The sequence below is a fragment of the Eubacterium sp. AF17-7 genome, assembly GCF_003461285.1.
GTDB lineage: Bacteria > Bacillota > Clostridia > Lachnospirales > Lachnospiraceae > Eubacterium_U > Eubacterium_U album.
In genome coordinates this window covers 304-57,974 of sequence record NZ_QTWU01000018.1, presented here as the reverse complement: position 1 = coordinate 57,974, position 57,671 = coordinate 304, and the positions used below count along the sequence as shown (strand labels likewise).

Sequence of the window (57,671 nt, the reverse complement as noted above, 5' to 3'; positions counted from 1 at the left end):
CACATAGTGAATTGAATGCAATATTAAATTACCGAGGTGGAAGTTTAGAAGGAGCAAAAATATACGTGACATTATTTCCCTGTAATGAATGCGCAAAAGCAATTATCCAATGTGGAATAAAAGAAGTTATTTACGATCAGGACAAATATGGAGATACGCCAGGGGTAAAAGCGTCGAAACGAATGATGGACGCTGCAGGTGTAAAATATACTCGCTATAAAAAATCAAATAGAATTATAGAAGTGGATTTATAATTTGCACATATTTTAACTGCATAGAAAAGAGATATGCGAATACAAAAGAGGGAATTATCCAAATTAAATGACGCAAAGTATAAATTGTTTTTCATTATGATAGACGTCGATAAATTTAATAAATTTTCTAAATTTGGTTAATATAAAAATAAAAAGGATTTAGAAAATGAAAAGTATTGATACAATAAAGTTGTTGCAGGAATGCGATGCCGGGACCAAAATGGCGGTAGCGTCAATAGACAATATGCTTGATAAAGTAGGAAGTCAGCAGTTGAAAAATGTACTAGAAGAAAGCAAATCGCATCATGAAAGTCTAGGAAATCAAATTCATGATATGTTAAATGAAAGAGAAGCTTTTGAAAAAGAACCAAATCCAATAGCAAAAGGAATGTCCCGTGTGAAAACAGGTGTAAAAACAACAATGGAAAGCGGAGATGCTACAATTGCGGATTTGATTACAGATGGTTGCAATATGGGAATTAAATCTTTGCATAAATATTTAAACCAATATGAAAAAGCTGAAAAAAATGCTAAAGAAATGGCAAAACAAATAATAGAAATAGAGGAAAAACTCAGGAGTGAAGTCGCAGAATATTTATAGTGGCAAAATTAATAATAATTGCATACAATGTAAATAGGCAAGAATACTTGCTAGATTTAAGCACGTCGTTACTTTGAATGCAAACTTTTAATTTAAGTGCTTCACTACTTTGAATGTGAACCTTTATTTTGAGCACTTGGCAGCTTAAAATGCGAATCATTATTTTTTTAGGGAGATAAAGTTCTTATCTCCCTGTTTTTGTGTATTATATGAATTAAATTTTATCGCTTGTAAAAACAAGCACGTCATTTACTATTGATTTCTTCTTTGAATTTCATATAAAAGAAGAACCATAATTGTATCTTTTAACCAATCATCTTCGGGATATATTATGCAGACATCATTTTCGCAGGCTGCATTTTCCATATGAACAATCTCAAAAATTCTATCCCTAATACCTAAAAGTCTGGTTTTATCAGGATATTCGTCATACATAGGACTGCCGACATAATCCATTTTATCGCACTCTTCTTCTATAGTACTTTGAATTTTTGCAAAAGCTTTAGGGTACATTTCCTTAACATAATCAATTTTGTTAGAAAAAGAAGAATCCATCTTGATAAAAAAGCCTTCGCTAAGTGAACTTTGCTGTATATAAACGGGTATATAATTATAAATCATTTTCAAATCCGACTATTTTCTTAATATATCTATATGACAAAATAAAAAATAACGTGATTGAAAAATAGACAAAATTCACATTAAAGCGTCAGAAAATTATTGTGGTAACGCATAAAGTAAAATTGCAAAAAAGTGAAGGATGCTTCCAAGTAAAATAAATAAATGGAAGATAGAGTGCATATATCTGTGGTTTTTGCCAAGCCCATATAAAACAGCACCAACAGTATAAGCAATTCCGCCGGAAACAAGTAATACAACTCCGCCCATTCCCATAACTTCAAATGTCTGTCTTATAAAGAATATGATGCACCATCCCATGGCTAAATAGCAAATCATGGAAAATACATTATACTTCTTTAAATCTATAGCAGTAAGCGTACATGCAACTACTGCACAACCCCAGACAATACCAAATAAAACCCATGCGATAACAGGATATTTAGGCATCATTGCAACAAGTAGTACAGGAGTATAACTTCCTGCAATTAAAAAGTAAATAGTGCAATGGTCAAGAACCTGCATAACTTTTTTGGCTTTGCCCGGTTTCAAACCGTGATAAATACTGGACATTGCATATAGGTCAATAAGAGTAATTCCATAAATGATACTACTTATTACACCGATAGCACTTCCGTGTTTAGCTGCCATAATAATACATAATACCATAGCTGCTATGCCTAATGCTCCCCCAACAATGTGGGATACCATATTAAAAATCTCTTCCCCTTTTGTGTAATCAGGGAGTTCTCTGTCGTCTAATTTAATTCTTTTAGCCATTTGACACCTCCAAAACATAACATGTAGTATTCAATACTACATCAGTATAACACAGTGAAATTTATAGTCAACAGTAAAATTCAAAAAGAAAAATAGAAAAAAATATAAAAAGGTATAGACAATTTGAAAATATGCATATATAATGTGAGTACACTAAAAACAACAAAAAGTATATAGAAAGGAACAAAATAAATGAAAACAGGTATGCTGGGAATTTACGATGTTGATAGCAACTATGCGAATTCGCTTATGGAGTACATAAGTGACAAAAGAGGAATACCGTTTCGCACGGTTGCATTTACAGAATTAGAGGCACTTAAGGAATTTGCAGAAAAAAGAGAGATAGATATTTTGTTGATATCTGCAACTGCAATGACGCATGATATTGCTGAATATAATATTGGAAAGATAATTTTGCTGACGGATGGTAACGTATTTGCCGAATATATAAGTTATGCATCGATTTATAAATATCAATCTTCAGAAAATATTATAAGAGAAGTAATAAATTATTATGTCGATATAAGCACTGCGGAAGGCGTCGGGTCAGTTTTGGTTGATGATGTTGAAGTAATTGGAGTGTATTCGCCAATTGGCAGAAGTGGAAAGACCACATTTGCAATTACTTTAGGACAGGTTTTAGCGAAAGAGAAAGAAACCCTGTATATAAATATGGAAGAGTTTTCAGCATTGTCAAAGATTTTTAATAAAGAATACAGCGGAGATTTGTCTGACCTAATGTATTTTTACAAGCAGAATCCGGAGTCGTTACCATTAAAACTTAAAGCGATAGTTAACAGCATAAATGAAATGGATTACATACCGCCTTCAATGTTTTCTAATGACTTGAGAAGTTTAGACAGTAGCGTTTGGCTGGGAATGATACAGGCAATTATTAATTCAGGAATGTACAAGACGATAATTTTAGATTTAAGTAATATGGTTAAAGACATTTATGAAGTGTTGGAGTTTTGCAACGTAATTTATATGCCAATGAATGATGACAGAATGTCGCTAATGAAAATATCTGAATTTGAAGAATTTATATTTAAAACAGAGCAGGAAGAGTTGTTAGATAAGATTGTTAAGGTAAAATTGCCTATTTGTAATGAAAACCAATGGGATGAAGATTATTTTGATAAGCAGATTTGGGGTAGTTTAGGTGATTTTATAAGAAAACTGTTAAAAGAGGAAGTGGCTTGAAAACAAAAGTTGATTTAGAAGAATTGCGTGAAAAAATAATTGAAGAGATAGACATGACAAGAAATCCTAATGATGAAGAGCTTCATGAAATAATTGATTATGTTATTGCAGGAGTTGCCAAGTGCAGACTTATGCCACTTTATGACAGATGGGAGATACATAGACAATTGTATGATTCAATCAGAGGACTTGGAATTTTAGAGGAACTTTTGGCAGATGATAATATTTCTGAAATTATGATTAATGGAGTGGACAATATTTATGCAGAAAAATTTGGCCGAATTGTAAAAATAGATGGGAAATTTCCTTCGGTAGAAAGGTTAGAGGACGTAATTCAGCAGATTGTTTCAGCAACAAATAGAAGGGTAAATCAGTCTGATCCTATAGTGGATACAAGATTGCCTGACGGCTCAAGAGTAAACGTGGTTTTGCCCCCTGTTGCGATTGATGGAGCCGCAGTAACAATTAGAAAATTTCCGGCTGACCAGATAACAATGGAAGATTTGATTAAATGGGGTTCTATCACAAAAGAGGCAGCCGATTTTCTTAAAAAACTTGTAGAGGGTGGATACAACATTTTTATAAGTGGAGGAACAGGTTCAGGCAAGACTACATTTTTAAATGCATTGTCCAATTATATTCCGCAGGATGAGAGAATTATTACGATAGAGGATTCGGCAGAATTACAATTGCTCAATACTGATAATTTGGTACGAATGGAAACAAGGCAGGCGAATACTGAGGGTGAAAATGAAATAACAATCAGAGATTTAATAAAGACAGCTTTGAGAATGAGACCGGACAGAATAATCGTGGGAGAAGTAAGAGGAGCAGAAGCGGTGGATATGCTTCAGGCCATGAATACAGGGCATGACGGTTCAATGTGTACAGGTCATGCAAATTCTGCACAAGATATGATGTACAGACTTGAAAACATGGTTTTGACAGGAATTGATATACCACTTGAAGCAATAAAATCACAGATTGGAGCAGCAATAGATATAGTGGTTCATTTGGGAAGATTAAGGGATAAGACACGAAAAGTTATGACAATACACGAGATGGTGAAAGATGAAAATGAAAAAATAAAACTTCAACCATTATATGTATATAAGGAAACAGGTGAAAGAAATGGTATTGTGCAGGGTAGTTTGGAAAAAACAGAAAAGAAACTAAAAAATAATGAAAAATTAGCAGCACATGGAATAGAAATATAGGTGTATAAATGGATTACGAAAAGTATGTGTTTAACAGGAAAGAGTTATTTAATTATCTAATAATGGCGATAGTATGTGTGCTTATGATTGCCAAATTATTTTATGGCAAATATTTATATGCAGTGCTTTTATCACCTTTAATAATAGTTATTTTAAGAATTAAAAAATTGCAATTAAAAAGAAAGCGTAAAGAAAAATTAGAGGCGCAGTTTAAAGATATGCTAATGGGAATGGCTGATGCGATGAGTGCAGGCGCATCTTCAGTAACAGCATTAAAAGAAAGTTATAAAGAGATGTTGGGAATGCATGGTTATAACAGTTATATTTGCCAGGAATTAAGGATTATATTATCAGGAATTAAATTAAATGTTCCGTTAGAAAAATTGTTAAAAAATTTTGCAGAGAGGGCAAATATAGAAGATTTAAATTTGTTTGTAGCCGTATTTGAAATAGCGCAGAAAAAAGGTGGAAATATGATTCATGTTGTAAAAAACGTAGCTGATAATATACGACAGAAATCAGAAGTAAAAGAGGAAATAAGAGTAGCTATAAACGGAAAAAAATATGAACAAAAAATAATGAGTACAGTTCCCGTTATTTTAATTGGATATATGCTGATTTCTTCACCGGGATTTTTAAATGTTATGTATGAAACATGGATGGGAAAAGGCATTATGACAATCGGGTTAATAGCGTATGTACTGGCAATCGTATGGGCACAAAGAATTATGGATGTTGAAATTTAATTATTTTATTGAAGATTATTGAGGTTGAGATTTAATGATTTTGGAAAGAGGGATTATGGTAATGAAATATAGATTGTTAGATATCAGGGAAAATGATAGCGAATGAAATTGGAGAATAGATGGCAGGTATAGTGTTATGTAGTAGTGGTTTAGTAATTTTACTTATACTTTTATTAGTGACAGGAAGATACAAAATAAAGTATAGAAAAAGACTAAAAAATAAGTTGGATAAGGACGAGCATCCTTTGTTAAAACTTTATGGATTATGTTTTTGGATAAATGATAAATTTGTTGTGAAAAAATGCAAAAACCTATATAAAAAAAGTGATTCAAAATTAAAGAAACTATATGTCAGGGAAGACATAGATGAATACCGATATTTGTATATGAGTAAAAAGATAGCGAATAGTATCGCTGTATTAGTAATAGTTTTAATTGTTGGATTGGGTATAGGTGTTAATGAATATGGAGAAACAAAAAATAAATTATCAGAAATACAAAGAAATAATCCGGGTGAGGGAGAAAAAGAGTATTCACTCATTGTAAAGGGTAAAGATAACAGTGAAGAAATAACTGTTAACGCTGCAGAAAAAAGTCTGACTATTGATGAATGTTATGAACAACTTGATAAAAAAAAGCCGGAAATATTAAAAAAAGTTCTAGGTGAGAACAAAAATGTTAATAACATTTCGAAAAAACTGAATTTAATAACAACTGATGATGATAAGGAAATTGATATAAGATGGGAAATTGATAAAAAAGATGTTATTGATTCATCAGGAAAAATTATTAAGGAAATAAATGATAAGGGCGATGATGTAAAACTTACAGGTTATTTGTCTTTAGAGGATGTAACGATAATATATGAAATTCCTTTGCATATCACCGGGAATGATGAAATTGATTCAGTACAGGATAAGGTTCAGGAAATAGCAGATGAAAATCTGTATGAAAAAACTATAAAACTACCCCGAAAAATAAATGGTAAAAGTATTGAATTTTATAGTGATGTAGACACCGTTGCAGATAAATTTATAATTATAGGGCTGATTTTTGCTATTGCAATATTCTTTTTTGAAGACAAAAATCTGGACAAAAATTTAAAGAAGAGGGAAAGCCAGATGGTAAGGGATTATCCGGAAATTATTAGTAAGCTGCTTTTATACAATGGTGCCGGCATGTCGATACGAAATGGTTTGGAAAGAATTGTTGCAGAGTATAAAAGAAATTTGAATTTAGGCTATAGATATGCATATGAAGAACTGGATTATACATTAAATGCAATGAATAGTGGTATTAATGAACAGCAGGCTATTAGTGAATATGGAAAAAGAAGCGGAATTCATTGCTATATAAAACTGGCAAATATTTTACAACAGAACATTAAACGTGGAACAAGAGAAATGGCAGTAGCTTTGCAGGAGGAAATGGATAATGCGTTAATTGAAAGAAAAAATAAGGCATTAAAAGAAGGAGAGGAAGCCGGAACGAAACTGTTAGGACCAATGATAATAATGTTGATTGTAGCAATGGGAATTGTCGTGGCTCCGGCACTTATGTCAATAAAAATATAAAACAGGATAGCAACATAAATAATGTAGGAATGGGAGAAATATATGAGAGGTTTAATAGAAAAATTAAAGAGAAATTTAGTAGATTTTGGACAAGATGAGTCAGGTATGGGTGTAATTGAAGTTATTTTAATAATATTGGTTTTAGTTGGACTTGCATTAATTTTTAAGAAACAGATAGGAGATATTGCAGATGGAATATTTACTTCAATAAAAACTCAAGTAGGCAAGTTTTAATGAGATTAAAAGCAAGCGTAACTATATTTTTAAGCCTGGTTATAACTGTGGTTATAGTTGTTGTATGTACTGTAATTGAGTCAGCAAGAATAAGTGTTTCGCAAATGGAAGGAAAAGCTGCAACATATATGGCAGTTGAATCCGTTTTTGCAGGATATGGAAAACAGTTATATCAGGATTATGGAATATTACTTGCATGGGAACAGGAGCCGTTAGGTAATCAGGTTACAAGATATATGCAGGATAATATAAATATGGCAGATTTAGATTTTAAAAATTATGATTTTTCAAATATGGAGATAGAAAGTGTAAATATTTTAAAACAAAAATACGCCACAGATAAAGAAGGAGACTTATTTGTAAAACAAGTAGTTGATTATGCAAAATATATTGTGGGAATTGATGCTGTTAATAAATTAATTTCCGATTCCGAAGAAGAAAATAATAATAAGGAAACATGTAATGAAATAAAAGAAAATAGTAATGTTACAAATATAGCCAATGATGTTTCAGAAGAAATGATAGGAATCGTAGAAAAAATAAACACTCAGATTGACGAATTGAAAAAAACAGAAAAGTTAAAGGGAAAAATGTCAGCGGTGTTTCAGAAATTTGATGATTTAAAAGCAAATATAACAGCAAATATAACAGGTCAAAACCAGAACCAAAATATTCACAATAAAAAGGTTAAGAAGTTTTGGAATAAATATAAGAAACTAAAAAGCGTGTTGAAAATAGAGGACACTTTAATATCAAAAACTCTAACAGATATGGATACATATGTTGAAAATAAAAATGCTATAGAAAAAGAAATGAATGGCGATTTTTCAGGATATGAGGATTATATAGAAGTAGATAGAGAAAGTTTGAAAACAATAAAAAATTCAATAGAAGAAATAATGACAGCTTCAAATGTGGATGCAGATATTAATCAAAGTAATATCGGTGAAATAGAAAAATTGCTTGATAAGGTAAAAAGCATTGAAAAAGGTTTATGGGATCTAAAAAAAGGAAATTCTAATGGCGATGCTAAAGAAGAAAAAAACTTATATGAAAGAGCAAAAAGTTTAATAAGCGATGGTGTATTAGGAATTGTTTTAGAGGATGTAAACAATATATCTACAATGCAGATAAGAAATCTAAATCTGCCAACAACATTAGAAACAGATGGTAATAAGAAAGCAGATTTAATAAAGGATATTACAAACAAAGGAATCTTTGTGAAGTATATAGAATTGTACTTTAACAATTATGCAAAAATTTCTGAATATGGAAATGATGATACAGCCTTAAAGTACGAAATGGAGTACATTTTAAATGGGAATTTAAATGATAAAGACAATCTTACAGAGACTATTAAAAAATTAGTTGAAGTTAGAAATTTATCAAATGGAGCGTATTTAATAACGGATGGCGAAAAGATGAAGGAAATAACAACTTTGGCTGAAACAGTAGCCACGGCTATTGGAATGCCATTTTTAACGCCGGTTGCTCAGGCAGTAATAATAGAGGCGTGGGCACTGACAGAAGCGGTTATTGATGTAAGGCAGTTATTAAATGGAGAAAAAGTACCGATAGTGAAAAACAGTGAAAACTGGAATAGCAGCATAAAAAATATCGGGACATTTGAAGACGGACGTAAAAACAATACAGGGTTAACTTATACACAGTATTTGCAGACAATGATTATGACACAGAAAACAAAAAATACTGTTTTTAGAACTATGGATTTAGTGCAGGTAAATATGCAAAAAAGATATAATAAGGATTTTTTAATTTCAGAGTGTTTTGGAATGTGTGAAGTTGAAGCAAATCTTAGAATAGAACCGGTATTTACGTCGTTACCAATAGTGTCACATTTTATAGGTAACAATAACGAAAGTTATGTTTATAAAACCAAGATGGAATATGAGTACTGATTTAAAAATAGCGTTGAATGTAGAACGCAACATTAAAAATAACGTTGAATATAGAACGCGATGTTAAAAACAACGTCAGACATAAAACGTAACATTAAAAACAACGTCGAACATAGAACGTAATATTAAAAACAACGTTGAACATAGAAAACAATATTAAGAATTATAAATTTAAACAGATAGTTGAGAAGTTTGTAAAAATCTGATTAGCAGAATAAATGTGAGGTAAATAATAATGCCCTTTTTCATAAGAACAATAAAGCCAAATAAAACAATAATAAAAAATAAAAATAATAACAAATGTGCATCTCTCCAAGTGCAAAAGCGTAAATTTTATAACTTGTCTGGAAAAAGGGTATTTTTATTTGCCTCACATAATGTAAATAACTCATGTAATATAAAAAGTTCAAATAATTTAAAGGGCTCATTAACGATTGAGGCGGCGCTTGCCATGTCAGTATTTTTATATGCATCTTTTGCAATGATTCATTTTATTTTGATGTTTAACTGGCAGGTTTCTATGCAGATGAATATAAATAATATTGCAAAGGATACAGCAAAGAAAATGTATTATTTGGAAATTGCGAATAATATTACAAATAATGACAAAAACGGGGAAGAAACACGGAAAAGCATTAACAGTAAATTTAAAGAATATGAAAATAAAAATGCTGATGCAGACAATGACGAAATAGGACAGGACAATAATAAATTTTGTCAGGAAAATGTAATGGGTGTAGCTTATTTATATGGAAAACTGGTTAAAGAAATAGGTGTGAAAAATAGTGCTCAAAAGCTGGTTGATTTGAGTAAAAGTAAAGTGGATATGAATGATGGTCTGGTAGACATAATAGCTATTTCAAGGTATAAATATCCCTATTTTTCTAAAGACAATCAGATTCAAATTGTTCAAAGAGCAAGAATGAAGGCATGGACAGGACGTGACTTAACACAACAGTTGAACCTTGTTTATATGACGGATGGAGGAAAAGTTTATCACACAAATATTGACTGTACATATTTAAATTTAAACATAGAAAAAACTTCTTATTTGGAAATGACACAAAGAAGAACCGGTAGCGGGAGTAAATATAAAGCATGCAGTATTTGTGTGAATAAAAAAATAGCTGATAGCCAAGTGGTTTTTATAACGAAGGAAGGAAAGAAATATCACACGGACATAAATTGCAGAGGACTTACAAGAAGGGTAATTACATTAGATATTTCTCAGGTAGAAACGAAAAATGCATGTAGTAAGTGTGGAGCAACAGAATAGGATGTTAAACATAGTGTAAGTTGTTCGTATGTAAATTTTAATTCAGTGTGAAACAATAGAGTAAGATGTTAAATTGGATAATTAGTGGAGTGTATTTATGTGGATGCACGATAATGGATATTAAAAAGAAAGAATTAAATTTAATATATTGCACAATATTTTTTATAGTTGGTATTGCGTATGCTTTGCTTTACTTAAATGGAAATATGGAGGGGCTGATATTTGCATTAATGCCGGGAATAGTTCTTCTGATTTTAAGTATGCTTTTCTCGTCGCAAATAGGAATTGGGGATGGAATTATGATAATAACATTAGGATTATTTATGAATGTAGTGTATTTACTTTCAGCATTGGTATGGGCTTTTATTTTTGTTTCATTAATAGCAATATTTAAAGTTTTGTCTAATAAGAAAACAACAATTCCGTTAGCTCCATTTTTACTAATAGGACAAATATGTGTGATAGTAAATAATTTAAGAGGGTGAGAATGTAAGATGAAATATAAAAAGAGGGTGGAGGATAGGGTGGAAGTTTATGGAAAAATGATAAACTTAAAGCAAAAATTTATAGACTTAAAACAAAAACCTAAGTTAAAAGGTGAAATGACAATAGAAGCAAGCCTTGTAATGCCAATGGTGTTTTTAATGCTGGCGTTTACTTTATTTATGGCATTTTATCTTCATGACATAGTTGTTACAAAGGTATATGTTTATGGTAAATGCATAGAAATGTATGATAAAAATGAGAAAACAGAAATGGAAAGGTTAGCCACAAAAGCTATAGATTCGATACCGGTATTTGTAGCGGATAATAAGATAAAAAAGGTAAATAAAAGTGCGGTTACGATAGAAAGTAAATATAATTTTCAAATGAGATGGATAAAAAATATTATGGATAATGATGAAGATATAGAAATTAAAATAGAGAAAAATATGGATGAGCAAAAGATGTATATTTGCAAGGCAGTTATTGATTCTAAAGCAAATTGATAAAGGCAGGTAAAGAAAGTTGAGGGTGTGAATGGAAATATCTTATAAGAAAGACGGAATAAATAATTATATGATTATAAGAAATCAGAAGGACGTGGAAAATGACTACAAACTTCAGATGTTGATTAATAATAAAATAGAAGGAATTTTAAGTATAAATATAAAGAAGATTAATAATGAAAACCAATTCTATTATGATATAACGTCAAAAAATTCCATGAGAAGTTTATTTGTAAAAAATAAAGTAGGAGCCAAAGATATTGAACAGTTTATAAACAGTATGGCGATAGTAGCAAAATCTATGAAGGAATATTTGCTTGATATTAACAATATAGTTTTTGATATGGACATGATTTACTGGGATTCAAAAAAGAAAGTATATAATTTTTGCTATTATCCATTTACTGAGCAGGGAATGAAAGAAGGTCTGAACGGACTTTTTTTAGAATTGTTAGAACTTTTAAATCATAATGATAGGGAAGCGGTTGTAATAGGTTATGGACTGCAACAGAAAATAATATCAGAGAATTTTACAATTACAGAGCTAAAAGAATATGTAGCTGAAAATATAAAAATGCCAGGAAATAATATTAATAAGTATTCATATGAAAAGGCTAAAAAATCCAATTATTATAATGAAAAGCAAAATGATGACTTGGAAGATTTGGATAATATTATAGAAGAAGATGCAGACGAATATTTTGATAGTACAGATTTTGAAAATGACAATATAAATAAAAGATTCAGCAATAAAAACGAAAAGGAAAGAAAACAAAAAGAGAAAAGGGCAAATAAGAAAAAAGAAAAAGAAAAAAATAGAAAAAAGAATAAAGAAATAAAGGAAAATATAAAGGATAGTGCAAAAAATAAGAATGGAAAAACAAACACAAAGAGTAAGAAATGGTGGCAATTCTGGAAAAGAAGTAAACCAAAGAAAAGAGAAGAACTTTTAGAAAATAATTTTATAAAATTAGAGGAGACGGATGGATTTGATGATATTGAAAAATTTGTAGCAAGTGAAATGCCTGTTAAAGAAATGGATTCTATTGATGAAGAGGCTACGGTTCTTCTTACATCAAATGTTCATAGTACAGGTATTTTACTAAGGAGTACTGACATAGAAAATCCTGTAACAATAATTCCAAATGGATTTCCATGCATTATAGGTAAAAGTGGGAAAAGTTCAGACTATAAATTAGAAGAGCAGTTTATAAGCAGAGTTCATGCAAGAATATATGAAGAAATGGATGGATATTATATAGAAGACTTAAACTCATCTAATGGAACTTTTGTTAATGGCGAAAAATTAAAGCCACATACGCAGGTAATGTTTCAGTTAGGGGATATAATAATGTTAGCTGATATGGAATTTGTTGTGGAATAATAAAAGAAAAATGGTATAATGGTCTATATTATATGTTAAAAAGTCAGGAGAACCATAAGATGGAGGATAAGGTTGTACAACTAAAACAAATAATTGAAGAAAGTGATAATATTGTTTTCTTTGGAGGTGCAGGAGTTTCAACAGAAAGCGGTATTCCGGATTTTAGAAGTGTTGATGGACTTTATAACCAGAAATACAAATTCCCACCGGAAGAAATTATTAGTCATTCTTTCTATATGAAGAATAAAGAAGAGTTTTACAGATTTTATAAAGATCGTATGTTATATGAAGGTGCGCAGCCTAATGTCACACATAAGGCTCTTGCTAAATTAGAACAGATGGGTAAATTAAAAGCAATTGTAACTCAGAATATTGATGGATTGCATCAGATGGCAGGAAGCAAAGTTGTATATGAACTTCATGGCTCTGTAATGAGAAACTACTGCGAAAAGTGTGGAAAGTTTTATGACTTTGAATATGTAAAAAATTCAGAAGGTGTTCCACATTGCGAATGTGGTGGAGATATAAAGCCTGACGTAGTCTTATATGAAGAAGGACTTGACGAAGAAATCGTTGAGAAGGCTATTAAAGCAATAGAGGAAGCAGACGTTCTTATAATAGGAGGAACTTCCCTTATAGTATATCCTGCAGCAGGGCTTATTGATTATTACAAAGGGGACAAGCTTGTATTAATTAATAAGACAATGACAATAAGAGATTCAAGAGCAGATTTAGTTATTAATGACAGCTTAGGTAAAGTATTTAGCGAAATTATGGATATGTAGAACAAATAATTTAAGCCGGGTATATTTGTATAGTGATTAAAAGAAATAACATTTAAGTCTCAAATAGTCGGGAATACATTAAACCATACATAATTAATATAAACATAAGAAGAAAATGCGGTTGACAGTGATAAGCTTTTTATAAATAAAGGCCCCATCACAGTTAACCGCATTTTTTCGATGAATGTCGCAAAAGAATTTTTACATATATTTTTACAAAACCTAATTTGACAAATTGTGCTTTTTTCATGTGCTATATTCTACAAGAAATAAATGTAGAGGAGGGCTCATGATAGAGATGGTTTATAATGGAAAAGAATCCAAAGGACAAAGTGAAGTAAGGTTGCCAAAAAACATTCGCCAAATTGGTGACAACAATTCTAAAAAGAAAATATATGTAGAAGATTATGTAATGAGCAACTTAAAAAAGGAACCGGAAAATGAAGATAACATAAGATATGGTGTTCTTCTTGGTGAAACAAAAAAGGTAAAAGGTTATTCATACATATTTGTAAAAGGAATGGCAGAAGTAAACGACGTAATCGAAAACAGCATAATATTTAACGATGAAATTTGGACGAACCTATATAAAGATATAAAAAGATACTTTGATGAATTCGATATTGTGGGCTGGTTCATATCTGTTCCGTACAGAGTAAAAGATGATATGTCAGGAATAAAGAAAATACATCTTGATAACTTCGCCGGAAATGATAAAGTCTGCTTTTTAAGTGATAGAACGGAAAATGAAGATGGATTTTTTGTGTATGAAAATGGAAATTTGAACAGACAAAGCGGCTATTACATATATTATGAAAAAAATGAGAAAATGAAAAAATATGTGAGGGAGAGGGAACAAAATAAAAATAGTATCAATGAAAATCTTAAGGAAAATATAAAAAATAATAAAAAAACAGATGGTAAAATAATAAAGGAAAATGATGAACAATTAATAAAAGAAGAGGCAAATAAATATAATGGAGAAAATGAAAATCATAGCGTTGTAATGAATAAAGCTTCGTCTAAAAGTAAAAATCAAAAATCAGAAAACGATGAGGAGGCAAACACAAAGAGCGGGCAGACGATAGAAATGCCTGACATTTTAGGAAAAAAGAAAAAGGACATATATGCTAATAAGCAGGTTGATAACAAAACGGAAACACCTGAAAAATTAAATGTAAAAAATAAGCAGAAACGCATTGCAGAAAAAAACAGCAGAATTTCGGATTCGTTTCAGCTTAGAAAAGCTATAAGTGAAAGAAAAAAAGAAATTGAAAACCAACATAAAAATGGAAGTGAAAATTCAGGCAAAGTCAGCAAAGTAGCGGTTGGAATCAGTGGTTTGCTAATAATTGCTCTTTTACTGTCAACAATTGTTATGCTAAATAATTATGGTGAATTAAAAAATATAAAAACATCATTGGAAAATATAAATGACAACAAAAATTCTCAGGCAGTAAATCAGATAATAGATTCACTATCAACATCAGAAAGCACGGAGAATAACAACGAAACAAAATCTGATAGTAAGAAAGAAAAGAATGACAAAAAGAATACACAGCAAAAGCAATCTGAAAATGGGCAGAACGATGATTCTTCACAGACCAATTCAGATGATGGACAAAATTCATCACAACCTAAGACAGATGATATGCAGAATGATAATTTATCGCAGACGCAGCAATCTGAATCACAGGATAATAGCGGATTAACGCAGCAGAATAATTCATCAAACACACAATCCGATATACAGGATAATGCCCAATCACAACCAAATAATGATGGAACAGGAACGGAAACTGAACCACAAAACAAATCAACAAATGTACAGGCAGGCATATATGGAGGAGCAATTCATACAGTAACTCCCGGACAAACCTTATATGATATCAGTATGACATATTATGGAAATAGTGATATGGTTGACAGAATAAAGGCTTTTAACGGAATAGGAGACGATTACAAAATAATAGAAGGTCAGCAGATAAAATTGCCATAAAAAAATATATATTGTATAATCTGAATAAAATGTACATTGTGCATTGAAGTATAAAAGAATATAATTGAGGAAAACTGAAACGCAGATAAGGTACAGGAAGTAAGAAAAGTGAAGTTAGCAAAGAAAAGAAGAAAACTCAGAGTGATTAGACCTGATACAGTAATTGAGTCAGAAAAATCACGGGAAGATAAATCAAGAAATCTAAAAATAAAGGTAATAACAATAATTGGAATTGTATGCGCATTACTTTTAGCAATATATTTATTTTGTGTTTATCGCACATACAATAACTACAAAGTCAGAAAGACAATAAAGATAGAAACAGGAACAAACAGCCAGTATCAGGCGTTTGGCGAATTTGTAGTAAAATATAGTAACGATGGAATTTCGTACATCAATGGAACAGAAACCATTTGGAACGAAGCGTACGAAATGAAATCACCAATAGTAGACGTTTGCGGAGATTATTTAGCGATAGCGGATAAGAATAGTAATACTATTTACATTTTCAATAAAAAAGGAAAAGTCGGTGAAGTAAACACAAGTTATCCTATAATTAAAATTGAAGTGGCACAGCAGGGTGTGGTTGCGGCACTTTTAGAAGAAGCAAGTGCAAATTATATTGAATTATATGATAAAGAAGGAAATCTTATCGTTTCACACAAATCATTGCTTAGTGAAAATGGATTCCCATTATCGTTTTCAATTTCAAATGATGGTGAGAAAATGATGACATCGTACTTATCAATTAAGGAAGGAAGTACTGAAAATCAGGTAATTTTCTATAACTTTTCAAATGTAGGTAAAGACGAAGTTGACAGAGTGGTAGGCACATTTAATCAATATGGAGAAACTATAGTACCTGCAGTATATTTTGTGTCAAATGAAGATGCGATAGCGATTGGTGATAATGTTCTTACTATATATAAGATGAAAGAAAAGCCAACAATTAGAAAAGAAATAAAATTTGATAAAGAAATACAAAAGGTATTTTATAATGAAAAATATGTAGGACTTATATTTGAAAACTCAAAAGGGGATACTCCATATAAAATGGAAGTGTATTCTTTGAGTGGAGAAAAAATCATGTCTAAGGAAATAGAGATGAATTTGGACCATGTCAAATTTGCAGGAAAAAACGTGCTAATGTATGACGACGTTACATGTGAATTGATATCCCTTAAAGGCGTGGTTAAATTTAAACACGTATTTACAAAACAGTTAGACGCGATAGTTCCTATGGAAAGTACAAATACATTTTTGCTTATGACAAAAAATAAGATAGAAGAAATCAGTCTCAGATATAGTTTGAAGAGTCCGGTTACAAAGAATAAACAGACAGCAGAAGAATAAATAAACTGTTACAAGTTACAGATGAAAATAAATGGAGGAAAAATGGAAACAATATTAACAGTTGCAGTAATAGTATTTATCGCACTTATGATATTTATTGGGCAACATAGAGGAATGATAAAGATGATATTTTCGTTGGCATCGATGTTAATAGTTTTAATTTTAGTTCAGATATTAACACCAATTACGAAAGATTTTATAGAAACAACTCCGGTGTATGATGCAATTTCAAAGCAGGTTACACAATATGTGGATGAAAAAATAGTAGATGTATCAGACAGCATTTCCCAGACCGGAGAAACAGCTCAGAAAAATACAATTAACAGTTTACCGTTGCCAAAAAGTGTAAAGGAATCGTTAATTAAGAATAATAATGCTGATGGCTACATAGAATTAGGTGTAGAAAATTTTAGCCAGTATGTAGCAGAATATTTGATAGATTCTGTGTTAAATGCATCTACATTTATTTTGCTATTTGTTGTTTTGACGCTGCTGGTTCAGCTGGTGGTTCATTTGCTTGATATAATATCAAAGCTTCCGGGAATAAATATGTTAAATAAAGGAGGCGGAGCTGTTATCGGACTTATAGAAGCAGTCTTTGTACTTTGGATTGCATGTATAATAATTACAGCATTTAGTGCAACAAGTTGGGGACAGCAGGCATGCGATGCAATTGGAAATAGCGTATTTTTAAGTCTGATATACGACAATAATGCAATTCAGATGTTTTTAAATAACCTCAATCTTCTTGCATAATATTTAGGAAAATGAGAAGAATATCAGTAGATATTGCGGATAAATATTTATGGAAATGATAAAAATATCAGTAAGCGTCGTGAACAAATGAGAATAATATAGAAAATAAATATTAAAAATATTTAAAATAATACAAATATTGAAAATAATTGTTGACAAACACGATACTATTTGATAAATTAAAAAAGTTGTAAAAAGTGGATTGGAAAAATCCACTAAGGCTCCATGGTCAAGCGGTTAAGACACCGCCCTTTCACGGCGGTAACAGGGGTTCAAATCCCCTTGGAGTCATTCAAGAAATTATTCTTGACTGAAAAAAGAACAGTTGCTATAATGTAATAGTTCTATATTTTATGGCGACATAGCCAAGTGGTAAGGCATCGGTCTGCAACACCGCTATCACCAGTTCAAATCTGGTTGTCGCCTCTCTATTTAAAGAAATCTTAGCAATAAGATTTCTTTTTTTATGCAAAGATGGACAGGATGAGGTCGCATCCCAGGGTTCAGTATAGATTCAAGCAGAATAACCGACGGCGAAAAAGTGTGCCATATAAGTGTAAACAAGTCATATATGGTACAAATCAAAAAATAAAGTACTCCTATCACAATCTGGTATTATCAATCACCTTAAAACTGACTATTTATCTAATACCATATATTGATAAAATTACTTTTTGTAAGAATTATATAAATAAAAATATACAAAAAGAAAAAAATCGGAAATAAATTCTAGGCTTAGTCAACTCACAAGCCTAAACAACCTTGAAACTATAAACAAAAGGTTTAATCACAGATTTAACAAGGTTTTATATTTCTGATTAAAACAGGAGGAAAATTATGAACAATTCAACTGAAAAAATTGTTAAGTTAGTTTTAGCTGCAATGTTTGCTGCACTTGGATGCGTAGCAACAATGATTATCAGAATCCCTACTATTGGAACATCAGGATATGTTAACATTGGTGATACAGTAGTTTTATTAGCAGCATGGGTATTAGGAACATTTTATGTAGGCAACAAAAAAGGCAAATTAGTAGATGAAAATCTTTTCTTTGCAGCAGCCGCAGCAGGATTAGGACCGGCACTTGCTGATTTAATTGCAGGATACACAACATATGTACCTGGAACATTTATTATTAAAGCACTTATGGGTATTGTAGCAGTTCTTTTATTTAAGATAATTGCAAAGGCAAATAAGCATTTGGCATTTGCAGTTAGTGCAGTAGTAGCTGAGTTAGTAATGGTATTCGGTTACTTCTTATATGAAAGCACACTTTTAGGATACGGAATGACAGCAGCAGCTTCAATTCCAAGTAATGGAGTTCAGGGAATTACATGCCTTGTATTAGGACTTGTATTAGTTGAAGTTTTAAACGCAAGCAATGCATTTAAGAGCGTATTAAAAGTTAACTAAATAACAAATTATTAAGCTAATAATAAATATAAAAGGAGTTGCTGTAATTTTAGTTGCGGTAACTCCTTGATTTTTTATATAATAAAGGAGTACAATCACTCGTAGAAAACAGGAGGCGATTTTTATGTACGAGGAAATTAGAAAACAGGCAGAAAATGTTGCCAATGAAATATGTGATGCAGGTAAATTAAAAAAAGGACAAATCTTAGTAGTAGGTTGTTCATCAAGTGAAGTTTGTGGAGATAAAATAGGAACAAACTCAAATCTTCAGGTAGCTGAAGCAGTTTTTGAAGGAATTTATAAGGTCACTCAGGAAAGAGGAATCTATCTTGCTGCACAGTGCTGTGAACATTTGAACAGGGCGATTATAGTAGAGCGTGAGGCTGTGCCAAATGCATATGAAGTAAATGTTGTACCGCAGCCAAAAGCAGGTGGCTCATTTGGAACTACAGCATATAACACATTTAAAGATCCTATAGCTATAGAAGAAATTCAGGCAAATGCAGGGATTGATATCGGTGGAACTTTAATAGGAATGCACATAAAGAAAGTGGCTGTACCTGTTAAAATGGAAAATAATATAATAGGTCAGGCAAGGGTAATTGCTGCACGAAGCAGAGCGAAATTTATCGGAGGAGGAAGAGCTCATTACAACGAAGATCTAATGTAAATGATAAGAATAGTTTATTGTAATAAAGAATAAATAAAATACAGGAATAATTTATTTACTGAAGGTTTATATATATGGAGGAATATTTAATGTTGAAAAATTATACTGAAAAAACATCGGTTGCAAAAACGATTATAGCACTAATAGTAGTAGCAATATTAGAATTTATTGCGTTCTACATTTTGTTACCGCCACTTAACATACATGATATAGGAAGCTGGATTTTTCAGGGATTCTTTGTACTATTGTTTTTGATTGCAACATTTTTTTGCAGTAAGGAAAATAATATTGAGCAGCTAAGTGTAACAATAGTATCAAAAATTGTAACGGCTGTTATCGCAATTGGCGTGGTTGTGGTAGTGATTGGCGGATTAACATCTTTAGAAATATTTAACGCTTCAAGATATTCAAGTCTTATCAAAGTGAAAGAATGCAAATTTGAAGATGAAATCGCCCAGACAGACACAGTCAATGATATTGCGCTTATGGATACAAAGAGTGCAAGAGTTGTCGGCGAAAGAGCAATTGGCTCATTATCAGACCTTGTAAGTCAGTATGTAATTAATCAGGATTACAACCAGATAGATTACAATGGACAGCCAAAGAAAGTAGCAACGCTAGAGTATGCAGATTTTTTCAAATGGTTTAACAACAGAAAAAATGGTATACCGGGATATGTTTTGGTAGACCCTGTGGAATTTGAAGCAGAATATATAAAATTAGACAAACCAATTAAGTATACTTCTTCAGCACGATTTAATGATAAATTACAAAGAAAACTTAGATTTGAATATCCTACAGCAATTTTTGAAGGATATTATTTTGAATTAGATAATGATGGAAATCCATATTATATTTGCCCAACATTAACAGCAAAGATAGGCTTGTTTGGTGGTAAAGACGTAAAAGGCGTTGTCATATTTGACCCTTGCACAGGCAAAAGCAAATATTATGATGTAAAAAATGTGCCACAGTGGGTAGACAGAGTTTATGATGGTGATTTGGCAACGAGAAAATTCGACTGGTATGGAACTTTGTCAGACGGATTCATCAACAGCATAATAGGTCAGAAGGATTGTAAAATAACAACAGAGGATTATGGCTACAAGGTAATGGATGATGATGTATGGATTTACACAGGCGTAACTTCTGTTATTGACGATTCATCTAATATTGGATTTGTAATGATAAATGCAAGAACCGGAGAAACAAGATACTTCAAGGCAGCAGGTGCAGAAGAATTTTCAGCAATGGACGCAGCAGAAGGTCAGGTTCAGAATTTAGGATACAAGGCTTCATTCCCTGCAATCATAAATATAGGTGGCGAGCCAACATATTTCATGGTTTTGAAGGACAAGAGCAACCTCGTAAAACAGTATGCCCTTGTAAATGTAAAAAAATACAGCATTGTTGCGACTGGAACAACGCAAAGAGATACGCTTTCTTCTTATAATAAACTTATGAAGGAAAATAATTTAGGCAACAAGCAGGCAATCGATGACATGAACAATGATTTGCCAAATGTAAATATACAGGTTACTGATATTGAGTACATCACAACAGACGGTGAAACTTATGTATATATTTCTGATGAAAATAACAATGTATATAAAGAATTGTTTGCTGAAGATGAAAGCCTTATTTTCATCAAGCCGGGCGCACAGATAACAATTTATTATGAAGAAGATAAGAAAGATGGCAAGAAAAATGCGGACGAAAGTCAGAGCACTACAGATGGTGAAAGTCAGGAAAATGGCTTGGATAATGCAAAATATGACAGCCAGAATATAAAGACAATTGTTAAATGGAAAGCTCAGGGAGAATAAATATAACACATTCTAAAAATTTGAAATTCACGAATTTTAAGAATATAAGATTATATTCTAAGACTGTTTAACAAATTTAATAAATTAAAAAACAGGGAGGCGATTAAAATGGATTACAAATTAGGCGATAAAGTTGTATTGAAAAAAGGTCATCCTTGCGGAACAAACGAATGGGAAATAATTCGCGTTGGTGCCGATTTTAAAATAAAATGTCTAGGCTGCAATCATATAGTAATGCTACCTAGAAAAACATTTGAGAAAAGTGTAAAAAAGTACTTGGGGAATGAGTAGGAAATTGGTTAAATAATGTAAATTATAATTTGAATAATTATCATAAAATAAGAAGATATTTCAGCAATGGAATGTCTTTTTATTTTTTCCAAAATAAAAAAGAATACTAATCCCACCATGTAGTTAATAAAATATTAAGAAAATCATTTAAAAGAAATAGTTGACATTATAAATATATATTGTATATTTGTATTAAGTAACTAATACAAATATACAATATATTAATTTGCGTTATATAAGGAGATGAGAGAGATGCCTTGGAAATTTGAGAGTGACAGACCAATATATGCTCAAATATTAGAGCAGATTAAGGAACGCATAATTGTGGGAGAATATCCGCCTGGAAGCAGGCTTCCGTCAGTAAGGGAATTAGCTACAGAAGCAGCAGTTAATCCTAATACGATGCAGAGAGCGATGGCGGAACTTGAGAGAGAAGGATATGTAGTAACTAATAGAACGACTGGTAGAACAGTAACAGATAATGTGGGAGTAATTATGGAATCTAAGAAGAGTACAGCAATAGAATTAACACATAAATACATTGAGAAGATGGAACAATTGGGGTTTAGCAAAGAACAGATTGTGAAAATTATAGAGGAGGGAAAATAATGAGCATAATATTTGAATGTAAAGATTTGACTAAAAAATATGGAGCTTTTACTGCAGTAGAGAATCTTAATCTTTCTATTGAAAGAGGAAAGATAATTGGCCTTTTAGGACCTAATGGAAGTGGAAAGACAACACTTATAAAGATGTCTAACGGTTTACTTACACCGACTAAAGGTGAGATATTAATTGATGGAAAGAAAGTAGGAGTTGAAACAAAGAGCATAGTTTCATATCTACCTGAGAGAACATATTTGAATGATTGGATGAAAGTTAAAGAAATGGTAGGATTCTTTGACGATTTTTATGAAGACTTTGATGCTCAGTGTGCTTATAAGATGTTTGAAAGACTTAATATTAACATTAATGATAAGTTGAAAACCATGTCTAAGGGAACAAAGGAAAAGGTTCAGCTTATTTTGGTTATGAGTAGAAAGGCTCAATTATATTTCCTTGATGAACCGATTGGAGGTGTTGATCCGGCTGCGAGAGATTATATACTTAACACAATTATAACTAATTACAATCCGGAAGCTTCTGTTATTATTTCAACACATTTGATTTCAGATGTTGAGCAGATATTAGATGAGGTTGTCATGATTAAGAATGGACATTTAGTTATGCATAAGACAGTTGATGAGATAAGAGAAGAGGAAGGAAAGTCAGTAGATGAACTTTTCAGGGAGGTATTTAAATGTTAGGAAAATTATTAAAATATGAATATAAAGCAACTTCAAGATATTTTATAGGATTATATATAGTTTTGGCGTTGCTTACAATTGGTAATAAAATTATGCTCATAATTGAGGACACATCAGATGTACAGTTGAGAGTAGTTGATATATTGTTTGGAATCATAATGGCAAGTTATGTCATAGCTATTATAGCAATCGCAGTAGCAACTGTTGTATTAATGTTAAGAAGATTTTATTTTAATATGCTTAAAGATGAAGGATATTTAACATTTACACTTCCGGCTACAGTAGGACAGCACATTGCAAGTAAAATGATAGTTTGTATTACATGGGTTATAGCAACAGTAGTATTGACTGGAGTTTCGATTTTTGTAGTAACTTATAGTAAAGATATCGATTATGCAAGAGGTATATCTTATAGTGTGCAGAAATTAACTCAATTAGGTGCATGGGGATATGTTGCTGAAGGCATAATTGCAGCAATAGTGACAGTAATAGGTATGCCAATACTTATGTATGCATGCTTAAGCATCGGACAGCTTTATACTAAGCACAGAGTAGTTGGTGCAATATTAGCTTACATTGGATATTACATAATAAATCAAGTTGTATCATCAGTATTTTTGGTTATATGTATGCATAGTTTAGGTAATAGTTACGATATTAGTGCATTTGCAAATCAGATATTTATATTTGGTATAGTTTTATCAATTGTGGTTTCGATTGCAAGTTATATAGCAACTTATTACATATTAAGTAAAAAGTTAAATTTAGAATAAAATTTTCTTGCATTTGCTCTTGAATTATGATAAAATGTCAATTCGTGATATATATTAATTTTCCTTGCTTTCCTAAATGAAATAGGGAGGCCAGAGACCAAAAGGAGGTAAGAAAGCATGAACAAGTATGAATTAGTAGTTGTTGTTAGTGCAAAACTCGAAGAAGAAGAAAGAGCCGCTGAAATCGAAAAGGTAAGCAACCTTGTAACACGTTTTGGTGGAACAATTACTGACGTAGAAGAATGGGGTAAGAAGAAATTAGCTTACGAAATTCAGAAGATGTCAGAAGCTTATTATTACTTCATTCACTTCGACACTGATAACACAGATTGTCCTAACGAAATAGAAGATCAGATTCGTATTATGGAAAATGTTATCAGATATTTGTGCGTAAAGGTTGAGGCATAGGTTTTTGAAACATAAAGAGGTATAATATGAATAAAGTTATTCTTATGGGTAGATTAACCCGTGATCCTGACGTAAGATATTCACAGGGCGATAGCCCAATGGCAATTGCCAGATATACATTAGCAGTTGATCGTAGATTTAGAAGAGACAACGACCAGCAGACAGCAGATTTCATTTCTTGCGTAGCATTTGGAAGAAATGGAGAATTCGCTGAAAAGTACTTACATCAGGGAACTAAGATTGTAGCAGAAGGTCGTATTCAGACAGGAAGCTATACAAACAAAGATGGTAATAAAGTTTACACAACAGAAGTTGTAGTAGAAAATCAGGAATTTGCTGAAAGCAAAGCAAGTGCTTCTAATAATGAAGGTGGTTTCCAGCCACAGGCACAGTCAGCTCCAACAGCTCCAGCCGGAGATGGATTTATGAATATCCCTGATGGTGTTGAAGATGTAGGATTACCATTTAACTTTTAGAGATTAGACGATTAACATAAACATAGTTAATTAGTATTATAGGAGGTCAAAACTATGGCATTTAATAAGAGTGAAAGACCTGATTCTCCAATGAGAAGAAGAGGCGGTCGTAGAAGAAAAAAAGTTTGCGTATTTTGTGCTAGTGAAAACAACGTAATTGATTATAAAGACACAAACAAATTAAAGAGATATGTATCTGAAAGAGGAAAAATTCTTCCTAGAAGAATTACTGGAAACTGCGCTAAGCACCAGAGAGCTCTTACAGTAGCAATCAAGAGAGCAAGACACGTTGCTTTAATGCCTTACACAGTAGAATAAGGTTATATAAAAAGACTTTCCATGTGGAAAGTCTTTTTTTGTCTTATAAAGGTATTTATATAGATAAGGTTTTTTTTATTTCATATCTCCTTAAAAGTCTAAATAAGGCGAAATGTTACAAATTAATATGATAATTTTAATGGTATAATTTAAAAGTAACATGAATAAAATGAAAGAGTAGTGCGTAGAAAAATAAATAATTATAGTGACGCATGAAAAAAATCAGAGACTAAAAGGAGGAAATATGAGAAATTTTAAACAAGTGGCAGCCATGACTCTCGCAGGAGTTATGACGGTTTCTATGGCAGGAGTTCAGACTCCGGCTGCAACAAATACGACATTTAGTAAAGCAGTATCAATGATGGACGTAAGTAATGCTACAGGCAGTGGAAATGTGGGTATTGATATTGCGGGGGACGAAGTGTCGGAGAAAATCAATGAGATTTTGTATAGTGTATACCGTGAGGCTCACAGAAATGACGATGATACAAAAGGTGAGGATGGAAGAACGGCATATAGGGCAGCATGGGATGATCATTCACAAAAACTAGGATTGCTTGAAAGCTATGATGAAAAAGAAGATACATATAAGTACACCGACAGATTTACAATTAATGCTAAAGTTTCAACAGAAATAGTAACTACAACTCAGTTTTCAGTTGAATTGGCAGGAAATATTGCAAACGGAAAAGAGATGAAACTCACAAAAATTGAATATAATAATGGAAATGTAAAAATTGATTTAGATTCATTTGTTAAATTCATGTCAGAATATTGTGGCATGACAACAAGCAAAGTGTGTGAAGCACTCGAAATTCCGGCGTTAAAATCAATTGAATTAGATTCTGTTGCAGAAATTAATAATATGTTAAAGGATAAATGTGGAAAATATTATCCTATTATCGGAGTGGAAGTTGTTGAACAGAAAGACATTGATAATAAATTATTTGAACAGGATGAATTAGGAAAAGTAATTGACTTAAAATATGGAGAGGAAGCAAAAGAAGCTAACTTTGCATTAACAGGTGAACAGGTTGTTAATACAGTAATGAATCTTGCAAAATTAGTGCTGAACACAGCAGATTCTGCATTTGCTAAATTTGAAACAACAAATGGAACGAAGACAACTTTTAAAGTTACAGATGAGCAGGCATCAGAAATTGTATTGGCTATTGCAGATGCCTTATCTTCAAATTCAAAAACTATAGTTGATTTGGTATTCGGTCAGTTAAAAGCTCTTCCGGGATTTGATGAAATATTAACAATGCCTGTAGAAGCAGAGAAATATATTTCAGACAATATGATTGAAAGCCTCAATAAATTTGCACAAGATATTAAAGATATAGCTACAACAGTTACAAAAACTGATGAAGATAATAACGAAATTAAATATAATCCTTTACAGGAAAAGTTAAAAGAAGAAGGAATTAAATTTGATGTAACGGTTAATTCTGATTTGACAGGTGAAAAAGGTTATAGAGATTATAAGGTTGATGGAAATTTTAATTATTCATGCCCGGCTGAAACTGATGGAGAAAGTGTAGAGGTGAAACCGGATACAGTTATAGCTGTTAAATTTGATTTTAACCTTAAAGAAAATGGTCAGCCGCCAGTTGAAAATCCAGCAAATAACGACGGAAAAAATAATGTGACTAATAACAATGCAAACAATACAACAAACAATGATTTGCAAAACACACTTATTATTGTAAAAGGTAAAAAGTATAAAGCTACATCAGCTGCAAATTCAAAGAATCCTACAGTAACATTTTTAGGAAATATAAATAAAAAGGCGAAGAATGTAAAAGTTCCTGCATCAATTAATTATAATAATGTTAACTATAAAGTTACAGCGATTGCACCAAACGCATTTAAAAACAACAAGAACATAAGAAGTGTTGTAGTTGGAAAAAATGTAAGAGTTATCGGAAAGAATTCTTTCAAAGGATGCAAAAATCTTAAAACTTTAGTTATTAAAGGTAAGAAATTGAAAAAAATTAAGAAAGGTGCATTTAAGAATGCTAATTCAAAAATTGTTATTAAATGCGCTAAAGGACAGGGAAAGAAATATAGAAAATTAGTAAGAGAAAGCCGTTAGGTAAATATAAATAATTAGTATAAAAGGCGTTGTACGAATTTAAATAATAGCTCCAGTCATGTTGGTAATAAAATATTTCCGACATGGTTGGAGCTTTTTGATTTGCACCAAAATGCTAAAATTGTTATATATTAACATGGTTGGAACTTTTTTATTGACTGGCTTAATTAAGTTTACCCAAATGCTAAAATTGTTATTTACTAATATGGCTGAAAATTTTTAAATTTGCACCAAAAGCTAAACTTTGTTTTTTATTAATATGACCGAAATTTCTTCTCTTATTTGACCTAAACAATATGAGAAGAATGTTTTAAATTATATGACTTATTAAGAGGAAAATCTCCCTTATAAATTGATAAAAAAATAACAATGTATCCAACTAAAAATAAAAACGTTTCAATTTAACGAGGATTGAAATGTTTTATAATTTGAAATGCCGATAAATAAAGGAAAGTAGCAAAAAAATCAATTAAAAGTCTATAATAAATAAAAACATTTTTATATTGCCGGAATATAGCAATTATAAATTCAGTATGTTATAGTTAAAAACAACAATAGTATGTGATTTCGGGAGGAATTGTAATGAGCACAAATATGTTTGGAGTGCCGGTAGAGGGATTTTCTCAGAAGAGTAAAGAGGCTGCTGCAGAAGGTATTGTATTGTTAAAGAACGAAGGCGGAATGTTACCACTTAGACAGGAAGACAAAATTTCAGTATTCGGTCGACCACAGATTGAATATTATAGAAGTGGTACAGGTTCAGGTGGTGCAGTTAATGTTGAATATGCTACTAACATCTTAGACGGATTTGAAAACAGCAATCTTAACATTGATGAAACATTAGTTGAAAAGTATAAGAAGTGGTTAAAAGACCACCCATTTGATAATGGTGGTGGTGGATGGGCATGTGAACCATGGTTCCAGAAGGATATGCCTATCGATGAAGCATTTGCTAAGGAACAGGCAGCAAAGACTAACAAGGCGTTATACATTATAGGTAGAACTGCCGGAGAAGATAAGGATAACGCAATTTGGCAGGGAAGTTATATTTTAACAGATGAAGAAAAAGAAAATCTTAGAAATATAACAAAAGCATTTGATAATGTATGTATCGTTTTAAATGTGTCAAATATTATTGATTTGAGCTGGATTAATGACGAAGAATATAACGGAAGCATTAAGTCAGTAATTATTGTATGGCAAGGAGGTATGGAAGGTGGAACAGCAGTAGTTGATGTACTTTCAGGTGCTGAAACACCAAGTGGTAAGCTTGCAGATACAATAGCATACAGTATTGAGGATTATCCATCAACAAAGAATTTTGGTAATGAATTTAAGAATCTTTATGAAGAAGATATTTATATCGGATACAGATATTTTGAAACATTTGCACCGGACAAAGTTCAGTTTGAATTTGGTTATGGATTATCTTATACAACATTTGATATTGAAACACAGACTGTAAAAGAAAAGACAGATTCAATCGAATTGAATGTTAAGGTTACAAATACAGGTGACAAATTTGCAGGAAAAGAAGTTGTTCAGGTATATTATGAAGCACCTCAGGGTGAACTTGGAAAACCTGCAAGAGAACTTATTGCATTTGCAAAGACAAAGAAACTTGCACCGGGCGAAAGTCAGGAATTGACATTAGAATTTAAGATTTCAGATATGGCTTCTTACGATGATTCAGGTGTTACAGGACACAAATCATGCTATGTTTTAGAAGCAGGCGAATATAATATTTATGTTGGTAACAGCGTTAAGAATCTTACAAAGATTAATACATACAATGAGGAAGAACTTGTTGTAGTTGAAGAACTTCAGGAAGCAATGGCTCCTACAGAGGCTATAAATATTATGAAGCCTGGTAAGAAAAATGCTGACGGAACTTATGAAGTTACATATGTACCTGTTTCAACTCAGACAGTTGACATGGCTAAAAGAATTTCAGACAATCTTCCAATGGACATGCCAATAACAGGAGATATGGGAATTACACTTCAGGATGTTCGTGACGGTAAAGCAACATTAGAAAAATTTGTTGCTCAGTTGTCTATTGAAGAAATGGCTATAATCATTCGTGGTGAAGGAATGAGTAATCCACGAGTAACAAGAGGAACAGCATCAGCATTTGGTGGAATGAGTGATAGCTTATTTAACTACGGCATTCCGGCAGCATGTTGTGCAGATGGTCCTAGTGGTCTTCGCATGGAAGGAAAAGCAACACAGCTTCCAATTGGAACAGCTTTAAGTGCAACATGGAATACAGAACTTGTTAGAGAATTATATACAATGGAAGGTCAGGAATTATACAGAAATCAGGTTGATACTTTACTTGGACCTGGTGTAAATATTCGTCGTAATCCATTAAACGGAAGAAATTTTGAATATTTTTCAGAAGATCCTTTCCTTTCAGGAAAAATGTCAGTTGCTTCAACAGGCGGAATTAAAGATGGTGGCGCCTGGGGAACAATTAAGCATTTTGCATTAAATGGTCAGGAATCACACAGATTTAAGATTGATGCTGTATGTTCAGAAAGAGCAATCAGAGAAATCTATTTGAAGAGCTTTGAAATGGCTGTAAAGGAAAAAACAGTAATGTCCATTATGACATCATATAATCCGATCAACGGACATTGGGCAGCTTCAAATTATGACTTATGTACAACTATTCTTAGAAAAGAATGGGGATATAAAGGTTTTGTAATGACTGACTGGTGGGCAAAAATGAACGACGTTGTAACTGGAGGAAAAGAGTCAAATCAGGATACAAGAGACATGGTTCGCGCACAGAATGATGCTTACATGGTAGTAAACAACAATGGAGCAGAAATTAATTCAAATGGTGACAATACAGAGGCAGCAATAATCGAAGGAAGACTTACAGTTGGAGAACTTCAGAGAGCTTCAATGAACATCTTAAGATTTATACTTGTAGCACCTGTTATCGAAAGAGAATTAATAGATACAAATGTAGCTGAATACTTCGAATCAGCATCAGATGCAAAATATGAAGTTCAGAAACTTGCAAATGATGCTAAGATTAAATTTGAAGGAACAGATAATGCTACAGTTGAAATTGATGAAGATGCTGAGTACACAATAATTGTACATATTTCATCACCACTTCCAAATCTTTCACAGTGTACAGTAAATGTTCATGCAAATGACAAGGTTATGGTTGTTATTCAGACAAGTGGTACAGATGGAAAATGGATTACACAGAAACTTTGCAAAGTAAAATTAGACAAAGGTTTCTACAACTTAGAACTTGAACATGTAATGGCCGGAATGAATGTAGGCTATATTGAGTTCAAGAAGATTCCTAAGAAGAAAGCTAGATAATAACTTGGAATAATTGAATTTAATCGAATTAGAAATAAATTTGTTAAGTTAGAAATGAATTTACAATAGTTTGAATTTAATAAAAAATGGGATGTAAAAATTCCTTAATTAACAGAGGTGCATTGGCGATTGCCAATGCACCTCTGTTTTTAATCTTAAGTCAATCCAAAAACACTTCCGTTATGGCATAAATCCAGCTGAAAAACAAGCAATCACTGCTTATAAATTACAAGCTTAAACATCTTTTCCATTGCGCTCATGGATTCGGCTAAACTGTATTTTTTTGTAAAATCAAGATATTCTAAACTTCTTTCATTACGTTCTTTTGGATGGTCGAGCCAATAATCTATCTTTTCAGCAAGGTCAGCAGCATCGTTATAATTAAACAAGTTTTTTTCATCTATTGCATAAGCAGGAGCGGCGGAATTAGGTGAATCGTTTATGATAGGAACAAGTCCGCATGTGGCCGCTTCGAGGCAGGCAATGCCCTCAGTTTCTTCGTTTGCAGCATGAACATATAAATCGCAAGTCGCGATAACTTCTAATAATTCAGGCCTTGAATATGTACGAATAATAGGTTGATTTATAAGTCCGCAGGCGTCACGCTCAATTGAAGATTTGTAATCTCCATCACCCGCAAAAATAAGTTGAATTCTGTTTTTATATTTACTCATGTTTACAGCGTTAATTAGTACTTTGTGATTTTTGTGTTTAGATAAACGTGCAATATATATAATTCTAAAATTGCTGTCTACAGGTCTGTGGCATGATACTTTTTTGCTAAAATCAGAACTAATTCCCGAGGAAATAATATAATGAGGAGTGTATCCGATATATTTTTCAAAATCTCTGCATAAAAACGCAGATGGAAAATGTATAGCCTGACAATATTTGTATACCTGTTCATAAAATTGTTTGTAAATTTTCTTTTTATATTTATCTTTGGAACCAATTCGAATAGGACGAATAAGCGAATCTGCCTGACATTGAAAAGTCGCCATTACAGGAATGTGGTGCTCCAAAGCGTATTTTGTAACATATTTTCCAAGAGAAAATGGCGTAATTATTAAAACCCCATCTGTTCCCAAAACAGCCTTCCTAATAACAGAACGCTTTGGCTTCGCAAATACAAGCCCCTGATTGGCAAAACGCTTTTCAATACTAGTTAAATGCTTTTTTTGAGGAACAATAAAACATGAATTTATATCAGACTTGTCTTTATCCGGACAAATAATATTTACAGAATGTCCGTGTCTTGTTAACCATTCAATTAAATTGTAGCAAAAAATTGTGGTACCATTGTTTTCCTCACCTAAGAAATCGCAAACCATTGCAATAATCATAAAAACCCTCCATAAAACTAAATACATAATAAAGGTTTAGTTTCGAATAAATTAGTCACAAATAAACCAAACGATGAAACTAAGTATTATAAAACAAGAGTTTACCTCACAAAATAAAAGGACAAACTCTCTATTTAGACACCCCTTTAGAAAGTAATATAAAACAAAAACTGCTAATTTACAATATAAGAAATTCGACGTGAATTAGAAATGTGTCTATTATGGTTAAAAACATCAATTATTAATGCAGACAAACGTCCGTCGGCATTGCATAAAAGGCTAAAAAAATGTATAATAAACTGAAATACATTCTGAGATTGATATGTATATTTAATGGCATTTAGGAGGACGATAATGATTACATTAAGTAAAGGTGGAGCTTACCTTTTAAACGGTAACGAAGTAATTGAAGTTGGGGACGATTCTGAAGAAATTTTAAAATCAAAATTAGGCCAGAATTATTTAACAAAAGAAGAAGCAGCTAAGAATACAATGGCATATAACATTTTAAACAGCCATAATACATCTGGAAACATGGAAAAACTCCAGATTAAATTTGATAAACTGACATCACATGATATTACATTCGTAGGAATTATCCAGACAGCAAGAGCTTCAGGATTAGAGAAATTCCCAATACCATATGTACTTACAAACTGTCACAACAGTTTATGTGCAGTAGGTGGAACTATTAATGAAGATGACCACATGTTTGGACTTACATGTGCAAAGAAATACGGTGGAGTTTATGTACCACCTCATCAGGCAGTAATTCATCAGTTTGCAAGAGAAATGCTTGCAGGCGGTGGAAAGATGATTTTAGGCTCAGATTCTCATACACGTTACGGTGCTTTGGGAACTATGGCAATGGGAGAAGGCGGACCTGAATTAGTCAAACAGTTATTATCTCAGACATATGACATTAACATGCCGGGTGTAATCGGTATCTATATGACAGGAGCACCTGCAAAGGGAGTTGGACCTCAGGACGTTGCTCTTGCAATTATTGGTGAAGTATTTGCTAATGGATATGTAAACAATAAAGTAATGGAATTTGTTGGACCTGGTGTAAGCAACTTAAGTGCTGATTTCAGAATTGGTGTTGATGTTATGACAACAGAAACAACATGTCTTTCATCTATTTGGAGAACAGATGAAAAGATTAAAGAATTCTACGACATTCACGGAAGAGTAGATGATTATAAAGAATTAAATCCTGGAGCAGTAACATATTACGATGGAATGGTATATGTTGAATTAGACAAGATTAAACCAATGATAGCTATGCCTTTCCACCCAAGTAATACATATACAATTGATGAGTTAAATGCTAACCTTGCAGACATTTTACACGATGTTGAACAGAAAGCATTAGTATCATTAGACGGACAGGTTGAATACTCATTACAGGATAAGATTAGAAATGGCAGATTCTATGTAGAACAGGGAATTATTGCAGGTTGTGCAGGTGGTGGATTTGAAAATATCTGTGCAGCAGCTGATATCTTAAAAGGCAATAACATTGGCTCAGATGAATTTACGTTAAGCGTATATCCTGCATCAATGCCTGTATATATGGAATTAATTAAAAATGGATGTGCAGCAGACATTATGGAAGCCGGCGGTGTAATGAAGACAGCATTCTGCGGACCATGTTTCGGAGCAGGAGATACACCTTCAAACAACGCATTTAGTATCAGACATTCAACAAGAAACTTCCCTAACAGAGAAGGTTCTAAGTTACAGAATGGACAGATTTCATCAGTTGCTCTTATGGATGCACGTTCAATTGCAGCAACAGCAGCTAATAAGGGATACCTTACAGCAGCAACAGATATGGATGTTGAATATAAAGGAAGAACATATCACTTTGACAGCTCAATTTACGCTAACAGAGTATTTGATTCACACGGAGTTGCAGACCCTGATACAGAAATTAAATTTGGACCTAATATTAAGGACTGGCCAAAAATGGAAGCTTTAACAGATAATTTATTGTTAAAGGTAGTTTCAGAAATTCATGACCCTGTAACAACAACAGATGAATTAATTCCTTCAGGAGAAACATCATCATATCGTTCAAATCCTCTTGGATTGGCAGAATTTACATTATCAAGAAAAGATCCTGAATATGTTAAGAATGCAAAGGATGTTCAGAAGGCAGAACAGATTCGTGTTTCAGGCAAATGCCCATGCGAACACTCAGATGAATTTGGAAAAGTATGGAATGGTTTAAAAGAAGCCTTCCCTGAAATGAATATAAACAAAGAAACAGTTGGAATAGGAAGTACAATATATGCAGTTAAGCCTGGAGATGGTTCAGCAAGAGAACAGGCAGCAAGCTGTCAGAAAGTATTAGGCGGATGGGCAAATATAGCACATGAATATGCAACAAAGAGATATCGTTCAAACCTTATCAACTGGGGAATGCTTCCATTTATCTATGAAGATATGGAATTACCATTTGCGAAAGGAGATTACATCTTTGTACCTGATATTGCAAATGCAATTAAGGAAAAGAAGTCTGACATCACAGCTTATGTAATGAACGGAACGGAAAAGAAAAAAATAACATTGAAGCTTGGAGAAATGACAGATGACGAAAGAGAAATAATCTTAAAAGGATGTTTAATCAATTATAACAGAGTATAAATAAGACGAACGGAGGGCCCATATGGAATATAAAAAAATAATAACAAAAGACGATTGTTATATGTTTGGACAAGGTACACATTATGAAATCTACAACAAACTAGGTGCTCATTTAATGGAGATAGACGGAGTAAAGGGCACGTATTTTGCAGTGTGGGCACCAAATGCTGTTAACGTCAGCGTAGTAGGTGAGTTTAACAATTGGATAGGATTTGACCACAATATGGAAATGGAAAATGACTCAGGAATTTGGGAGTTATTCATTCCGGGTGTGGGCGAAGGTGAAATGTATAAATACGTTATTTCAACGAAGAATGGTGACACCTTATACAAATCTGATCCGTATGGATTCTGGTCAGAAAAGAGACCTGGAAATGCATCTAAAGTAGCTAATATTGAAGACTATACATGGAAAGATAAAAAATGGCATGAGAAAAAGGAAAACCACTACGAAGAACCGATGTCAATATATGAAGTACATATGGGTTCATGGAAAAAAGACTTTGTAGATGAAAACGACGAAGACGGATTCTATGATTACAAGAGATTAGCAAAAGAACTTGTAGCATATGTAAAAGATATGGGTTATACACACGTAGAATTAATGGGCGTATTGGAACACCCGTTTGATGGCTCATGGGGATATCAGGTTGTAGGATATTATGCTCCAACAGCCAGATACGGTAAGCCTGTAGAATTTATGCATTTAGTTGATGAATTCCATAAGGCAGGAATTGGTGTTATACTCGACTGGGTACCGGCACATTTTCCAAAAGATGCACATGGTCTTGCAATGTTTGACGGCACTCCATTATATGAATATGCGGACACAAGAAAAGGAGAACACCCTGATTGGGGAACAAAGATATTTGATTACTCAAAGACAGAAGTAGTTAACTTCTTAATTGCAAATGCATTATTCTGGGTGGAAAAATATCATGTTGATGGCCTTAGAGTAGATGCAGTAGCATCAATGTTATATTTAGACTATGGACGACAGGACGGTCAATGGGTTCCAAATAAATACGGCGATAATAAGAACTTAGAGGCAATAGAATTCTTTAAGCACTTAAGCAGTATTATGAAACAGAGAAATCCACAGGCATATATAATTGCAGAAGAATCGACAGCATGGCCAAAGGTAACTGCGGACCCTAAAGACGGTGGACTTGGATTCTCTTATAAATGGAACATGGGATGGATGCATGATTTCCTTGAATATGTAAAATTAGACCCATATTTCAAGAAATTTAACCACAATAAAATGACATTTGGATTAACATATGCATTTAGTGAAAACTTCATATTAGTGTTATCACATGATGAAGTAGTTCATCTTAAATGTTCAATGTTAAACAAGATGCCTGGATATCCTGCAGATAAGTTTAAGAACTTAAAGACAGCATATACATTTATGTTTGGACATCCGGGTAGAAAATTATTGTTTATGGGACAGGATTTCGGACAACTTCAGGAATGGTCAGAAGCAAGAAGTCTTGACTGGTATTTACTGGAAGAACCTGAACATAAAGATTTACATGAATATGTTAAAAAACTATTACATTTATACAAAAAATATCCTGCAATGTATACTGAAACAAAAGGATACGATGCATTTGAATGGATAAACTGTAATGATAATGATAGAAGTATCTTTAGTTTTATAAGAAAGACAGGAGAAGAAAATTATAAGAATGCAATAGGATTTGTAACAAACTTTACTCCTATAGCAAGAGAAGATTACAGAGTGGGAGTTCCTAAAGCAGGCACCTACAAACGACTTCTCACAACAGAAGCAGGAGAAACAAAGGAAGTAAAATATAAAGCTAAAAAAGGTGAATGTGACGGAATGCCATATAGTTTGGACATGCCATTACATCCATTTGAATCAGTTATATTTGAATTCCCAAAAGTAGCAGCTGCAAGAAAAAGCCATGCAAAAAGCACTAAGGGTAAAAAAGCTGTAAATAAAAAATAAATGGGCGAAGTGCCTTATGAATACGAAACAGGCGGGGAGAAATAGCTTCCCGTCTGAAGTCGTATTTAAGCAAATAAAATTTCGGCATATTGGAATGGGAAAGTGAGACATAAAATGAAAAAAAGATATGTTGTAGCAATTGTAATTGTTATATTACTGGTTACACTTGCTGTTTTTGGTATTACAAGAGGTAAAGTATTTGATAAATCATCGGATACAAAGAATAATAATACTACAAATGAACACGAATTGCTTCCTGAAGTAGATGCATATTATGGCTCAGAAAAGATAGCATCAATATTAGGATATAAAACAGAAGTAGGAAGTAACTATATAAGAGACAACATTGTTCCGGTGGAAAGTAGTCGTGTGATACCTGTAAAAATAATAAATAATGGCAGAACAATTGTCGGAATGAAGTATGAAGTGCGAAGCACGGAAGATTCCCGATTAATAGACAATGGGGAAGCAAAACAGACAGAAAATACAGAAAAGACTACATTGTATGAAATAAATGCCAGTGCTATTTTACAGTCGGGACAGGAATATCAGCTTGTTTTAACATTGGAAACAAATAATAATGAAAATATATACTACTATACAAGAGTCATGGTAATGAATGACAGTTTTGTAGATGGACAGATTGCGTTTGCAAAGCAGTTTAGCAGTAGCACATTAGGACAGGATACAGAATTAAATATTGCGACATATTTAGAGCCTGATGAAGATTTGAAAAATGATGATTTGGGATATACGACATTATCTTCAAGTTATAAAATGTTGCAGTGGAGTGAAATGAAACCTGAACTTCAGGGAAAGATAAATGTTTCAGCAAAAGAGTTTTGCATCAAAGACAGCGGAGAAGCAGGAACATATACACTAGAATATCAAGTGAAAGCAAGCAATGCAGAAGGTGTTGAAGAAACATATAACGTATCAGAAACAATAGTTGTATGGACTTTTTCAGGACAAAATTATGTATTGAATTATAATAGAGAAATAAATCAGGTATGGGAAGCAAATGACAACAATGTTGGAAAAGCTTTTATAGATTTAGGAATCCAGAATCAGAAAACAATAGACGTTGCTGAAAGTGAAAATGGACAGTACATTGGATTTGAAATTAATGGCGATGTTTATACAATGGATTTAACATCAAATGGAATGAAAAAATTATTTGCACTTGATGCCAAAAGTGTGTCAGAAAACAGAATGACAAAGGCAAAAATGATTCAGACAGATGATAAAGGCAATGCCAATTTCCTGGTTTATGGATACAGTCCAAGTAATGAACATTTAGGAGAAAATGGTATTTCAGTATTTCATTATGATAAAGAAAGTAATGAAAGTAAAGAATTGTTGTTTATTCCATTTAGCCAGCCTGCAGAGATGATTGACAAACAGATTCACAAATTATGTTATGTAAACGATGGAACAATTTATTTCATGTTAGATAACAGTTTATATTATGTTAATATAGGAACAAAGGAAAGCGGCAAAATTGTTGAAAATATGCCTGACGGTTCTTATGCGATAAATCAGTCAAAAACAGCAATTGCTTATAATACCGATTTGACAACAATGAATAGTGATAGTATTACGGTAATAGATTTGACGACAGGTAAGGAGAAAAAACTTACAGGAGAAAATGGCGAAAAGTTGTCAGCGTGTGGATATACAGGAAACAATCTTATCTATGGTATAACAAAACCTGAGAATGTTTCGGACAGTATGCGTATAGATACTTTAAAAATTATAGACAAAGATTATAACGAAATAACTTCATATTCTTCTGATAATACAGTCATTACAGGTGTTGAAATAACAGACACTATTATTAACATGAAGAGAGAAAAGAAGGGCAAAGCTATTTCTGATGATCAACTTATAGATAATACTGAAAAATTAGAAACAAAGACAAAATCAAGTTATTTTGCGGATACATTAAAGCTTAAAGAACTTGCAATTTCATTTGTAAACCAGTTAAGTGGAAAGAATGAATTAAAAGTAGAGGAAGCTTCCATTAAATACAAAAAATCAACAGAAGTAAATACAATAATAAAGCCTGCAGCACAGGACCAATATTTTGTATATGCGGGTGGAAATTTATTTGGAATATATTATAATCAAAATGAGGCAGAAACAGTAGCGAAGACAAATAAAGGCCTTGTTACGGATTATAATGGACAAAAAATTTGGACATTTGAAGAAAATTATGAATAAAAGGAGAATCATTCAACATGCGGTTCATACACACAGCCGACATTCATCTAGGGGCAACGCCGGAAAGTAAAATGGATTGGGCAGTCCACAGGGGAGATGAAATGTGGGGAACATTTGAAAGATTAATAAAAAAAGTTAAGGAAGATGAAATAGAATTACTTATAATTGCAGGAGATTTATTCCATAGACAGCCATTGTTAAGGGAATTGAAGGAGGTAGACTACCTGTTTTCAACGATTCCGGATACAAAGGTTGTGTTGTGTGCAGGAAATCATGATGCAATAAAAAAAGGTTCGTTTTATAGAAATTTTGAATGGAATAAGAACGTTTATTTTCTTGATAGCAAAACAGTAGATTGTGTGCCTATAGATGATTTGGGCGTTGATGTGTATGGATTAAGTTATTATAAAAATGAGATAACAGAACCGCTGTATGATGATATACAAATAAAAAATCCATATAGGATTAACATTCTTGTAGCTCATGGTGGTGATGATAAGCATATTCCTATTAATAAAAGAAAGATAATGCTTGAGGGATTTGACTATGTGGCATTTGGACACATTCACATTCCGGATTTGGATGAAGCTAACAGAATGGCATATTCAGGTTCCCTTGAACCTATTGATGTAAATGAAATAGGCCCTAGAGGATTTATATATGGAGAAGTAACTAAGCAGAATTTGAATATAAGATTCCAGTCTTTTTCTAAGAGAGAATATAAACATGCGGAAATGACGGTAACTACAAATGCTACGAACATGGAACTGAGACACACTCTTATGGAATTTATAGAAAAAGAAGGCAGAGATAATATATATAAAGTAACAATAGTAGGTTATAGAAATCCTGATTTTGATATTGACTTAGAAGGTCTGGCTCAGGTAGGAAATGTAGTATCCGTAACGGACCGAACAGAGCCTGACTATGATTTTGAAGAATTATATGAAAGAAATAAAGATAATCTGTTAGGAATGTTTATTGAAAAATATATCGACCAGGATGTTCTCTCTCCAATACAGCAGAAGACCTTATACTATGGGGTTAAGGCGTTACTTGAGGCTATGGAGGACAAACAATGATAATAAAAGATATTCGATTGATTAATTTTGGCAAATTTCATGATACGGAAATTCATTTCGAAAGAGGATTAAACATTGTTTATGGTGAAAATGAAGCCGGAAAAACAACAATACACACATTCATAAGAGGAATGCTTTTTGGTATAGATAAACAGCGTGGAAAAGCCAGCGGAAAAGATACATATACCAAATATGAACCATGGATTAATCCTGAAGTATATCGTGGAATGATGCGAGTTGAAAACGATGGTAAGGACTATCGTTTTGAAAGAAATTTTAATAAAAATGAAAAATCATTTCGTGTCATAGATGAGGACCTTGGAAGAGAACTTGATGACAACGAAATAAAGCAGTTGTTTAGAGGCTTAGATGAAAGTTGTTATTATAACACGATTAGCATAAGCCAGATTGGAAGTGCAACTGATAAAGAATTAGAAAATATATTAAAGAACTACGCAGCAAATTTAGGCTCAACAAAGTCTATGGAAATTGATATGAAACAGGCTTTGACAAGTCTTGATGCTGAGCGTAAAGAAATAATAAGCGAAAATAAAGTAGGTTCTAAAGAATCAGTAATTCGTGATATGGAAGAAACCGCAGAAGAAATAGAGATGTCTAAAAGAGAGCAGGATACAATAATTTCTGAAATTGATTTAGACAGGAGTAAAGAAGCGGAGTTACTGGCAAAAAAGCAGGATTTGGCAGGAAAGGATGCTGTCAGATTAGAAGAAATGACAAAATACAGTGCCAGAAAAGAAAATCTTTACAATGAAATAATGCAGCTTAACCATGAAATTGATAAGGCTTCAAGAACTTTGACAGAGATAACGGCTCAAAAGGGAGAAATGGAAAAGCAGTTAGAGTCAAAAGGAATTCCAACAAGGGAAGTAATGGAACGAGTAAGCAACGCCTTAAATAAGGCGACAAATATACCAATTGTGTTCGCCCTTATAACAGTTGTATGCCTTGGATGTTCAATAGGTATGTTTATGGCAAATCCTGAATTACTTGATTTTTCAAGCAAAGGCATTTTAAAAATTGGAATACCGGCAGGATTAGCATTAGCATTTTTAATAGCAACAATTGTTAAGTTTTTTATGAATGTAAAGAGCAAAGAAAGACTTGCTGAAAATTTAAAAGAAACTAAACTTATCATGGATAAGTTAGATGCATTAAATAATGAAAAAACATATACAGAGCGTCAACTTGATAACAGAAGAGCTAATTTAAGTGTAGCTAAAGAATCTTTAAAAAATCTTGAAGAATCAGAATTATCAAGCGATGATTATAGTGAAGAGATAAAAGAACTTGATGAAGAATATGCAGCGCTTAAGGAAAAAATTGGAAAAGAGCAAGGGGTATTAGAGCAGAAGCAGGAACAGGATATTGAATTAGAAAAGCATATAGAGAATTTAAAAGCAAAACTTCAATCAATTAAAAATGCAGAGATTGAAATAAGAGCATTAGAGAATGCTAAAAGAGAAATTGAAGAAATAGCTTATGAAGTTAGAAACAGTTTTGGAAGACGACTTAACGAAAAGGCTTCTTACTATATGTCAAAGATTACAAATGGAAAATACAACAATATTGTTATAGATGATAACTTAAATGTTTCAGTTAATGGTAGAAATGCTTTAATATCATCTTTTAAATTAAGTAAGGGAACTGTTGAACAAATTTACATGGCTTTAAGGCTTGCAGCAGCAGATATAATATTTGAAAACGATACAAAACCTATTTTGCTTGACGATACTTTTGCAATGTACGATAATAAACGAATGGGAAACACAATGAAGTTTATGGCAGAAAATCTTGACCAGGTAATAGTGTTCTCATGTCATACAAGAGAAAAGGTTATGGCGGACAAGCTTGGACTTGATTATCACTTGAAGAAATTAGATTGATTAGTAGATGCTACATGCTAATCAATTTAAATAATAAATAATGAGATTGGTAATGTAATAAATTTGTGGGGATTGGGTTTACAAAAACAGGAAATAAAATTGAACAGGTTAAATAGGAGGAACAGACTATGACCACAAAAGAATGCTACGAAAAGATGGACTCAAACTATGAAAAAGTCCTAGGAAGATTAGGCAGTGAAATGATAATCAAAAAATTTGCAATTAAGTTTTTAGACGATTCAAGTTTCCAGAACTTAAAAGATGCATTAGCAGGCAAAAATTTGGATGATTCATTTAGGGCAGCACACACATTAAAGGGTGTATGTGTTAATCTTGGATTTGACAAGTTATATGAAGCAAGCTCAAAGATTACTGAACAGTTAAGAGCAGGAAAGCTTGAAGGCTGTGATGAAATGTTTAAAGATGTAGAAAAAGAGTACGAAATGACAATAAGCGTACTTAAAGAATTCGCAGAACAGAACTAGAGTTAACTGCAACAGATTTGTAATTGATTATAGCTAACTGCAACAGAAAGAACTGGAATTGACTATAATTAATTCCGACAGAATTATAATTAATTAAAACAAAACGGCTAGAACAGAGCAATTTGTACAAGAGATAAAGAATAAATACATAACAATTTAATGCATAAAAAATAATACATAAAAAATTAATACATAAAAATAAAACCTTCAAGAGATATGAGATGATATATCCAAAAAGTTTGTTCTTTGGAATTTCCTCAATATAATCTTTTGAAGGTTTTTTGTATTAAAAAAACTGTTGCATTTGCAACTATGGTTGTAAACACAACAGTTTAATATTATAGTAAATTAATTCAATTATTTATTATTATATTCATTAATCTTTTTAGTAATCTTATCAATTGGGTTTAAGATGTCACTAATTGATGCGTCATGGTTTAATCTGTCAATGAATAAAGCTGTAAATTTGCTTATATCAACATTGATGTACCATTCTTTTTCAAGAAGCTCTGGAGTCTGGTAAATACTGTTTGTAGTCATAACTCTGTAAATTAATCCCTGTTCATAAGCTTCATCGAATCTCTCTAAACCATTTGTAAATAAACCAAATGTAGAAGCAACAAATACTCTGTTTGCTTTTCTCTTCTTAAGCTGTTTAGCTACGTCTAACATACTATCACCGGAAGAAATCATATCATCAATAATTAAAACATCTTTACCTTCAACGGAATCCCCTAAATATTCATGTGCAACAATTGGATTACGTCCATCTACAACCTTTGTATAATCACGACGTTTGTAGAACATACCCATGTTAACACCTAAAACGTTTGCATAGTATACAACTCTTCCCATAGCACCTTCATCAGGGCTGATCATCATTAAATGGTCAGAATCAAGTTTAATATCAGGAACATTTCTTAAAAGGTTTTTAATGAACTGATATGTTGGCATAACTGACTCAAATCCACTAATAGGAATTGCATTATTAACTCGAGGGTCATGAGCGTCAAATGTAATAATATTATCAACACCCATATTTACTAATTCCTGAAGCATTACAGCGCAGTCCATAGATTCTCTAGATGAACGTCTATGCTGTCTGCTTTCATATAAGAAAGGCATGATAACTGTAATTTTACGTGCTTTACCACTTGCAGCAGCGATAACTCTCTTGATATCAGCATAATGATCATCTGGAGACATATGATTCTTTTGACCGCATACTGTGTATTCGATACTGTGGTTAGTAACATCATCAATGATGTAAAGGTCACAACCACGTACAGTATCTTTTAAAGCGCATTTTGCTTCGCCTGTACCAAATCTAGGAACGCTTACGTTTAGAAGATAAGAATCCTTAACATATCCTTTGAAGGTAATAGGTGATTCTTTAGCTTCAAGTCTTTCACTTCTCCATCCGGAAATATAAGCATCAACTTTATCTCCGAGAGCTTTACTTCCAGGTAAAGCAACAATTGCAAGCGGACCTACAGGGATAGATTCGATAAATTTTTTGTTAGACATTTTTAGATTTCCTCCGTGTGTTAATTGTTAAATTTACTTTTTATTCTTATATCATCGCCAAAAATCTTCATAACAGTATAATTGCCAACTGCACGTGAAAAAATACGCTCAGTATAGTTTTGCTTCAATTCATCTACTGAAAGATTTGAAGAAATAATAGTAGATTTTTGACGTATAAGGCGTTCATTAAGGCAATTGAAAAGTGATGAGGCAGTAAATGAATTAGCCATTTCCGTGCCAAGGTCATCAATAATCAATAAATCACAGCTTAGAAGTTCTCTCATACTAATATGTTTATTTCCCGTAGATTTGTGGCTGTTAAATGATAAATCAGCCAACAGGTCAAATAATTGAACTGCAGATAAATAAATAACAGAGTAAGCCTGTTCTATAAGTTCTTTAGCAATGCAGTTAACTAGAAAAGTCTTGCCAACACCTGCATTCCCATAAATCAAAAGACTTTCATGACTGTCTTTAAAATTCTTAATAAAATACCTGCAATGGTCAACAACATCCTCAATATTTTCAAGAGGAGTTTTTCCCGTAATAGAATCTACTTCGCCACTATTGTAATAGTCAAAGTTAAAATTGTCAAAGTTTTCTCGCATAAGAATCTCTTTTAAGTTAGATTGTGAGTATAATTCCTCAACAACAGCCTTAGTAAAGCAGTGGCATGGTTCACCATTTATAAAACCTGTATCTTTACAGTCAGGGCATGTAAATATCTCATCCAGATAATCACATGGAAAACCGGCGGCAAGTAAAGCAGCCTTCTTATCATCTTTTAATAAGACTAATTCCCTTTTTAGTGAATCAACTGCTGAAGAATCCCCGGCTAAAGCTTTCCTTCCGGCTGAAATGGCCAAAGAACTAATCTGGTGGCTTATTTCTTCAACTTCAGGGGCTTTTTCATAAACCTTGGCAATTCTCTCTTCTAATTCAATTTTATTGTTTAAACGGCGCATATTATACATATTGCTAATAACGTCGTATTGTTCTCTTTTTAAACCCATAATTTAAAACCTATTTTCTATTTGTAGATGAAAGTAACATTTTTTCTAACTCAATAGAATCGTATGTACGCTCGTCCATGTTTTTAAACTTCTTAAGACTTGCTGAGCATGATTTGTTAGAAGCCTTAGAAGCCTGAAGAGATGAAAACTTCTCAGAAACTTCTTTAGCATGTTCTTCATCTAACTGTTCAACTTGTGATAACTCTGTAATACCGTTATTATACCATCCTTTAAGGATTGTGTCAGCATAAGGAAAACTTGCTGTATGGGTATGTTCCATTGTACGGTTGCAAGCTTCAACAATAATATCTTCTGAAAAATTATAAGTTTCTGTCCATTTAGAAATGTAATTAACATCCTTCTTTGCTGCGTTCTGGTCAGTTAATCCAAATATTTTAAAGACACTCTTATAAATTGATTTCCTGATTTTTGTATCAAATTTAATATCATCAATAGTTGTAATTCCACGTTTATAATAGTTGACAGCTGACTTTTCGATAGAGCCTAAAGTATTATTTCCTGATGAAATGCACATCTCCATAAGATATTCTATAAAATCAGAAGATAAATTTAAACCATCAATCATATATAAAATAGAATTAACATCATTACTGTTTAATGTCTTACCAAGATAAGTTTGGGCAAGAAATGTTAACTGCTGAACCCTTGGATCCTTGCTGAATGCGGAAATTTCTTTAGAAGTATATTTGTGCTTGGCAGGAATTGCATTTGCAGGTGCAATACTTTCGATTAATGCAGGCTCAGAATTAACGTCTTCATAATTGCCATAAAAAGTATCGCCAACAGCTCTTGCTGAAACCTGGCTTCCTGAAGAGTTTAATATTGATTTAACATAAAATTTATTAGTTGTATATGCTTCCATGCGAATTCCGTTAACATGCATGTCCTCATCTCTTGAAAGAGAAATAAGACCGAGGCGTTCCCAGTAAGATAACCCACGTTCAACATCACTTTCAGTAAAACATAAAAGATCAGCCAAAGCATCTGTTGTTATTTCAGTAGAATGTCCGGAAACTAATCTTAAAAGATATAAATATATTTTAACAAATTCGCCATTGGCATTTGGCATATATTCATCAATAAAAAGATTAGATACTGATGTTAAATCTGTAAAATTCCCTCTATCTATAACTAACTTACCCATGATAAAAACCTCTCAAATTCTCAAAATGTTATGTAAACCAATTTCTTGAGAAAGCAAAAAAATAATAAAGGTCAAAATCCTTTTTCTCTCTCAAGCAAGACAAAGTATAGCACAATAAATTTTATTTGAAAAGGGTTGAAAAACACTGAAACGCCCATTTTTAAAGGGGTTCAGGCAAATGTTAATAATGTTAATAATGTGAATAACTTTCGAAAATAATTTGTCGAAAATTGTAAAAAGGCTTTAAATAGGGCATTTATCAGGTTTAAAAATACAAAATGTTATGTAAACTAAAAATCCGTAAAAATGTTGATAACTTTTTACCACATTTTTACGGATAGTGTTAATAACTTTATTTACCTAGCAGCTTTTCGCCGATTTTATAGACATCTCCGGCACCCATAGTTATTAATAAGTCATTATCATTACAATTTTCTAATAAAAAATTTTCAATTTCATCGAAAGTTGGAAAATAATGTACTTCAGTACCTAATTTTTCTATTTCATCAGCCAAATTTTTAGAACTAATTCCTAAAGTGTTCTTTTCTCTTGCTGCATAAATATCTGCAAGAACAACAGCGTCAGCCTCTGATAATGCTTTTGCAAACTCAGGAAGTAGAGCCTTAGTTCTTGTATATGTATGAGGCTGGAATACAACCCATAACTTTTTATGAGGATAATGTTCAGCAGTCTTAAGCGTTGCAGTAATTTCATCAGGATGATGAGCATAATCATCAATAATAGTTATATCACCAAGTTTGCCCTTGAATTGGAAACGTCTGTCAGTTCCGCCATAAGCTTCAAGACCATTAAGAATATCTTCTTTATCAATATTTAAAAAGTGAGCAGTTGCAATTGCTGCAAGAGAGTTATAAATGTTGTGCATACCTGTTACCTTTAAAGTAACTCTGTGCTTAAATTCTCCTTCAACATACAAATCATAGCTTCCATGAGCAAATTCATCAAATGTAATATTTTTTGCAGTGTACATACTGCCTGATTCTTCAGAACCTACAGTAATAACTTTGCAGTCTAAGTCTTTTGTAAAATATTCGAGATTGTCGATGTCTCCGTTGATAATTAAAGCTCCGTTAGCAGGAAGCAATTCTGCGTATCTTCTAAAACTATGACGAATATCATCTAAATCTTTAAAGAAGTCAAGATGATCTGCGGCAACATTTAAAATAATGCCTACAGTTGGTGCAAATGATAAGAAGCTATTTGTGTATTCGCAGGCTTCAGTAATCATTGTTCCTGAGTGACCAACTCTGGTGTTACCTTTGATTGCAGGCATAATTCCACCGACTAAAATAGTAGGGTCAGTATTTGCCTGAAGTAAAATCTGTGAAATCATTGAAGTTGTAGTGGTTTTTCCGTGAGTTCCTGAAACACCAATTGCAACATCGTAATTTTTCATCATTTGTCCTAAAAACTCTGCACGTGTTAATGTTGGAATCCCATATTCTCTTGCAGCTACTAATTCAGGATTATCATTTTTTACCGCAGCTGTATAAATAAGTACATCAGTGTCAGGTGAAACATTTTCGTTACGCTGACCGTAGAAAATTTTTGCACCTAATGATTCAAGATGTGCTGTAATCTGTGAATTTTGATTGTCAGAACCTGTAACAGTGAAATGTCTTGATAACATAATTTCTGCTAAAGCACTCATGCTGATTCCACCAATTCCCGTAAAATGTAATTTACATGGTTCGTTAAAATTTAAAATATACATTTGTGATACCTCTTTTAATAAGTAATAAATTTTGGTTACTTTATATTAAGTAGTAACAAAATAAAAGTTTTCAATATTATAAGAAAGTAATTATTTTTTACTGAAAAAACGCCATATTTACTGAAAAATAAAGGCTAAACTCTCCTATTTGCTTTATAAGTATACTCTTAAAAAAAAGAAAATAAAAGGAAAAATTTAAGATTATGACATTAAAAGAATTGTTAAAAAAAAGACAAATTAGAAATTAACTGCAATAATATGACGAAAATTGTTGAAAATGTACAAAAAACTAAATAAAAACGTTTCGTATATAGAAAAATGTAATAAAAAAATCAAAGAAAATCCTTTAAATATGGGCGATTAAATGGTATAATTTAACTACTTTATAAAATTAGCAGCGAGGTGAACGACATGATTAAAAAAGAGATGATTGCCATGTTACTCGCAGGCGGACAAGGAAGCAGACTTGGAGTTTTAACATCCAAGGTAGCTAAGCCTGCGGTTGCGTTTGGAGGCAAGTACAAGATTATTGATTTTCCACTTAGTAACTGTATTAATTCAGGTGTAGATACTGTAGGTGTATTAACACAGTATCAGCCATTAAGACTTAATGCCCACATTGGCATTGGAATTCCATGGGACCTAGATAGAAATATCGGAGGAGTAACAGTATTACCTCCATATGAAAGAAGTGAGCATACAGATTGGTATACAGGAACAGCTAATGCTATATATCAGAACATTGATTATATGCAGAGCTATAATCCTGAGTATGTAGTAATTTTATCAGGTGACCATATTTACAAGATGGACTATGAAGTTATGCTTGACTACCATAAGGCCAACAATGCAGATATTACAATTGCAGTTATGCCGGTTCCTATTGAGGAGGCAAGTAGATTTGGTGTTGTAATTGCAGATGAAAATCACAGAATTACAGAGTTTCAGGAGAAGCCACCTGTACCTAAGAGCAATTTAGCCTCAATGGGTATTTACATATTTAGTTGGGATGTACTTAAGGAAGCACTTTTAGCACTTAAGAATCAGCCTAATTGTGACTTTGGTAAGCATGTAATTCCATACTGTTTTGATAAGGAACAGAGAATTTTTGCTTATGAATATTCAAGCTATTGGAAAGATGTAGGAACATTACAGTCATATTGGGAAGCCAATATGGAATTAATAGATATTGTACCTGAATTTAATTTATATGAAGAATTTTGGAAAATATATACTAAGAGCAGTTCATTGCCACCACAGTATGTAGCCAAGGAGGCATCTGTAGAAAGATGTATCATAGGCAACGGATGTGAGATACATGGTAATGTATCTAACTCAGTAATCAGTGCCAATGTTGTAATTGAAGAAGGAGCAATAGTTAGGGATTCAATTATTATGGACAATACGGTTATTAAGAAAGGAACTGTAGTGGACAAGGCAATCATTGCAGAGAATGTCGTTATCGGTGAAAAATGTACAATCGGAACGGGTGAGTATGCAGATAGTAAACTTGATACAAGAGTTTATGCCAGTGATTTAGTAGTTATTGGTGAAAATTCAACCATACCATCCAATGTTACAGTTGGAAGAAATGTAGCTATATCAGGTAAGACTGTAATTAGCGATTACCCTGACGGAAAACTTGAATCAGGAGACTATATAATTAAGGCAGGTGAAATTTAATGAGAGCGATAGGAATTATTTTAGCAGGTGGAAACAGTAACAGATTAAAAGAACTCTCAGCAAAAAGAGCCGTAGGGGCAATGCCAATAGCAGGTAGTTACAGAGCTATTGATTTTGCTTTGAGTAATATGAGTAATTCTCATATTCAGAGAGTAGCTGTACTTACACAGTACAACGCATGGTCATTAAATGAGCACCTTAGTTCATCAAAATGGTGGGATTTTGGTAGAAAGCAGGGAGGCTTATATGTATTTACTCCGTCAATTACATCTGACAATGGTTTCTGGTATAGAGGAACAGCAGATGCAATTGCACAGAATATAGGATTCCTTAAGAAGAGCCATGAGCCATATGTAGTTATTGCATCATCTAATGCAGTTTACAAGTTAGACTACAATAAAGTATTAGAATATCATATTGAAAAGAATGCAGATATAACAATTGTTACAACAGATTTACCGGATGGTAAGGTATCTAATTATGGAGTAGTAACAACTAATGATGATGGACGTATTGTAAAATTTGAAGAAAAGCCAATTGAAAGTGATGGAACTTTAATTTCAACAGGGGTATATGTAATTAGAAGAAGATTACTCATCCAGTTGATTGAACAGTGTATGGAAGAGGACAGATATGATATCGTATCTGACATTATACAGAGAAATAAGAATAATCGTAAGATTTACTCTTATAAGACAACTGATTATTGGAGGAATATTTCTACAGTTGATGGATATTACAATACAAACATGGATTTCCTCAAACCGGAAGTTAGAAATTATTTCTTTAGAACATATCCGGATGTATATTCAAAGGTAGAAGATTTACCACCGGCAAAATATAATCCGGGAGCAGATGTTAGCAACAGCTTAATTTCAGGCGGATGCATAGTAAATGGAAAAGTAGATGATTCGGTTGTATTTAAACAGGCTTACATCGGAAATAACAGTACGATAAAGAATTGTATTATACTTAATGATGTTTATATTGGAGACAACGTACATCTTGAAAACTGTATCGTTGAAAGTCACGGAACAATTAAACCTAATACAGAAATAATTAATCATGAAAGTGAACCTAAAATTATAATAGAGCGTAACTTTAGATACGGGTTATAAAAGTATTTGACGCATTGATATGTGATGATTGATGCGTAAAAATAAAAGTAATGTTCTACAAAACAATGAGGAGGCAAAAATATGAATATTACAGATGTAAGAGTCAGAAAGATGACAAAAGAAAGCAAGATGAAAGCGGTTGTTTCAATTACAATTGATGATGAATTTGTTATTCACGACATCAAAGTAGTAGAAGGTGAAAAAGGATTGTTTATTGCAATGCCTAGTCGTAAGGCAGCAGATGGAGAATATAGAGATATTGCTCATCCAATCAATTCACAGACTCGTAATTCAATTCAGGAAATTGTTTTAGCAGCTTATGAAAAAGCATTGTTAGAACCAGATCCAGAATAGACATAATGTAAATTGGAATAAAAATAGTTATTATCTTAAAATGGCATGCCCGATTGTGGTTATGCCATTTTTAATTATACACAATTTTAGAAATTTGGCGAATGTATAATCGCTGAGAAGAAGCAAAGTAGCATCGAAGTGCTATGCACAATAGTCATATGTATAAAAAATTGTGTGCAGTTTAAATTAATTTATTGCCAAAAAGTCTTTAAATAAAGAGCAATAAAGGGTAAACTATAATAATAATAAAATGTTAAAGATAAAGAGATAGTAATAAATGAGAAGGTTTTTAGAAAAAATTTATAAAAATAAAGGAGAAAATACATGTACGCAATAGTAGGACTTGGAAATCCGGACAAAAAATATGACAAGACAAGACATAATATAGGATTTGATGTAATAGATGAATTAGCATCTCAGATGGGAGTTCAGGTAAATACAAGAAGACATAAGGCACTTTGTGGAATAGGAATGATAGGAAATGAAAAGGTCATACTTGTAAAGCCACAGACATATATGAATAATAGTGGGGAATCTGTAAGAGAAGTAATGGATTTTTATAAATTAGACCCACAACAGGAAATAATAATAATAGCAGATGACATCAGTCTAGATGTAGGGAAGATAAGAATAAGAGCTAAAGGAAGTGCCGGTGGTCACAATGGACTAAAAAGTATAATAGCCCATACCGGTACACAAAACTTTAAGAGAATAAAAGTTGGAGTAGGTGAAAATCAGGGAGATTTGGTTAATCACGTGTTAGGAAAATTCGGTAGCAAGGAAAGAAAAATCGTAGATGAAGCGGTACGAAACGCTGCATCAGCTGCTGAAGTAATGATTCTAGAAAATATTGAGACTGCAATGAACAAATATAACTAAATTAAAATAATGTTGAGGTTAAAAACTCACAACTTTGATGCCTACGGATTGTTTCATGCTACGCCGCCACAATTCTGGCATCATTAAAACAATAAGGAAGGACACAATGAATACATTTTTTTATCCACTACAAAAATTAAATGGATTTGAACGCGCTAAGGAATGCCTTGATACAGGAAAAACATGTCAGGTAACAGGGTGTGCGGATTCTCAGCTTGCACATTTTATAACAGGATTAAGCGATGGCTACAAAAATAAAGTCATCGTTACTTTTAGTGGAACAAAAGCAAAGGAACTTTATGAAGATTTAAAAGCATTTGATAAAAATGTTGTATTGTATCCTGCGAAGGATTTCATATTCTTTTCAGCAGACGTACATGGAAACGTAATCCTGCAGCAAAGACTGGAATGCATAAAGAAACTTGTAGAAGATAAACCATGTACAATTGTGACTACAGCAGATGGACTTATGGATAAAATAATGCCATTAGACAGAATTAAAGAAAATGTTCTGGGAATTTCTGAAGGCAGCATTATTGAAATGGATGCAATAAGACATAAGCTTGTTCAAATGGGATACGAGGGAGCAGAACAGGTAGAGTCACCGGGACAGTTTGCTATAAGAGGAAGTATTATAGACATTTATACATTGACAGACGAAGTGCCATATAGAATTGACATGTGGGATGATGAAGTTGATATTATAAAAAGCTTTGAGGTAGAAACACAAAGATCAATAGAAAATCTTGAAAAAATAACAATATATCCGGCAACTGACTATGTATTAACAAAAGAAGAAATAAGAGCCGGAATTGATAAAATAAAAAAAGACTTAAAGAAAAATTCTGAAGCACTTAGAAAACAATTTAAAACAGAAGAAGCGCATAGACTTGAAGTTATAATAAAAGAATTTATAGATAATGAAGAAATAAATGAAAATGGAATGTCATTTGATAGTTATGTAAACTATTTCTATGATGGAATGGTAAGCTTTATTGACTATTTAAAAGATGCGGCGTTCTTTATAGACGAGCCAAAAAGAGTTGATGAGCAGATGAAAGCTGTTGAGACGGAATTTAGAGACAGCATGAGCAATCGTTTAGAAAAAGGTTACGTTTTGCCAGGACAGACTGACATTGTGTGGAGTAGAAAAACAATCGAAAGTAAGCTAGACTCAGTAAAGAAAGTGCTATTTACTTCATTGGATCAGACTGTAAAGAATTTTACAGTAGATGAAATTGCATCTGTAGAAGCAAAAACAATAAGCCCTTATAATAACAAATTTGAAATGCTAGTTGAGGATTTAAAAAAATATAAAAAACAAAAATATCAAGTAATAATGGTTTGTGCAAGCCTGACGAGGGCAAAAAGACTAGCAGAAGATTTACGCGGATTTGGCATAAGTGCATTTTACGAAGAGGATAAAGAAAGAGAAGCACTTAGTGGAGAAGTAATGATAGTGACAGGACACCTGCGCGGAGGCTTTGCTTATCCTATGATAAAATTTGTAGTAATAAGTGATACTGATATTTTTGGTGAGAAAAAGAAAAAAAGAAGAAAGAAACATAATTATTCAGGTACACATATTTCAGATTTTTCAGATTTAAATATAGGAGATTATGTTGTACATGAAAATCACGGACTTGGAATCTACAAAGGAATTGAAAAAATTGAAGTAGACCGCACCGTGAAGGATTATATAAAAATAGAATATGAAGGCGGTAGCAATCTCTATATTCTTGCAACTCAGCTCGACATGATTCAAAAATATGCTGACAGTGAAGCAAAACCACCTAAGCTTAATAAATTAGGTGGAACTGAATGGAAAAAAACAAAAACAAGAGTTAAAAAGGCAGTGGCAGATATTGCCGACGAGTTAATTGAATTGTATGCGACAAGACAGGACAGCACAGGATTTGTATTTAGTCCGGACACAGAATGGCAAAAAGAATTTGAAGAGATGTTCCCGTTTGAAGAAACAGATGACCAGTTAGAAGTAATTTCTCAGGTTAAAGCGGATATGGAAAGCACAAAGACTATGGACAGACTTGTATGTGGAGACGTAGGATTTGGAAAAACAGAAGTTGCCATACGTGCGGCATTCAAGGCAGTACAGGATAATAAACAGGTAGTATACCTTGTGCCGACAACCGTTTTAGCGCAACAACATTACAAGACATTTACACAAAGATTCAAAGATTTTCCTGTAAGAGTGGAAATGCTTTCGAGATTTAGAACAAAAGCAAATCAGGAGCAGACAATAAGAGATTTGAAAAAAGGTTATGTAGATATCGTAATCGGAACCCACAGAGTTCTTTCAAAAGACGTGAAATTTAAAGACTTAGGTTTGCTTATAATAGATGAAGAACAACGATTTGGTGTAAAACATAAAGAAAAAATTAAAGAACTAAAAAATAATATAGATGTATTAACGATGACTGCAACGCCAATTCCAAGAACATTGCATATGAGTCTTATCGGAATAAGAGATATGTCTATTATGGAAGAACCACCACAGGATAGAATGCCGATACAGACATATGTAATGGAATATAATGATGAAATCGTAAGAGAAGCTATAAACAGAGAACTATTACGAAATGGTCAGGTTTATTATGTATACAATATTGTACAAAACATAGCAGAACGTGCTGCCGAAATACAAAGACTTGTGCCTGATGCAAATGTAGCATTTGCACATGGTCAAATGAGTGAGCGACAGTTAGAAACAATTATGTATGATTTTGTAAATGGAGATATAGACGTATTAGTTTCTACTACTATAATAGAAACAGGGATTGATGTTTCAAATGCAAATACAATCATAATTCATAATGCAGAAAAAATGGGATTATCTCAGTTGTACCAGCTTAGAGGACGAGTAGGTCGTTCAAATAGGACTGCATATGCGTTTATGATGTACACAAGAAATAAATTGCTATCAGAGGTAGCAGAAAAGAGACTTGGTGCAATAAAGAATTTCACGGAATTAGGTTCCGGCGTAAAAATTGCCATGAGAGATTTGGAAATACGAGGAACCGGGAATTTACTTGGAGCGCAGCAACATGGACACATGGAGGCGGTAGGTTATGATCTGTACTGTAAAATGCTAAATGAAGCAATTCTTGTAAGAAAAGGAAAAACTCCGACACTTGAATTTGAAACAAAAATTGATGTACTTATAGATGCATTCGTTCCTGCAGGGTATATTAAAAGCGAGAGCCAGAAGATGGATGTGTATAAACGAATTGCAGGCATAGAAACGCAGGAAGAATACGAAGATATGCAGGATGAGTTAATAGACAGATTTGGAGAAATGCCTAGACAGGTAGAAAATCTGTTGAAAATTGTACTCATAAAAGCAACAGCACATGAAGCTTATATAACTGAAATAACAGGAAATAAGACAAAACTTAAATTTACAATGCATCCTACGGCTCCGATTGAAACAGAAAAAATACCGGAAATACTAAGCAAATACAACAGAAGATTAAAATTAATTCCGGACAAAACACCTTACTTCGAATATATTCCGATGAAACCGGCAAAAGACGCTGATGAATTGATGGAAAATATGCGAAAAGTAATTGAAGATATCCGAAGCTTAAAAAGAAGTTAATCAGAAGAATTGCTAATGATGGAAAAAATATAACATAACAATAAAATGGTTATGGCTGAGCAAATCTCAAAAATAACAACACAGCAGCATAAACAGGAGTAGAATCGATGAAAAATAAAAAAATGATGGCTACACTTACATGTTTTGTAGTGGCAATGGCTATAGTGGGATGCACAAGTAGCAAATCCCCTGATACCAATAAGCAGAAGGAAGCTACTACGGAATCAGTAACAGTAGAATCAAATTTAGAAAATTCATTAACACAAAATAATAATGAACAAAATAATCAACCATCTAGTGAAAGCCAGACTGTTGCATCAAAAGAATCGATAGGAATAAAAATAGAAGACAATGATTCTAAAGCAGACATAGCGGACATATATATGGATGAAGTTCGATATTATGCCTACAAAACACAGGCAACATACGAAGTTTATTATATGTCAAAAAATAAAGAACTTAAGTGGAATAAAAAACTAAAAATAGGTGTAACACTAGAAGAAGGAGTAAAAAGCCAGATACTTAGCAATATTTGCGAAAGACAGGCATTATACGAGGAAGCTTCAAAATATGACGTGTCCTTGAGTGCAGAAGAAGAAAGCGAGGCAAATGAAGAAGCTGACTACTATTTAGAAAATTCCAGCGAAAAAATGTTATCAAAAGTTAATATTAGTAAAGAAAGACTAGTTGAAATTTACAAAAAAGAAAAAATTGCAAAAAAAGTTGAAGATATATTAAACGCAAAAGAAAAAAATAGCGCAGATGAAATGTATCAACAATGGAAAAGCAAAGTTACAATTGTAATGGAAGAACCTTGGGGCAAAATAAACTTTTCAGAAAAAATAATGGAAGAGTAAAGAAAGGAGAAACTGATATGGGATTTTTAACAGGAAAGACAGCCATTATAACAGGTGGAGGAAGAGCAGTATTGCAGGATGGAAGCTGTGGTTCAATAGGTTACGGAATAGCAACGGCTTATGCAAAAGAAGGTGCCAATTTGGTACTTACAGGACGTAACGTTAAAAAACTTACAGACGCAAAAGAAGAATTGGAAAGCAAATACGGAATAAAAGTATTGCCAATTCAGGCTGACATAAATGCCGGAACAGACAATGAAACTGTTGTTGCAAATGTAGTAAAGCAAACAATAGATGAGTTTGGAAGAATTGATGTGTTAATAAATAATGCACAGGCATCAGCTTCAGGAGTAACAATAGCAGATCATACAACACAACAATTTGATCTCGCAATGTATTCAGGAGTTTATGCGGCTTTCTACTATATGAAAGAATGCTATCCGTATTTAAAAGAAACAAAAGGCTCTGTAATTAATTTTGCATCAGGTGCAGGACTATTTGGAAACTATGGACAGTGTGCTTATGCTGCAGCAAAAGAAGGAATCAGAGGACTTACAAGAGTTGCTGCAACCGAATGGGCAGCAGACGGCATAAATGCAAATGTAGTATGCCCACTTGCATGGACAGCTCAGCTTGAAAATTTTGAAAAAGCTTATCCGGATGCATTTAAAGCAAATGTAAAAACACCACCAATGGGACATTTTGGAGACGTGGAGAAAGAAATAGGTCGCGTATGTGTACAGCTTGCTTCTCCAGACTTTAAATATATGAGTGGCGAAACGCTTACACTCGAAGGAGCCTTAGGCCAAAGACCATAGATAATAAATAAAAAAATTAAAAATAATTACGGATTATTCTAACTAAATTGGGATAATCCGTAATTTAGTTTACATAATATTAAAAAGAAGGAAATAGCTTAAAAATTTTTACGGTAAAAAATAGAAAAAAGAAAATAATCCGTAAATAGTAAAATGATATTTTAGAATAAAAAACAAATCCAATCTAACATAAAGTATTAATAGGTACCAGACAGATTGATTTTAGAATATAAATTAAAACAAGTTAAATACAACACAGATAAAGTCATACTGATATTATATTTGAATAATAAGTAAAACTAATTCTATTAATGTAGGATGACAAAGATCGCTAGAAGTAATAATTGCAGTTAGATTTAATTGACAAATACATAAAAATAAAAAAATTAAAAAAGCATGTTGACAACAGTCGAAATACGTAGTATTATACACAAGCTGACTGTTGAGACAGCAGTTCAGACAGAAAAATTTAATTGATTTTAAGTTTTGAATAACGAAGAAAAATATAAAAAAGTTGTTGACAAAGCAGAGCAATCGTGATAATATAAACGAGTTGCTGCTGAAACGGCAACAAGCAAAACAAGAACATTGATAATTGAACAGCAACCATCCCTGAAAAT

Annotated in this window: 48 protein-coding genes and 2 tRNA genes (1 of these 50 running past the window's edge); 43 read left to right on the top strand and 7 right to left on the bottom strand. The window is 32.6% G+C overall.

Features of this window, described 5'->3' with window-relative positions; all coding sequences use genetic code 11:
* Window positions 1-254, top strand: the 3' portion of a protein-coding gene (locus DWW96_RS12575; protein WP_022089449.1) for a dCMP deaminase family protein. The gene continues 238 nt to the left of window position 1, outside the view; only the last 254 of its 492 coding nucleotides appear in the window; the start codon falls outside the window, past its left edge; its stop codon occupies window positions 252-254.
* Between the two features lie 166 nt (window positions 255-420).
* Window positions 421-855: a hypothetical protein gene (locus DWW96_RS12570; RefSeq protein WP_022089450.1), complete on the top strand. Its 435-nt coding sequence runs from the start codon at window positions 421-423 to the stop codon at window positions 853-855.
* Window positions 856-1,107: 252 nt separating this feature from the next.
* On the opposite strand, the gene DWW96_RS12565 is transcribed toward DWW96_RS12570, so the two are convergent.
* Entirely contained in the window at window positions 1,108-1,476 is a 369-nt protein-coding gene (locus DWW96_RS12565; RefSeq protein WP_022089451.1) for a hypothetical protein, read from the bottom strand.
* 96 nt (window positions 1,477-1,572) lie between these two features.
* Window positions 1,573-2,253: a hemolysin III family protein gene (locus tag DWW96_RS12560; protein ID WP_022089452.1), complete on the bottom strand. Its 681-nt coding sequence runs from the start codon at window positions 2,251-2,253 to the stop codon at window positions 1,573-1,575.
* 192 nt (window positions 2,254-2,445) lie between these two features.
* On the opposite strand from DWW96_RS12560, the gene DWW96_RS12555 reads away from it, so the two are divergent.
* The 28 genes from DWW96_RS12555 (at window position 2,446) to DWW96_RS12420 (ending at window position 30,616) form a co-directional block, all read left to right on the top strand.
* Complete coding sequence (locus DWW96_RS12555) at window positions 2,446-3,456, top strand: hypothetical protein (RefSeq protein ID WP_022089453.1); 1,011 nt, start codon at window positions 2,446-2,448, stop codon at window positions 3,454-3,456.
* 53 nt (window positions 3,457-3,509) lie between these two features.
* Window positions 3,510-4,673: a CpaF family protein gene (locus DWW96_RS12550; RefSeq protein ID WP_117910652.1), complete on the top strand. Its 1,164-nt coding sequence runs from the start codon at window positions 3,510-3,512 to the stop codon at window positions 4,671-4,673.
* An 8-nt stretch (window positions 4,674-4,681) separates the two neighbouring features.
* Window positions 4,682-5,419: a type II secretion system F family protein gene (locus DWW96_RS12545; RefSeq protein ID WP_117910648.1), complete on the top strand. Its 738-nt coding sequence runs from the start codon at window positions 4,682-4,684 to the stop codon at window positions 5,417-5,419.
* Between the two features lie 119 nt (window positions 5,420-5,538).
* Entirely contained in the window at window positions 5,539-6,993 is a 1,455-nt protein-coding gene (locus DWW96_RS12540; RefSeq protein WP_117910647.1) for a hypothetical protein, read from the top strand.
* A 42-nt stretch (window positions 6,994-7,035) separates the two neighbouring features.
* The gene (locus DWW96_RS12535) at window positions 7,036-7,227 is read left to right on the top strand and encodes a Flp1 family type IVb pilin (protein ID WP_117910646.1); all 192 of its coding nucleotides are present in this window, start codon (window positions 7,036-7,038) and stop codon (window positions 7,225-7,227) included.
* Window positions 7,227-9,146 carry a DUF5702 domain-containing protein gene (locus DWW96_RS12530; RefSeq protein WP_117910645.1) on the top strand — a complete coding sequence of 640 codons (1,920 nt, stop codon included), beginning with the start codon at window positions 7,227-7,229 and terminating at the stop codon, window positions 9,144-9,146. Before DWW96_RS12535 ends, DWW96_RS12530 begins: the two co-directional genes overlap by 1 nt.
* 451 nt (window positions 9,147-9,597) lie before the next feature.
* Window positions 9,598-10,422, top strand: a complete 825-nt coding sequence (locus DWW96_RS12525) for a hypothetical protein (RefSeq protein WP_147339832.1) — start codon at window positions 9,598-9,600, stop codon at window positions 10,420-10,422.
* 65 nt (window positions 10,423-10,487) lie between these two features.
* Complete coding sequence (locus tag DWW96_RS12520; RefSeq protein ID WP_117910643.1) at window positions 10,488-10,907, top strand: prepilin peptidase; 420 nt, start codon at window positions 10,488-10,490, stop codon at window positions 10,905-10,907.
* Between the two features lie 9 nt (window positions 10,908-10,916).
* Window positions 10,917-11,411, top strand: a complete 495-nt coding sequence (locus tag DWW96_RS12515; protein ID WP_147339831.1) for a TadE family protein — start codon at window positions 10,917-10,919, stop codon at window positions 11,409-11,411.
* Window positions 11,412-11,442: 31 nt separating this feature from the next.
* Window positions 11,443-12,795 carry a DUF6382 domain-containing protein gene (locus DWW96_RS12510; protein WP_117910641.1) on the top strand — a complete coding sequence of 451 codons (1,353 nt, stop codon included), beginning with the start codon at window positions 11,443-11,445 and terminating at the stop codon, window positions 12,793-12,795.
* Between the two features lie 59 nt (window positions 12,796-12,854).
* Entirely contained in the window at window positions 12,855-13,580 is a 726-nt protein-coding gene (locus DWW96_RS12505) for an NAD-dependent protein deacylase (protein WP_022089180.1), read from the top strand.
* 289 nt (window positions 13,581-13,869) lie between these two features.
* Entirely contained in the window at window positions 13,870-15,579 is a 1,710-nt protein-coding gene (locus tag DWW96_RS12500) for a LysM peptidoglycan-binding domain-containing protein (protein ID WP_022089181.1), read from the top strand.
* A gap of 108 nt (window positions 15,580-15,687) precedes the next feature.
* Window positions 15,688-16,932: a DUF5711 family protein gene (locus DWW96_RS12495; protein WP_117910640.1), complete on the top strand. Its 1,245-nt coding sequence runs from the start codon at window positions 15,688-15,690 to the stop codon at window positions 16,930-16,932.
* A 42-nt stretch (window positions 16,933-16,974) separates the two neighbouring features.
* Window positions 16,975-17,688, top strand: coding sequence for a CvpA family protein (locus tag DWW96_RS12490; RefSeq protein WP_022089183.1), 714 nt, complete (start codon window positions 16,975-16,977; stop codon window positions 17,686-17,688).
* A 219-nt stretch (window positions 17,689-17,907) separates the two neighbouring features.
* Window positions 17,908-17,979: transfer RNA gene (locus tag DWW96_RS12485), tRNA-Glu, on the top strand.
* A gap of 64 nt (window positions 17,980-18,043) precedes the next feature.
* A tRNA-Cys gene (locus DWW96_RS12480) sits at window positions 18,044-18,114 on the top strand.
* A 411-nt stretch (window positions 18,115-18,525) separates the two neighbouring features.
* Entirely contained in the window at window positions 18,526-19,101 is a 576-nt protein-coding gene (locus DWW96_RS12475) for an ECF transporter S component (RefSeq protein WP_117910638.1), read from the top strand.
* Between the two features lie 124 nt (window positions 19,102-19,225).
* Window positions 19,226-19,771, top strand: a complete 546-nt coding sequence (locus DWW96_RS12470; RefSeq protein ID WP_022089185.1) for a TIGR01440 family protein — start codon at window positions 19,226-19,228, stop codon at window positions 19,769-19,771.
* An 89-nt stretch (window positions 19,772-19,860) separates the two neighbouring features.
* Window positions 19,861-21,597 (top strand): hypothetical protein, encoded by a 1,737-nt coding sequence (locus DWW96_RS12465; RefSeq protein WP_117910637.1) that lies wholly within the window; start codon window positions 19,861-19,863, stop codon window positions 21,595-21,597.
* Window positions 21,598-21,699: 102 nt separating this feature from the next.
* Window positions 21,700-21,888: a DUF951 domain-containing protein gene (locus DWW96_RS12460; RefSeq protein ID WP_117910636.1), complete on the top strand. Its 189-nt coding sequence runs from the start codon at window positions 21,700-21,702 to the stop codon at window positions 21,886-21,888.
* Between the two features lie 252 nt (window positions 21,889-22,140).
* A complete protein-coding gene (locus DWW96_RS12455) occupies window positions 22,141-22,497 on the top strand; it encodes a GntR family transcriptional regulator (protein WP_117910635.1) in 357 nt (118 codons plus the stop codon).
* Window positions 22,497-23,195: an ABC transporter ATP-binding protein gene (locus DWW96_RS12450; protein WP_117910634.1), complete on the top strand. Its 699-nt coding sequence runs from the start codon at window positions 22,497-22,499 to the stop codon at window positions 23,193-23,195. Before DWW96_RS12455 ends, DWW96_RS12450 begins: the two co-directional genes overlap by 1 nt.
* Complete coding sequence (locus tag DWW96_RS12445; RefSeq protein WP_117910633.1) at window positions 23,189-23,968, top strand: hypothetical protein; 780 nt, start codon at window positions 23,189-23,191, stop codon at window positions 23,966-23,968. Before DWW96_RS12450 ends, DWW96_RS12445 begins: the two co-directional genes overlap by 7 nt.
* A gap of 117 nt (window positions 23,969-24,085) precedes the next feature.
* Window positions 24,086-24,376: a 30S ribosomal protein S6 gene (rpsF, locus tag DWW96_RS12440; RefSeq protein ID WP_022089191.1), complete on the top strand. Its 291-nt coding sequence runs from the start codon at window positions 24,086-24,088 to the stop codon at window positions 24,374-24,376.
* A gap of 26 nt (window positions 24,377-24,402) precedes the next feature.
* Window positions 24,403-24,852 carry a single-stranded DNA-binding protein gene (locus DWW96_RS12435; protein ID WP_117910632.1) on the top strand — a complete coding sequence of 150 codons (450 nt, stop codon included), beginning with the start codon at window positions 24,403-24,405 and terminating at the stop codon, window positions 24,850-24,852.
* A gap of 54 nt (window positions 24,853-24,906) precedes the next feature.
* Window positions 24,907-25,170, top strand: a complete 264-nt coding sequence (rpsR, locus tag DWW96_RS12430; protein WP_022089193.1) for a 30S ribosomal protein S18 — start codon at window positions 24,907-24,909, stop codon at window positions 25,168-25,170.
* A gap of 244 nt (window positions 25,171-25,414) precedes the next feature.
* A complete protein-coding gene (locus DWW96_RS12425; protein WP_117910631.1) occupies window positions 25,415-27,268 on the top strand; it encodes a leucine-rich repeat protein in 1,854 nt (617 codons plus the stop codon).
* Window positions 27,269-27,850: 582 nt separating this feature from the next.
* The gene (locus DWW96_RS12420; RefSeq protein ID WP_117910630.1) at window positions 27,851-30,616 is read left to right on the top strand and encodes a glycoside hydrolase family 3 protein; all 2,766 of its coding nucleotides are present in this window, start codon (window positions 27,851-27,853) and stop codon (window positions 30,614-30,616) included.
* Window positions 30,617-30,828: 212 nt separating this feature from the next.
* Here the strand turns inward: DWW96_RS12420 and DWW96_RS12415 are convergent, their stop codons facing one another.
* Window positions 30,829-31,959 (bottom strand): glycosyltransferase, encoded by a 1,131-nt coding sequence (locus DWW96_RS12415; RefSeq protein ID WP_158562712.1) that lies wholly within the window; start codon window positions 31,957-31,959, stop codon window positions 30,829-30,831.
* Between the two features lie 354 nt (window positions 31,960-32,313).
* Here DWW96_RS12415 and DWW96_RS12410 point away from each other — a divergent pair, with 354 nt between their 5' ends.
* The 6 genes from DWW96_RS12410 to DWW96_RS12385 all read left to right on the top strand — a co-directional run bounded on the left by DWW96_RS12410 (window position 32,314) and on the right by DWW96_RS12385 (window position 42,283).
* The gene (locus DWW96_RS12410) at window positions 32,314-34,611 is read left to right on the top strand and encodes a hydratase (RefSeq protein WP_117910628.1); all 2,298 of its coding nucleotides are present in this window, start codon (window positions 32,314-32,316) and stop codon (window positions 34,609-34,611) included.
* A 22-nt stretch (window positions 34,612-34,633) separates the two neighbouring features.
* On the top strand, window positions 34,634-36,589 hold the full coding sequence (gene glgB, locus DWW96_RS12405) for a 1,4-alpha-glucan branching protein GlgB (protein WP_022089198.1): 1,956 nt from the start codon (window positions 34,634-34,636) through the stop codon (window positions 36,587-36,589).
* 114 nt (window positions 36,590-36,703) lie between these two features.
* A complete protein-coding gene (locus tag DWW96_RS12400) occupies window positions 36,704-38,812 on the top strand; it encodes a hypothetical protein (RefSeq protein ID WP_117910627.1) in 2,109 nt (702 codons plus the stop codon).
* Between the two features lie 17 nt (window positions 38,813-38,829).
* Window positions 38,830-39,894, top strand: coding sequence for a DNA repair exonuclease (locus tag DWW96_RS12395; RefSeq protein WP_117910626.1), 1,065 nt, complete (start codon window positions 38,830-38,832; stop codon window positions 39,892-39,894).
* The gene (locus DWW96_RS12390) at window positions 39,891-41,798 is read left to right on the top strand and encodes an AAA family ATPase (RefSeq protein ID WP_117910625.1); all 1,908 of its coding nucleotides are present in this window, start codon (window positions 39,891-39,893) and stop codon (window positions 41,796-41,798) included. The genes DWW96_RS12395 and DWW96_RS12390 overlap by 4 nt, the downstream gene beginning before the upstream one ends.
* A gap of 128 nt (window positions 41,799-41,926) precedes the next feature.
* On the top strand, window positions 41,927-42,283 hold the full coding sequence (locus DWW96_RS12385) for an Hpt domain-containing protein (RefSeq protein WP_117910624.1): 357 nt from the start codon (window positions 41,927-41,929) through the stop codon (window positions 42,281-42,283).
* Window positions 42,284-42,640: 357 nt separating this feature from the next.
* Here DWW96_RS12385 and DWW96_RS12380 read toward each other — a convergent pair whose 3' ends face one another.
* From DWW96_RS12380 to murC, 4 genes are all read right to left on the bottom strand, one after another.
* Complete coding sequence (locus DWW96_RS12380; protein WP_022089203.1) at window positions 42,641-43,810, bottom strand: ribose-phosphate pyrophosphokinase; 1,170 nt, start codon at window positions 43,808-43,810, stop codon at window positions 42,641-42,643.
* 20 nt (window positions 43,811-43,830) lie between these two features.
* Window positions 43,831-44,823, bottom strand: a complete 993-nt coding sequence (locus DWW96_RS12375) for an ATP-binding protein (protein ID WP_022089204.1) — start codon at window positions 44,821-44,823, stop codon at window positions 43,831-43,833.
* A gap of 10 nt (window positions 44,824-44,833) precedes the next feature.
* Window positions 44,834-45,988, bottom strand: coding sequence for a DnaD domain protein (locus DWW96_RS12370; protein ID WP_022089205.1), 1,155 nt, complete (start codon window positions 45,986-45,988; stop codon window positions 44,834-44,836).
* A gap of 352 nt (window positions 45,989-46,340) precedes the next feature.
* Entirely contained in the window at window positions 46,341-47,723 is a 1,383-nt protein-coding gene (gene murC, locus DWW96_RS12365) for a UDP-N-acetylmuramate--L-alanine ligase (RefSeq protein WP_022089206.1), read from the bottom strand.
* Window positions 47,724-48,134: 411 nt separating this feature from the next.
* On the opposite strand from murC, the gene DWW96_RS12360 reads away from it, so the two are divergent.
* The 7 genes from DWW96_RS12360 to DWW96_RS12330 all read left to right on the top strand — a co-directional run bounded on the left by DWW96_RS12360 (window position 48,135) and on the right by DWW96_RS12330 (window position 57,051).
* Window positions 48,135-49,406: a glucose-1-phosphate adenylyltransferase gene (locus tag DWW96_RS12360; RefSeq protein ID WP_022089207.1), complete on the top strand. Its 1,272-nt coding sequence runs from the start codon at window positions 48,135-48,137 to the stop codon at window positions 49,404-49,406.
* The gene (glgD, locus tag DWW96_RS12355; RefSeq protein ID WP_022089208.1) at window positions 49,406-50,524 is read left to right on the top strand and encodes a glucose-1-phosphate adenylyltransferase subunit GlgD; all 1,119 of its coding nucleotides are present in this window, start codon (window positions 49,406-49,408) and stop codon (window positions 50,522-50,524) included. Before DWW96_RS12360 ends, glgD begins: the two co-directional genes overlap by 1 nt.
* 81 nt (window positions 50,525-50,605) lie before the next feature.
* Window positions 50,606-50,878 (top strand): septation regulator SpoVG, encoded by a 273-nt coding sequence (spoVG, locus tag DWW96_RS12350; RefSeq protein WP_022089209.1) that lies wholly within the window; start codon window positions 50,606-50,608, stop codon window positions 50,876-50,878.
* A gap of 324 nt (window positions 50,879-51,202) precedes the next feature.
* Window positions 51,203-51,757 carry an aminoacyl-tRNA hydrolase gene (gene pth / locus DWW96_RS12345; RefSeq protein ID WP_022089210.1) on the top strand — a complete coding sequence of 185 codons (555 nt, stop codon included), beginning with the start codon at window positions 51,203-51,205 and terminating at the stop codon, window positions 51,755-51,757.
* 106 nt (window positions 51,758-51,863) lie between these two features.
* Window positions 51,864-55,376 carry a transcription-repair coupling factor gene (mfd, locus tag DWW96_RS12340; protein WP_022089211.1) on the top strand — a complete coding sequence of 1,171 codons (3,513 nt, stop codon included), beginning with the start codon at window positions 51,864-51,866 and terminating at the stop codon, window positions 55,374-55,376.
* Window positions 55,377-55,483: 107 nt separating this feature from the next.
* The gene (locus DWW96_RS12335) at window positions 55,484-56,233 is read left to right on the top strand and encodes a hypothetical protein (protein WP_117910623.1); all 750 of its coding nucleotides are present in this window, start codon (window positions 55,484-55,486) and stop codon (window positions 56,231-56,233) included.
* A 17-nt stretch (window positions 56,234-56,250) separates the two neighbouring features.
* The gene (locus DWW96_RS12330) at window positions 56,251-57,051 is read left to right on the top strand and encodes an SDR family oxidoreductase (RefSeq protein ID WP_117910651.1); all 801 of its coding nucleotides are present in this window, start codon (window positions 56,251-56,253) and stop codon (window positions 57,049-57,051) included.
* The last annotated feature ends 620 nt before the right edge of the window (window positions 57,052-57,671 follow it).

What these genes read in the sequence shown, in the direction of transcription:
- DWW96_RS12570 (WP_022089450.1), top strand. Translation starts at nt 421, where the DNA reads ATGAAAAGTATTGATACAATAAAGTTGTTGCAGGAATGCGATGCCGGG.
- DWW96_RS12565 (WP_022089451.1), bottom strand. Translation starts at nt 1,476, where the DNA reads ATGATTTATAATTATATACCCGTTTATATACAGCAAAGTTCACTTAGC.
- DWW96_RS12560 (WP_022089452.1), bottom strand. Translation starts at nt 2,253, where the DNA reads ATGGCTAAAAGAATTAAATTAGACGACAGAGAACTCCCTGATTACACA.
- DWW96_RS12555 (WP_022089453.1), top strand. Translation starts at nt 2,446, where the DNA reads ATGAAAACAGGTATGCTGGGAATTTACGATGTTGATAGCAACTATGCG.
- DWW96_RS12550 (WP_117910652.1), top strand. Translation starts at nt 3,510, where the DNA reads ATGACAAGAAATCCTAATGATGAAGAGCTTCATGAAATAATTGATTAT.
- DWW96_RS12545 (WP_117910648.1), top strand. Translation starts at nt 4,682, where the DNA reads ATGGATTACGAAAAGTATGTGTTTAACAGGAAAGAGTTATTTAATTAT.
- DWW96_RS12540 (WP_117910647.1), top strand. Translation starts at nt 5,539, where the DNA reads ATGGCAGGTATAGTGTTATGTAGTAGTGGTTTAGTAATTTTACTTATA.
- DWW96_RS12535 (WP_117910646.1), top strand. Translation starts at nt 7,036, where the DNA reads ATGAGAGGTTTAATAGAAAAATTAAAGAGAAATTTAGTAGATTTTGGA.
- DWW96_RS12530 (WP_117910645.1), top strand. Translation starts at nt 7,227, where the DNA reads ATGAGATTAAAAGCAAGCGTAACTATATTTTTAAGCCTGGTTATAACT.
- DWW96_RS12525 (WP_147339832.1), top strand. Translation starts at nt 9,598, where the DNA reads ATGTCAGTATTTTTATATGCATCTTTTGCAATGATTCATTTTATTTTG.
- DWW96_RS12520 (WP_117910643.1), top strand. Translation starts at nt 10,488, where the DNA reads ATGTTAAATTGGATAATTAGTGGAGTGTATTTATGTGGATGCACGATA.
- DWW96_RS12515 (WP_147339831.1), top strand. Translation starts at nt 10,917, where the DNA reads ATGAAATATAAAAAGAGGGTGGAGGATAGGGTGGAAGTTTATGGAAAA.
- DWW96_RS12510 (WP_117910641.1), top strand. Translation starts at nt 11,443, where the DNA reads ATGGAAATATCTTATAAGAAAGACGGAATAAATAATTATATGATTATA.
- DWW96_RS12505 (WP_022089180.1), top strand. Translation starts at nt 12,855, where the DNA reads ATGGAGGATAAGGTTGTACAACTAAAACAAATAATTGAAGAAAGTGAT.
- DWW96_RS12500 (WP_022089181.1), top strand. Translation starts at nt 13,870, where the DNA reads ATGATAGAGATGGTTTATAATGGAAAAGAATCCAAAGGACAAAGTGAA.
- DWW96_RS12490 (WP_022089183.1), top strand. Translation starts at nt 16,975, where the DNA reads ATGGAAACAATATTAACAGTTGCAGTAATAGTATTTATCGCACTTATG.
- DWW96_RS12475 (WP_117910638.1), top strand. Translation starts at nt 18,526, where the DNA reads ATGAACAATTCAACTGAAAAAATTGTTAAGTTAGTTTTAGCTGCAATG.
- DWW96_RS12470 (WP_022089185.1), top strand. Translation starts at nt 19,226, where the DNA reads ATGTACGAGGAAATTAGAAAACAGGCAGAAAATGTTGCCAATGAAATA.
- DWW96_RS12465 (WP_117910637.1), top strand. Translation starts at nt 19,861, where the DNA reads ATGTTGAAAAATTATACTGAAAAAACATCGGTTGCAAAAACGATTATA.
- DWW96_RS12455 (WP_117910635.1), top strand. Translation starts at nt 22,141, where the DNA reads ATGCCTTGGAAATTTGAGAGTGACAGACCAATATATGCTCAAATATTA.
- DWW96_RS12450 (WP_117910634.1), top strand. Translation starts at nt 22,497, where the DNA reads ATGAGCATAATATTTGAATGTAAAGATTTGACTAAAAAATATGGAGCT.
- DWW96_RS12445 (WP_117910633.1), top strand. Translation starts at nt 23,189, where the DNA reads ATGTTAGGAAAATTATTAAAATATGAATATAAAGCAACTTCAAGATAT.
- rpsF (WP_022089191.1), top strand. Translation starts at nt 24,086, where the DNA reads ATGAACAAGTATGAATTAGTAGTTGTTGTTAGTGCAAAACTCGAAGAA.
- DWW96_RS12435 (WP_117910632.1), top strand. Translation starts at nt 24,403, where the DNA reads ATGAATAAAGTTATTCTTATGGGTAGATTAACCCGTGATCCTGACGTA.
- rpsR (WP_022089193.1), top strand. Translation starts at nt 24,907, where the DNA reads ATGGCATTTAATAAGAGTGAAAGACCTGATTCTCCAATGAGAAGAAGA.
- DWW96_RS12425 (WP_117910631.1), top strand. Translation starts at nt 25,415, where the DNA reads ATGAGAAATTTTAAACAAGTGGCAGCCATGACTCTCGCAGGAGTTATG.
- DWW96_RS12420 (WP_117910630.1), top strand. Translation starts at nt 27,851, where the DNA reads ATGAGCACAAATATGTTTGGAGTGCCGGTAGAGGGATTTTCTCAGAAG.
- DWW96_RS12415 (WP_158562712.1), bottom strand. Translation starts at nt 31,959, where the DNA reads ATGATTATTGCAATGGTTTGCGATTTCTTAGGTGAGGAAAACAATGGT.
- DWW96_RS12410 (WP_117910628.1), top strand. Translation starts at nt 32,314, where the DNA reads ATGATTACATTAAGTAAAGGTGGAGCTTACCTTTTAAACGGTAACGAA.
- glgB (WP_022089198.1), top strand. Translation starts at nt 34,634, where the DNA reads ATGGAATATAAAAAAATAATAACAAAAGACGATTGTTATATGTTTGGA.
- DWW96_RS12400 (WP_117910627.1), top strand. Translation starts at nt 36,704, where the DNA reads ATGAAAAAAAGATATGTTGTAGCAATTGTAATTGTTATATTACTGGTT.
- DWW96_RS12395 (WP_117910626.1), top strand. Translation starts at nt 38,830, where the DNA reads ATGCGGTTCATACACACAGCCGACATTCATCTAGGGGCAACGCCGGAA.
- DWW96_RS12390 (WP_117910625.1), top strand. Translation starts at nt 39,891, where the DNA reads ATGATAATAAAAGATATTCGATTGATTAATTTTGGCAAATTTCATGAT.
- DWW96_RS12385 (WP_117910624.1), top strand. Translation starts at nt 41,927, where the DNA reads ATGACCACAAAAGAATGCTACGAAAAGATGGACTCAAACTATGAAAAA.
- DWW96_RS12380 (WP_022089203.1), bottom strand. Translation starts at nt 43,810, where the DNA reads ATGTCTAACAAAAAATTTATCGAATCTATCCCTGTAGGTCCGCTTGCA.
- DWW96_RS12375 (WP_022089204.1), bottom strand. Translation starts at nt 44,823, where the DNA reads ATGGGTTTAAAAAGAGAACAATACGACGTTATTAGCAATATGTATAAT.
- DWW96_RS12370 (WP_022089205.1), bottom strand. Translation starts at nt 45,988, where the DNA reads ATGGGTAAGTTAGTTATAGATAGAGGGAATTTTACAGATTTAACATCA.
- murC (WP_022089206.1), bottom strand. Translation starts at nt 47,723, where the DNA reads ATGTATATTTTAAATTTTAACGAACCATGTAAATTACATTTTACGGGA.
- DWW96_RS12360 (WP_022089207.1), top strand. Translation starts at nt 48,135, where the DNA reads ATGATTAAAAAAGAGATGATTGCCATGTTACTCGCAGGCGGACAAGGA.
- glgD (WP_022089208.1), top strand. Translation starts at nt 49,406, where the DNA reads ATGAGAGCGATAGGAATTATTTTAGCAGGTGGAAACAGTAACAGATTA.
- spoVG (WP_022089209.1), top strand. Translation starts at nt 50,606, where the DNA reads ATGAATATTACAGATGTAAGAGTCAGAAAGATGACAAAAGAAAGCAAG.
- pth (WP_022089210.1), top strand. Translation starts at nt 51,203, where the DNA reads ATGTACGCAATAGTAGGACTTGGAAATCCGGACAAAAAATATGACAAG.
- mfd (WP_022089211.1), top strand. Translation starts at nt 51,864, where the DNA reads ATGAATACATTTTTTTATCCACTACAAAAATTAAATGGATTTGAACGC.
- DWW96_RS12335 (WP_117910623.1), top strand. Translation starts at nt 55,484, where the DNA reads ATGAAAAATAAAAAAATGATGGCTACACTTACATGTTTTGTAGTGGCA.
- DWW96_RS12330 (WP_117910651.1), top strand. Translation starts at nt 56,251, where the DNA reads ATGGGATTTTTAACAGGAAAGACAGCCATTATAACAGGTGGAGGAAGA.